Genomic DNA, 56407 nt, shown 5'->3' with positions numbered 1-56407 from the left:
CGGGTAACTGGTCGGCGGGCATGACCGCCGCCGTGGATAAGGTGAAGAACTATTTCGATAACTTCTTTACCGATATCACTAATAAGCTGGCCAACAGTCCAATCTGGCGCTTTGTGAAAAAAATGGCCGGAGAGACACAGGCCGCCGTGTCGGACATCTCATTGCCAGGTTTGGCGGATCCAAACAGCCCGTTGAACCCGCAGCAGGCCCGGATGCTGGCGAACGTGATGACGTGGTCTGCCAATGACAATCTGACAGGCGCGCTGCCTTTCAGCATGGGCGGCCGTTTACCCTGGCAAAGTGAAATAGCGCAGAGCCGAACGGACAGCACCGTGGGCATCCAGCAGGAAACCAATATTTATGTGCAGGGTGGCGAGCCACACCTGACGGCCCAGAGAGTGGCGGACAGTCAGTTCGACGTGAACTCGCAATTCGTCCAGACCGTAAGGAATATGCCGGTATGATAAAAGGTTTCCCCACGCTATTAATGCAAAGCAAACGTAAAATCGGTTTGCTTATTCCCAATGTGGTAATGAAAGAGAGCCACACCGACAAACTGAACGTCACCACGCATCCTGTCGAAGCGGGCGCCACCATCGCCGATCATGCTTATCTCTCGCCTGCGGAGCTGACTATGGAGGTAGGCTTTTCCGGCGGCGGTTCGCTGGTGGACTTTATGGATACAACACAATTCGGTATCCAGGCATCGTTAAGCCCGGCAGAAAGCTACCAGAATTTGCGGGAGCTGATGACCAACAGGCAGCCGCTGACCGTGGTGACCGGCAAGCGGCTGTACAACAACATGCTGATTACCTCAATTTCCGTGACAACGGATGCCTCTACGGAACACGTGCTGTTCGCCTCGTTAGGCCTGACCGAGCTGATGATTACGCAGACGCGAACGCTCAGCAGCGCGGAAAAGGAGAATATGGCGCAGGGCGCGAAGACCTCTGCCGTGCAGAATAACGGCAAGAAAGTCGCCAGGCCCGGCCCGGCGAATGTGGTTCTCACGAGGGGGAGCAGCTGATGACTATTACCGAAATTCCGCTAACGCCCGATAATCAGCTGTTCGATATTTCCATCAATAATAGCGATTATAAAATGCGCATTATCTGGCGGGAGAGCGGCTGGTTTCTCGATCTGCAAAACAGCGACGGCGGGGATATTATCGCGGGCATTCCGCTGGTGACCGGCGCCGACCTGGTGGCGCAGTATGCTTATCTGCAGCTGGGCTTTGGCCTGTGGCTGTTTTCCGACAGCAGCGGCAATACCGCGCCGGGTCAGTACGATCTCGGTTACACCGCGCATCTTTGTATTATCACGGAGGCGGCATGAGCGTTAACTGGATGCGCTACTGTGAACTGCTGCTGGAAGATGCCAGTAAAGCGTCGATTATTCTGGGCGATCTTAGCGTCGAATTTGTGATTAATACGCATGTGCAAAGCAGCGGCAGTACGGCGACTATCAGCATTTATAACCTGAGTGCGGAAACCCGCAACGCGATCGTGAGCGGTAAATATAAAAAGCTGCGCCTTATCGCGGGCTATACGGGAGTCCTGCCGAATAAGAACGAAGAGGAGCCGGTTATACCTGACTATATGGTGGGAAAAGCGATCGAAAACCCGCCGGTTAAATCAGGAGGCCCAAATTACGGCGAAATCTTTAGCGGCGAAATCCGCTATGCGTTTATTGATAAGATCGCATCCAAAGAATCTACGCAGGCCAGTCCGGAAAGCGTATTGAAAATTCAGGCTATCGATGGTCACCAGGCCGCAATGGAGGCAACGGTCAACACTACCGTCGCCGCAGGTTACGATGCCAGCGCCATCCACAGGTTAACCCTGCGCAGCTTTAATCCTTACGGCGTGACCGCTGGCGCCACCGGCACCATGCCGCCCACGCGTTTTCCCAGGGGCCGGGTGCTTTATCAAACGGCCAGCCAGGTGATGGATAACGTTGCCGCGCAGTGCCGCGCGACCTGGCAGTTTGTCGATGGCAAACTGCAAATGGTGCCGGAGGAAAGCTATCTCGAACGCATTGTGGTGCTGAACAGCCAGACCGGCATGATCGGCGCGCCCGAACTGACCACGGAAGGGGTCAACATCAAATGCCTGATCGACCCAACGCTTCGTCTGCATGGTCTGGTGCATATCAATCAGGCTGCGCTTAACAGCACGCGTAATGCCATGGAATCGGTCAACCGCGCGGCCGCCGAAGAAAGAGAGGCTGCGTCAAAAGGGAACAAAGCGCAGCCGCAGGCGGCGCCCCAGGGCGAGCAAAAGAACGCGCAGCCGCCTGCCGATATCGCGGCCGACGGCGTCTATATCGTTAAAGGTATCACTTACGAAGGTGATACCCGTGATAAGAATTGGTATATGACACTGACCTGCATCGTGCGGGATAAACAGACCGCCCTTAAGGCGCCCGCTGCGCCGCACTAATTCAACCATCCGCCTGAGGCGGTTTTTTTTTTTGGAGTTTTTATGCCCGTTTCTATCCAGTCAGTCATTGGCGGGGAAGCTCAGGCGTATCGGGCTTTAGCGGACATGGTGTCCACAACGCTACGCGTAGCCTTACCCGGCATTATTCAATCCTTCGATCCCGACACCGTAACCTGCGTGGTGCAGCCGGCCATTAAGGGCAGCGTGCGCAATGCCAGCGGCCAGCCGGTTTCTCAGGCGCTGCCTTTGCTGGTCGACGTTCCCGTGGTTTTTCCCCGCGGCGGCGGCTGTACCATCACCTTTCCCGTTAAAAAGGGCGATGAGTGCCTGGTGATCTTCAGCGATCGCTGCATCGACTTCTGGTGGCAAAACGGCGACGTGCAGGAACCGGTCGATCCGCGTCAGCACGATCTTTCCGACGCTTTCGCGCTGGTCGGGCCGCAGTCCCAGAAGGAAAAAATCAGCGCTATCAGCACGGAGGCTTTGCAAATCCGCACGGATGAAGGCCAGGCCTTTATCGAGCTGAAACAGAGCGGCGAGGTCAATATCACCACTACGCGGCTAACGCTTAACGGCAATCTGCACGTCAATGGCGATATTACCTCGACCGGCGATCAGACGGCCGCAGGCATCAGCCAGATCGATCACGTTCATGGCGGCATCCAGAGCGGCAGCAGCTACACAAGGGGGCCGCAATGAGATATCGCAGAGAAGAGCAGGACGGCGATTACGCCTTTGGCAAAGGGGACAGCGCTTTCCTGGTTAACTCGCCGGCGTGCGTGGCGCAGGCGATTAAAACGCGGCTGCAATTATGGTATGGGCAATGGTTCCTGGATACCACGGAAGGCACGCCCTGGCTGCAATCGCTTACCGGCAAGCAAAACAGCGCGACGGCGGAAATGGTTCTGCGCCAGCGCATCCTTGCCACCCAGGGCGTTAAGTCCATTCTCTCTTTTAATACCACGTTCGACTCTTCATCCCGCCGGGCAATTTTCACGGTAACCGTGGAAACGCTGTACGGCACGACGACAGTAACAAGCGAGGCATAATGGCTCTTAAGACAGACAGGCTGGGGTTATCGGCAACGATAACGGCCCAGGGGATCGGCGCGCCTGATTACCAGACAATCCTCAGCGCGCTGACCGACTATTTCCGACAAATTTATGGCACCGACGCCTATCTGGAACCGGACAGCAAAGACGGCCAGATGATAGCGATTATGGCGCTGGCTATCCACGATGCCAATAATATGGCGATAACCTGCTACAACTCGTTTTCGCCGTCCACCGCGGTGGGCGACGCGCTGACGCGCAATGTAAAAATCAACGGTATCGTGCGTAAACCCGCGACCAACTCAACGGTGGATTTACAGCTGAGCGGCACGCCGGGCACCACCATTGTTAACGGCTCGGTCAGGGACAGTAATAACGTTATCTGGAACCTGCCCGCAAGCGTAACGATTGCCACCACGGGATTGGTCACCGTGACGGCCACCTGCGCGGAAACCGGGCCGATAGCGGCGGTAAGTGGTTCCGTTAACCAAATCAACACGCCGACGCGCGGCTGGCAGACGGTGACCAACCTGAACGCGGCGGCCACGGGAAGCGTTGCCGAAACGGACGCGGAACTGCGGCTGCGCCAGGCGCAAAGCGTTTCATTGACGGCGCTGACCACTTTTGACGCGCTGGACGGCGCAATTTCAAATATCGCAGGCGTCGTCGGGCATAAGCTTTACCAGAACGACAGCGATGATAAGGATGCGAATGGGCTGCCCGGCCATACTATTTCGGCAGTGGTGCAGGGCGGTGACGCAAATACGATCGCCGACGTTATTCGCAAAAAGAAATCGCTGGGCGTAGGCACGTTTGGCAATACCACCATAACGCTTGCCGACAGCTATGGCACGCCGCAGGCGATCCGCTTTTCGCGGCCGGTGCCGGTGCCGGTTTATCTGTCGCTGGAGCTGAAAGCGCTGACGGGCTACACCAGCCCCATCGCGGAGAAAATTAAAAAGGCGCTGGCGGCCTATATCAATAGTCTGGGGATCGGCAACAGCGTTCTGCTCAGCCGTCTTTATTCGCCCGCTAACCTGACGACAGGACAGGACAGTACGGACAGCCAGTACTACGACATCCTGAGCCTGCTGGCAGGAAAAAGCGAAGCCGCGCTTTCCTCAGGCAATATCGCTATCGGCTATAACGAATTTGCCAGCTGCGAGGCAGATAATATTACGATATCGGTGACCGCATGAACTATACCGATCTGATCACCAACTACCATCGCGGAAAAGCGAAATACGTCGAGCACATTGATTTAACCACGCGGCCGCAAAAAGAAATTATCGATCTCTTTAGCGAAATCGTAGCGGCGTTAGATATAGACAACGCTACCGGCGCGCAGCTTGATATTTTAGGCGAGTGGATCGGGCGAGCCAGAAGTATTAACGCACCGATTGAAGATTACTTTTTTACCTTTGATAAGGCCTCGCTGGGCTTCGACCTTGGCAGCTGGAAAGACAGGTATGAACCCGATTCGGGCATTATCAAAGTGGATGATGAGGATTATCGCACGATGCTGCGCGCTAAAATCGGCGCCAATAAGTGGGACGGCACGGCCGACACGCTGCCCGCCATTCTGCAAGAAATCTATACGAAGCAGGATATCAATATCACCTTTACCGATAATCAGGATATGACCGTAACGGTATATGTGGCGGCAAAAAACCTGTCCACCATTACCAAAGAAATTATTAAGCAGGGCTATCTGGCGATCAAACCCGCTGGCGTCACGGTAAATTATGAAATTAATGGAGAATAACGATGGCAAAAAATGACTTTAAACCTTTTGCTACGGGCGAGAGCGCAAACGTGCTGTCACAGGCGGATTACGAAGCGCTGGATGCTACGGCAAACGGCTTTCAAACCGGCATCGCCAGAAGCGAACAGCTGAATAAGGTCTGGCGACAGGCCTCAACAATTGCTTCCGTTGTGGCAAGCTTTATGGCGGATAAATCCGGTAATGATGTGCTGGACGATGGCGACACAGCGGCATTACAGGCCACACTGTTAAAAGCCTTGTTAAATAATGCAACTGCTCAGCTGGATGGCCGGTATTTGCAGACCGGCAAAAACCTTGCGGATGTAAATAACGTAGCGCAGGCGCGCGGCAATCTTGGTTTGGGTAGCCTGGCGTTAAAAAACGGGCTTAGCGCGGCAGACGTGGGGGCTTTTCCCGCAGAAGGCGGTACTGTAGGCACCAACGGTATAAAAGCCCCCGGTATTTTTGTTAACAACCATACGATGCCTGGAAACTCGCAGGGTATGTACATGCAATGGAATGAAAGTAACGGTACGGGGGAAGGGGCATTAGTCTGTAACAGAGGTTCTGGTTCAGGTGGATTTGTTCTTCGTACTGTTAATTCAGATAATTCTGTTGAAACAGGTAGAATTACAATCAGTGGCAATGGCGATTTGAATACTTCTCGCTACCTGACTGAAATGGGGCAGCGGGTTTTTGGCCCGAACAACCCATCCACACAATTTAGTGGGGCAGGCTGGTTTAAAGATATATCGACCGGTTTTATTATTCAATGGGGGAGTACTTCAAACGGTTCAAGCAATGTTGAAAACCATAATTTTAATATTTCCTTCCCACGAGCTGCCTTGGCTGTTATTGGCAGTTTAGGAACCGATCAGGATCTGGGGAGAGTTGTTTATTTACAAGTTGCTAATAATTCTGTTTTTTCAAGCAGAACCACCACTAATAGCCTTGGTTTTCATTGGATCGCGCTAGGATATTAAATATGAATAACTATTTTTACAGTAAAAAAACTAACGGCTTTTACCCAGAGACCATGAAAGCAGATTATGAAGCCTCACCAAATGGCTGGCCCGATGATGCCGTTATGGTCAGTGAGGGGGTATATAATAAACTATATGCGGGGCAGGCTGAGGGGAAAATTATAACTGCTGATAATTATGGCAATCCAATTTTAATTGATCCGCCAGCTCCTACAGCAGAACAGTTGTTGGCCCTCGCAGAAGAACAACGTAGAACCTTAATAGCAGAAGCAACGATAGCTATCGCCCCGTTGCAGGATGCAGTCGAACTAGATGAGGCTACCAGGGAAGAAACAGCGCAGCTTACCGCATGGAAAAAATATAGGGTCTTGCTAAACCGGATTGATGTCAATGACGCTCCTGATATCGTCTGGCCTGAAAAGCCCTGAATAGTATTATAATATTCCAGTAAAGCGGCAAAAAAGCTGCTTTACTGATAGTTTTCCTGCTTGTTAGTAAAAGTAACTATGATGCAAATTATATTGCACAAGCTATGTAACGAAATAAAAATCAGTTGTTATAATATACTATTTATTTTCAGTTTCTGATGTTTTTGACTGCCTCTGAAAAATGTACTGTTTCGTGTGGTAATTCACATAATAATAAAGATTGTTTCCGCATCTTGCTCAACATGGAAATGAATAAAAATAATGGTCAAGTTCCGGGGGGCAATTTCCTAAATCTTTAGTTAAGCAAAGCATTGCCTTACGTTCGTTTAATAAAATTACATTTATTTTAGACTTAGAAAACTCTCGAGATAGTGACTTATTATTCACTACCTCGAATGCTATTGGCAGATTAATATTTTTTCTTAATGGAAATAAAGGGCCTGACAAAAGCCAGCCACAAGCTTTTCTTTACTTTTAACGTTACAGGGCGTGAATCTCTAATCCTACCCCATATTAAATTTTTCTCGTTTCTTATAGACTCTGAACCCCTGTCCCCGATAGTGGTGACTTTTTCCAACGGTTCATAGGTATTTATCAATGATGGCACTACCCCGTGAAGATCAATTAACCCAAACTCTTGAAACGTTGTCCATTGATCTGCGACGCACCAGACTGGAAAGAGGTTGGCCAGCATCTTTTTTGCCGCCGGTTTATTGATCACATAGCCGTGCGAGAAGGCTGCATTAAGTACTTTATGAACATGATGCGTATTATCTGTAGAATAAAGCTGCTTGTTCTGATATTGGTTAATATCAGAAAGCAGAGTGACGGTACTATGCCTGTCACTGTTATTTTTAGCGATACTCTCCAAATGTTTCCCAATATCGGCGGGAACGGTGACATCATCTTCCAGAATTAAGGCTAGATCATAGTCAGAGTCCACCAGCTGCTTATAAGCCTTCAAATGGCTCATTGCGCAGCCCACTTCCCCTTTAGTGATGGCGTAGCTCACCTCTCTTTTATAGAAGAAGAACTCGTCATCGGCTATTTTCGAACCGTCGACAGCTTTAATAGTAAAAAATTCTTTACCTATAGCAGCCAGCTGTCTCTGCATAGATTGTAACCTGTCTGTAGAGACAGGCAAATTGATCACGAAAATGGCTATATTACTCATCTTTTATCCGCTATTACTTTTTTATTGCTGTTGAGGCTGGCCAACAAAATCAGTGTGCTGAGCAGTACTATATACTCTATAGAGGTCAACAGCACATCTGTCATGCCATACAGCAACGCAGAGATTGCCATAATCGAGACAGGGTTACTAAAGATACCTGCTGTACCATTATCAAAAATCAATTTTATAAAAAAGAATAAAAGGATAAGGAAGCCAAAAACGCCAAATAGCGAGGTGTACTGTAGGAATTCATTGTGCAAGTGAACATCAATATATTCCAGCGCAAATGAATCAGGATGGTTTGTGGTGATCCAGTTGCGTATTATAGTGTTTCTGGTGACCTGGGTTTGACCCAGCGGATTTTCCTGAATAGCCACAAGGCCCGATTGCCACAGGGTAAAACGAGATCCCAGGGATGTGTGGTCATCACCCTGACTGAATCGTGTTATTTCATGCTGAGTGGTATCAACGCGTGAATAGATGATGCTCTTACCAAAGGTAGCGATGGCCGCAAAAGCTATAACGATGGCTATCACCGGTAAAGGTTTGATGAGTTTACCGCGCCAGAGCGCACTAATCATAATCGCCACTGACAGAAGCGTATGGATAAACATGGCAGAACGGGTTTCAGTCAGTAGAATGATATATATAGAGAGCAGGCAGGTAAGGATGATGGCGGTAAACCTGACGGATAGCGAATTTATTTGATTAAGCATGGTCATCATAGCCAACGCCAGCGCGCTATAAGCATAGGCGGTAAGCGTAGCGCGGTTTATACCAAGAACGATCCTGTCGACGCCGTTTATATGCTGCCAGATGCCGTAAACGCTGGAAAGGATAAAGGCAAAAGATAACGAAACCCACGTTAATTTATAAAGTAGCGTCTTACTGATCAGCTCTTTTTTTACGCCCCACAGGGTAAACAAAGCGATAAGCGTAGCTAAAAACCAGCGTTTAGCCGGAGTGAATAAGAGGCCGTTATCCACTCCTGGAATTTTGTTATACGATGCGAACAGTGACCATACTGTAAACATGATTGCCAATAGCAGGCCGGGAAGGATTATTTTGGAATTAAAAAGCGTTGAGCGGATATCTTTAAAGTTCAGTAAAATGCCAGCGGCGCAAAGATAGCTACAAAGATAGAATGAAACTCTGCTGGCCTTTTCATGAATAAATCCGAAAGGCAGTATCAATAAGAGTAATGCCAGAGAACCAAAAAATATTACCCTGGTGACTTGCTCATTTCTTGTGTATTTCCGGGAGGAAAGTAATTCGCTCATTTAGAATAGAGTCCTTGGCACAAGGGAAGATAAACCGTTACGAATGAACGTTAACTGAATAAATACCTGATAACATTTGCTGGGGATACTGCCGCCATTTCCTTTATGGATAATCATTGCGCCTGCCTTCAGGGGAGTAATTTTAGTACTGCCGACTGAGAAAATTAGCCTTCGTTTATAACTGATCTATAAAGAAAAATCAAAACAGCCCGCTTAAAGGTAAGTGCAGGGTCTTATCTATCTGTTTGAAAGAAATGATAAATCCCTTGGTTGCGCATTTGAACCATCCAGACAGTACTATCTTGTTTTACCGCTGGCGCGAGCCTCAAACCAGCTTCTTCACCAGCGCCTCGCTGTGGCGGATATGGCTGGAAGCGCGTTCGGGATCGTGCTGCACCAGCGCCATAAACAGCAGGTCGGTCAGCGTCAGCTGGGCGGAGGTCGAAGAGATTGCCGCGCTGCTGGTGGTTTGCTCTTCGGCCACCGTATAAAGGCAATGCGTGGCGCACTGTTGCAGCGTGTTCGGCGTAAAGCCGGTGAAGGCCAGCACGCTGGCCCCGGCACGCCGCGCTTCCTGAGCGGCAAGGTTGATTTCGCGGCGTTCGCCGGTATAGGAAATTGCCAGCAGCACATCGCCCGGATTTAACGCCTGCACGCTGGCCAATAGCGCATGCATATCCTGCTCGGCCACGGCGTGAATACCAATCTTCATCAGCTTCCACGAAAAATCTTTCGCCACCAGCCCCGACGCGCCGATACCTACCAGCACAATGCGATTCGCTTCCTTTAACAGCTGCAACGTTTCCGTTAGCTTTTCCTCGCTGTTGATATCCAGCGTGGCGCGGATAGCGGACTGTTTTTCTGCCAGCAGCTTCTCGCCCACGACTTTTAACGGATCGTCGCTTAAGATCAGGTTATGCACGGTAATAGCGTCTTTTTTCGCCAGCGATTCGCTCAGCGCCAGCTTCAGTGCCGGAAATCCCTTGTAGCCCAGCTTCTGCGCAAACTTCACCACGCTGGACTGGCTGATGCCCGCTTCTTCCGCCAGCTTTTGCGAACTGAGATGCCGCGCCTTATCCGGCTGCGACAGTAAAAAGTCAGCGAGGCGTCGCTCGTTCAGCGCCAGCGTGGGATAGAGTTGGCGAATACGTAATAGTGAGCTCATCGGCTCCTCCTTAAAACGGTCTGAACACGCTTCAGCACGTCAGCTACCCTTATAAAAGGCGGCCAGCTTAGTAAAAAAGACCCTTCGGAAAACGGTTATGAATATAATATTCAGCAATTAAGCCGAATACAGAATTAAAAATTCATTTGTGAGGATAGCATGGATCTTGGCGCACTGATTTCAGAAACACGTAATGCAGACACGATGGACCTCGACAGTCTCTCCACGCTGGAGATGGTGACGAAATTTAACGATCAGGACGCCACCGTTGCAGCAGCGGTGCGCAGGACGCTGCCGCAGGTGGCGCAGGCGGTAGACGCGGCAGCCGCTTCGTTACAGGAAGGCGGCAGGCTTATCTATATGGGCGCGGGTACCAGCGGGCGGCTCGGCGTGCTGGACGCTTCCGAATGTCCACCGACCTTCGGCGTGCCGCATGGGCTGGTGGTAGGGGTAATCGCGGGCGGGCCAGGCGCGCTGCTGAAAGCGGTCGAAGGCGCCGAGGATGATGAACAGCTGGGCGTCAGCGATTTGCAGGCGCTGAAGCTGACGCCGCAGGATATGGTGGTCGGCCTGGCTGCTTCCGGACGCACGCCTTATGTCATTGGTGCATTGCGTTTCGCCCGCCAGTCCGGCTGCCGCACCGCAGCAATCTCCTGTAACCCGGACTCGCCCATCGCGCATGAAGCGGCCATCGCCATTTCGCCGGTCGTGGGGCCAGAGGCGCTCACCGGATCGACGCGGCTAAAATCGGGAACGGCGCAGAAGCTGGTGCTGAATATGATCTCCACCGGCGCGATGGTGAAAATCGGCAAGGTCTATCAGAACCTGATGGTGGATATGCAGGCGACCAACGTCAAACTGGTCGATCGCGCCTGCCGGATGGTTTGCCAGGCGACGGGCTGCGAGCGGGAAGAGGCGGAACGGGCGCTTCGGCAAACGGCATATGAAGTAAAAACCGCTATCCTGATGGTGTTGAGCGGCCTTGACGCAACAAAAGCCGCTACGCTGCTTGCCGAACACGGCGGCTTCTTACGCGCGGCATTACAGGCGAGTATGCGCTGAAGCGGATTTACCCGCACCGCGCGCAGTTTTGACATTGCTGTCTCAGCGTCCACTATTATTAACAGCGTTATGACGGCGCGAAACGCGTCTGGTTTGTGGGTTTTCCCCGAGGAGAAAGGTTTGATAACTGGTCAGGAACGACGTGTGGTATTTTTCGATCTCGACGGCACGCTGCATCAGCAGGATATGTTCGGCACTTTTATGCGCTATTTGCTATGGCGTCAGCCGCTCAACCTGTTGCTGGTGGCGCCTTTGCTGCCCGTGATCGGCGCCGGCCTGCTTCTCAAGGGGCGCGCTTCGCGCTGGCCGATGAGTCTGCTGCTGTGGGCGATTACGTTTGGCCACAGCGAAAAGAAGCTGCTGGTGCGCGAAAAAGCCTTTGCGCAGTGGTTTCGGCAACGGGTCACCGCTTTCCCGGTGGTGCAGCAGCGGCTGACCGACTACCTGAACAGCGCTGACGCTGACGTCTGGCTGATTACCGGCTCGCCGCAGTCGCTGGTGGATCTGGTCTATTTTGACTCCGCTTTTCTGCCGAAGGTAAAAACGATCGCCAGCCAGATGTCACGCGGCTACGGTGGACGAGTGCTGACAATGCGCTGCCTGGGACATGAAAAGGTGGCGCAGCTGGAAAAACGTATCGGCACGCCTTTACAGCTTTACAGTGGCTACAGCGACAGCAAGCAGGATAACCCGCTGCTTTTCTTCTGCCAGCATCGCTGGCGGGTGACGCCGCAGGGCGAACTGCAACAGCTGGAGTAAACGGGTATACTGCCCCGCGATTTTTTGCTGGAGGCTCAGGTGAGCGATACCCAAATTGATGAAAAATGGATGCGCCATGCTTTAACGCTGGCGCGCCGTGCCTGGGAAGAAGGCGAAGTGCCCGTCGGCGCCGTGCTGGTGCAGGGCGATACCGTTATCGGCGAAGGCTGGAACCGGCCTATCGGCTATCACGATCCGACCGCGCATGCGGAGATAATGGCGCTGCGGCAGGGCGGCAAAGTGCTGGAAAACTATCGGTTGCTGGACACCACGCTGTACGTAACGCTGGAGCCGTGCGTGATGTGTGCGGGCGCGATGGTGCACGGCAGAGTAGGGCGGCTGGTGTTTGGCGCGCGGGATGAGAAAACCGGCGCGGCGGGGTCGTTGCTGGATATCTTAGGCCATGCGGGCATGAATCATCAGGTCAGCGTGGAGCAGGGCGTGCTGGCGGCAGAGTGCGCGGCTATGCTAAGCGATTTCTTCCGCCATCGTCGGGCGGAGAAAAAGGCGCTGCGCGACAGGCTGCGCGCGGAGCTGCTGAAAGGAGAATAAACAAGGGCGCTGGATAACAGCGCCCTTTTGCAGAAAAGAGCAGAGACCGTGGCCTGGCTTAAAGACGCATAAAATGTCGCCCGTGCCGCGCTCAGGGTGTTTTCACTTCCCCGCCGTTCGCCGCGCCCATATTCAGTTCATCGCCACCTGCGGCTCCACGGCCGGATAGCCTTTACCCAGCTGCGCTTCCATTGCCGCCTGCTGCGCCAGCTTCCTTTCCTGATCCTGTAAATAGCCCACCAGGCTCAGCTGGTAAATGCGGATGTTTTCCACATAGTTGTAGGCTTCCTGGCCGCGCGCGTAGCCGTAGGTGGTCTGGCTGTAATAGCGTTTCTGGCTCAGCATCGGCAGCCGCTGCTTGACGTCGGCCCAGCTGTCCGGATTGCCTTTTTGCTTTTCGGTCAGCCTGCGCGCGTCCAGCATATGCGCGTAGCCCATGTTATACGCCGCCAGCGCGAACCAGATGCGCTCATCTTCCGGGATGGTCGGCGGCACCTTCTCCATCATTTTCACCAGATACGCGCTGCCGCCGCGAATGCTCTGTTCCGGATCGGTTCTGTCGCTGACGTTGACGCTGTCCGCCGTATTGCGGGTCAGCATCATCATACCGCGCACGCCGGTAGGCGAGGTGGCCTGCGGGTTCCAGTGCGACTCCTGCCAGGAAATAGCCGCCAGCAGCCGCCAGTCGATCTCGCTGGCGTATTTTTGAAACAGCGGGCGGATAGCAGGCAACATACTGTCGATGGCGCGCAGAAAAGTGCGGGTATCGACATAGTCGAAGGTGCCGACGTGGCCCAGATACTTCTCGTCCAGCCGCGCCATCGCGCCTTCTTCCGCCATCTGGTTAAAGTAGTCCAGCATCGCCGCATACAGGCTGTCATCTTCGTCGCGCGCCATATACCAGGTTACCGGCTCTTCATCCGTGATATCGAAAGCCACCGCCAGCTGCGGATGGATCCGCTGTAGCAGCGCGATCGACACCGAATCGCCCACCGTATAGTCGAGCTTGCCGTCCGCCACCGCTTCCAGCAGGGCATTCGGGCTCTGATCGGTAGAGATGGCCCAGTCCAGATCGGGATACTGATTTTGCCGGATATCGCGCAGCGTCGAAGCGAACGCGGAATCGGACGCAACCGTCAGGCGACCCTTCAGCGCGCCCAGATTCGGCGGACGCGGCTTGCCCATCCGGTAAACCAGCTGCTGGGAAACGGAATAGTAGGTCGGGCCGGTGCGAAAGCGCGACAGGCGATCGCTGTTGTAGATTAGCCCCGCCGCCAGCACGTCTGCTTTATCCTCTTCCAGGTCGTCAAACAGCTCGCTGAGGTTTTGACGCACCGTGATTTGCAGCTTTACGCCCAGATAATCGGCAAAGCGTTTCGCCAACTCGTAATCCATACCGGCCGGTGCTTTATTCACTGTGTAGTAAGTCAGGGGCGAATTGAGCGTGCTGACGCGCAACACTCCCCGTGCTTTTATCTGTTCCGTTCGGTCCAGCCCGCTGCTGTGCCACGGGATCGACGGCCACAGCGCAAGCGCGAGCAGTACCGTCACCAGCCCGATGAACAGATAATTAATTTTCAGGCGTTTCAAATGGTTATCTCTCGATTTCTCTCAGGATTCTGTCTGTAACGGCAGTATTTGTGGTCTTTAATGGTCCCTGAGCGTGGGGCATTTTGCGCAACTCCCTGCGGCGGCGCAACCAGATTTGTGCGGAATTGTGCGCTTTTCAGGCAATTCCCTGTGCCGATTAATTCTGCGCAAACGGTTTCGTAACAGATGGGGATTCTTTATAATGGCGCCCGTTTTCCCCTGTTGCGCCCAAAGAAGCGTCGCCTGGCGCTCTGACGAGAGATCTTTAATGATGGAAATTCTGCTTGGTTCGCCCGCTCTGTCGGCATTTCGTATTAACAAACTGCTGGCCCGCTTTCAGGACGCTCACCTGCCGGTGAGTGACATTTACGCCGAGTACGTCCATTTCGCCGATGTCAGCGCGCCGCTTGACGAGGCTGAAAAAGCCCGTTTACAGCGCCTGCTGAAATATGGTCCTTCTCTCGCCGAACATACCCCCGAAGGTCGCCTGCTGCTGGTGACGCCTCGTCCGGGAACGATTTCCCCGTGGTCTTCCAAGGCGACCGATATCGCCCACAACTGCGATCTGCCGCAGGTGACGCGCCTGGAGCGCGGGCTGGCCTTCTACATCAAAGCGCCGCAGCTGACCGAAGCGCAGTGGACGCAGCTGGGCGCGCTGCTGCATGACCGCATGATGGAAGTGGTGCTCAGCGATCTGTCGCAGGCCGAACGGCTGTTCGCGCATCATGAACCGGCTCCGCTCACCAGCGTGGACGTGCTGGGCGAAGGCCGTACGGCGCTGGAGCTGGCCAACCGCAGGCTGGGCCTGGCGCTGGCGGAAGACGAAATCGACTATCTGCAGCAGGCTTTTGAAAAACTCGGGCGCAACCCGAACGACATTGAGCTGTATATGTTCGCCCAGGCTAACTCAGAGCACTGTCGTCATAAAATCTTTAACGCCGACTGGATCATCGACGGCGAACAGCAGCCAAAATCGCTGTTCAAAATGATCAAAAACACCTTTGAGAAAACGCCGGATCACGTGCTGTCCGCCTATAAAGATAACGCGGCGGTGATGGAAGGCTCGCAGGTTGGCCGCTTCTATGCCGATGCGGAAAGCCGCTACGATTTCCATCAGGAAGAGGCGCATATCCTGATGAAGGTGGAAACCCACAACCACCCGACGGCGATTTCGCCGTGGCCCGGTGCGGCAACCGGTTCCGGCGGTGAAATCCGCGATGAAGGCGCAACCGGACGCGGCGCGAAGCCCAAAGCGGGCCTGGTGGGCTTCTCGGTCTCCAACCTGCGTATTCCCGGTTTTGAACAGCCGTGGGAAGAGGATTTCGGCAAGCCTGACCGCATCGTTACCGCACTGGATATCATGACTGAAGGCCCGTTGGGCGGCGCGGCGTTTAACAACGAGTTCGGCCGTCCGGCGCTGACCGGCTACTTCCGTACCTATGAAGAAGAAGTTAACAGCCACAACGGCGTCGAGCTGCGCGGCTACCATAAGCCGATTATGCTGGCCGGCGGTATCGGCAATATTCGCGCCGATCACGTGCAGAAAGGCGAAATCACGGTGGGCGCGAAGCTGATCGTGCTGGGCGGCCCGGCGATGAATATCGGCCTGGGCGGCGGTGCAGCCTCTTCAATGGCTTCCGGCCAGTCGGATGCGGATCTCGACTTTGCCTCGGTACAGCGCGACAACCCGGAGATGGAGCGCCGCTGTCAGGAAGTGATCGACCGCTGCTGGCAGCTGGGCGAAGAGAACCCGATCCTGTTTATCCACGACGTGGGCGCGGGCGGTCTGTCTAACGCCATGCCGGAGCTGGTGAGCGACGGCGAACGCGGCGGCCGCTTCAACCTGCGCGATATCCTCAGCGATGAGCCGGGCATGAGCCCGCTGGAAGTCTGGTGTAACGAGTCGCAGGAGCGTTACGTGCTGGCCGTGTCGCCGGACAAACTGGCGCAGTTCGCTGCGCTTTGCCAGCGTGAGCGCGCGCCTTACGCCGTTATCGGCGAAGCCACGGAAGAGATGCACCTGTCGCTGAGCGACAGCCATTTCGATAACAAGCCGATCGATATGCCGCTGGACGTGCTGCTGGGCAAAACGCCGAAGATGACCCGTGAAGCCGTCACGCTGAAAGCCAAAGGCGAGCCGCTGGCGCGGGAAGGCATTACCGTTGCCGATGCCGTTAAACGCGTGCTGCATTTACCGAGCGTGGCGGAAAAAACCTTCCTGATCACTATCGGCGACCGTACCGTTACCGGCATGGTTGCGCGCGATCAGATGGTGGGGCCGTGGCAGATCCCGGTCGCCAACTGCGCCGTGACCACCGCCAGCCTCGACAGCTATTACGGCGAGGCGATGGCGCTGGGCGAGCGCGCGCCGGTAGCCCTGCTGGATTTTGCCGCTTCCGGCCGCCTGGCGGTAGGCGAGGCGCTTACTAATATCGCCGCCACGCAGATCGGTTCGTTAAAGCGCATCAAGCTTTCCGCTAACTGGATGGCGGCGGCAGGCCATCCAGGCGAAGACGCCGGGCTTTATGAAGCCGTTAAAGCGGTAGGCGAGGAGCTTTGTCCGGCGCTGGGCATCACTATCCCGGTCGGCAAAGACTCCATGTCGATGAAAACCCGCTGGCAGCAGGGCACCGAGCAGCGCGAAATGACGTCGCCGCTTTCGCTGGTGATCACCGCTTTTGCCCGCGTGGAAGACGTGCGCCGCACCGTGACGCCGCAGCTGCAAACCGCCAACCATGACAATGCGCTGCTGCTGATCGACCTTGGCCAGGGCGTGAATGCGCTGGGCGCGACGGCGCTGTCGCAGGTGTATCGTCAGCTGGGCGACAAGCCTGCCGACGTGCGCGATGCGCAGCGGCTGGCGGGCTTCTTCACGGCCATGCAGACGCTGGTGGCGGAAGAGAAGCTGCTGGCCTATCACGACCGCTCCGACGGCGGCCTGCTGGTGACGCTGGCGGAAATGGCCTTTACCGGCCACTGCGGCGTTGAGGCGGATATCGCCGCGCTGGGCAGCGATGCGCTGGCCGCGCTGTTTAACGAAGAGCTGGGCGCCGTCATTCAGATTGCGGCGGCCGATCGTGAATACGTAGAGCAGGTTTTTGCCGCTCAGGGACTGGCGGACTGCGTGCATATGCTGGGCCGCGCGCTGCCTGGCGATCGTTTTGTGATCACCTCCGGCAATTCGGCAGTCTACAGCGAAAGCCGCAGTACTCTGCGTACCTGGTGGGCAGAAACCACCTGGCAGATGCAGCGCCTGCGCGACAATCCGGCGTGCGCCGATCAGGAACATGAAGCGAAGAAAAACGATCTCGATCCGGGCCTGAACGTGAAGCTGACCTTCCGGCCGGAAGAAGACATCGCGGCGCCTTATATCGCAACGGGCGCGCGGCCAAAAGTGGCCGTATTGCGCGAGCAGGGCGTTAACTCCCACGTCGAGATGGCGGCGGCTTTCCATCGCGCCGGGTTTGATGCGGTCGACGTGCATATGAGCGATCTGCTGGCTGGCCGTCGCGATCTGGCGGATTTTCAGACGCTGGTGGCCTGCGGCGGTTTCTCCTACGGCGACGTGCTGGGCGCGGGCGAAGGCTGGGCCAAATCCATCCTGTTCAACAATCGCGTGCGCGACGAGTTTGAAACCTTCTTCCATCGTCCACAAACGCTGGCGCTGGGCGTCTGCAACGGCTGTCAGATGATGTCCAACCTGCGCGAGCTGATCCCCGGCAGCGAAGCCTGGCCGCGCTTTGTGCGTAACCAGTCAGAGCGCTTCGAGGCCCGTTTCAGCCTGGTGGAAGTGGCGGCCAGCCCGTCGCTGCTGCTGGCCGGCATGGCGGGATCGCAGATGCCGATTGCCGTTTCGCACGGCGAAGGCTTTGTGGAAGTGCGCGACGAGGCCCATCTGGCCACGCTGGAGCATAAAGGCCTGGTGGCGCTGCGCTTTGTCGACAACTTCGGCAAGGTGACCGAGCAGTATCCGGCTAACCCGAACGGCTCGCCGAACGGGATCACGGCGGTGACCAACGAAAGCGGCCGCGTCACCATTATGATGCCGCACCCGGAACGCGTTTTCCGCACGGTCAGCAACTCCTGGCATCCGGCAGAGTGGGGCGAAGACAGCCCATGGATGCGGATTTTCCGCAACGCGCGTAAGCAGCTTGGTTAAGTTTAGCCTCAACCTTAAAGGCAGCTTCGGCTGCCTTTTTTTATGTTTTCTGAGCCGATGGTGAACAACCGTTGCAAAATAGCGACAGGCCGTCAATCGGGTGTCTCTTAATGGCGACATTTAACTTATTGATTATGCTGTGTTCCTGAGGTTAATCCTAATCCTGTTCCCGAACGGAGACACTTTCTGCCAGCCGGGCGAACTCTTCTGACGCCATTGCGCCGTGCTGTTTTTAAAAAGCTATTTAAAATAAAGCGTTATAATTTAATTCCAAACATGGCATGGAATTTGCTATACTAGGCCCAGCGGCTCATTCACCTGGTTATGATAGCCCTGCGCAAGCGGTCAAGCGCTTCATAACGTTCCGAATGACGCACAATACGGTGCCTGCCGTCCAGCGAGACCGATACAGCTCCGGCTCTATCACACTCAGGGCGCAACGTTGAGTTAGGCACCACCTATTCAGGCATGTCGGGATCCCGGCATCGCATGACGGCAGGCTCCCTGAGCCTGCCGTTTTTCGTTTTACGCTAAGGCTTTCCTCTCGCAGCACACTCCGTTAGCATCGGGCTGACTAAAAACAGGAGAGCTTCCCGTGAAAAAATGGCGTCTGTTTCCCCGATCGCTGCGCCAGCTGGTGCTGATGGCCTTTCTGCTGGTGCTGCTGCCGCTGCTGGTGCTCGCCTGGCAGGCGTGGGAAAGCCTCTCCGCGCTGAGCAATCAGGCGGCCGATATCAATCGCAATACGCTGACCGATGTGCGCCGCAGCGAGGCGATGGCGCGCACCGCGCTTGAACTGGAACGAAGCTACCGCCAGTACTGCGTGCTGGACGATCCGATGCTGGCGAACCTTTATCAGACTCAACGAACCAAATATGCCCGCATGCTGGAAGAGCAGGCGGCGGCGGTGCCCGACGATCGGCTAACGCAGTCGTTGCAGCAGCTGCTGTCCGGACTGGCGAAAATAGCGTGCGACAACAGCAGTCCTGTTAAGACGGCTTCCGACAATCTGGAACGTTTTTCCGCCGTCAACGGCCGGCTGGTGCAGTCCACGCGTGATGCAGTATTTTCACGTGGGCTACAGCTGCAGCGCGAAATAGCCGAACGCGGCCAGTATTTCGGCTGGCAGGCGCTGATCCTGTTTCTGCTCAGTTTAGGGCTGGTGGTGCTGTTTACCCGCATGATCATCGGGCCGGTCAAGGCGGTCGAGCGCATGATCAACCGGCTGGGTGAAGGGCGTTCGGCCGGGCACAATCTCGCGCTGAAAGGCCCGCGCGAGCTGCGTTCTCTCGGCCAGCGGATCTTATGGCTTAGCGAGCGCCTGGCCTGGCTTGAATCGCAGCGACATGAATTCCTGCGCCATATCTCTCACGAGCTGAAAACGCCGCTGGCCAGCATGCGTGAAGGGACGGCGCTGCTGGCGGATGAAGTCGCCGGCCCGCTGACCACCGATCAGCGCGAGGTGGTCGCCATCCTTGACGAAAGCAGCCGCCATCTGCAGCGGCTGATTGAGCAGCTGCTGGACTATAACCGCAAGCTTTCAGAGGCGCAGGTGGTGCTGAAGCCGGTGGAGCTGCAACCGCTGATCGAGCGCATCGTCAGCAGCCACAACCTCACGGCACGCAAGCGCCTGATCCAGACCGATATTGCCCTGACCGCCACCGCCTGCCGGGCGGATGAAGCCCTGCTGACAAGGGCGATCGATAATCTCTACTCGAATGCGATACACTACGGCGATGAATCCGGTACCATCTGGATCCGCAGCTGGCCGCAGGGCCGCAAGGTCATCATCGAGGTCGCCAACAGCGGCACGCCGATACCGGATGCGGAGCGGACGATGATTTTTGAGCCTTTCTTTCAGGGAAGCCAGCAGCGCAAAGGCGCGGTAAAAGGCAGCGGTCTGGGCCTGAGCATCGCCAAAGACTGCGTGCATCGCCTGCTGGGCGATCTACAGCTGACCGCCAGTAAAGAGGCCGACGTCTGCTTTCGCATCGAACTTAACTCCATTGGCGAGAACAAATAATGCGATTACCTTTCTTTTTTCCGGCTGCGGGATCGGTTATGCAGCTGGGCAAATACACGGCAGCCGCGCTGCTGGCTGGCCTGCTGGCCGCCTGCGCGAGCGACGCGCCCGGCGCTAAAATCGTGGGTCATAGCGCGCCCGTAGAACCGGAAGCAAAGATAGTGGACTACCGGCTGGTGGACTGCGCCCGGATCTGGGACGTGGAAGAGAGTAAAACCAGCAATCCGCTTTACTGGCTGCGGGCGACAGACTGCGCGGCGCGGCTTTCTGCCGCTGACGCGCGCGCTCAGGCACGCCAGCAGGGCGGCGACAGCTGGCAGGGCGCTTTCAAAGAGGCGGTGCTGATGGCCAACGGTAACGTTACGCCCGTCGAGCGGCGTCAGTATATGCTCCAACTGGACGCCTTCAGCCGCGACTATCCCGCCGCTGTGCGCCCGCTGCTTCAGCTGTGGCGCGATAACCAAATGGCGCAGCTGCAGCTCTCCGAGGAGCGCACCCGCTACCATCATTTGCAGCAGACCAGCGATGCCCAGCTGGACGCGCTGCGCCAGCAGCAGGCGACGCTGAACAGCGAGCTTAAAGTCACCCGACGCAAGCTGGACACGCTAACGGATATTGAACGTCAGCTCTCCACGCGCCGTTCGCCCGACGGCAGCGACGGCCACAGCGAGAAAAACGACGCGGAAAAAGGAGCGCAGCGATGATAAAAAAATCGGCAAACCTGCTGCTGGTGGATGACGATCCCGGCCTGTTAAAGCTGTTAGGGATGCGCCTGGGCAGCGAAGGGTTTAGCGTATCCACCGCCGAAAGCGGGCCGGAGGCGCTGCGCACGCTGCAAAACGAGCGCATTGATTTGGTCATCAGCGACCTGCGCATGGATGAAATGAACGGTCTGGCGCTGTTTGCCGAGGTGCAGAAAAGCCATCCCGGCATGCCGGTGATTATTCTTACCGCTCACGGCTCGATCCCCGAAGCCGTTTCCGCCACGCAGCAGGGCGTATTCAGCTTTTTAACCAAGCCGGTGGATCGCGACGCGCTCTATAGCGCCATCGATCAGGCTCTGGCACATCGCGCGCCGGCCAGCGACGACGCCTGGCGGGAAAGCATTGTTACCCGCAGCCCGGTGATGCTGCGGCTGCTGGACCAGGCCAGGATGGTGGCGCAGTCCGACGTCAGCGTGCTAATCAACGGCCAGAGCGGAACCGGAAAAGAGATCCTGGCGCAGGCGATTCATGCCGCCAGCCCGAGAGCCGGCAAGGCTTTTATCGCGATTAACTGCGGCGCGCTGCCGGAGCAGCTGCTGGAGTCCGAGCTGTTCGGCCACGCAAAAGGCGCTTTTACCGGCGCGGTGAGCCAGCGCGAAGGGCTGTTTCAGGCCGCAGAAGGCGGCACGCTGTTTTTAGACGAAATCGGCGATATGCCGCAGGCGCTCCAGGTCAAGCTGTTACGCGTGCTGCAGGAGCGCAAGGTGCGGCCGCTGGGCAGCAATCGCGATCTGGATATTAACGTGCGTATCATTTCCGCCACGCATCGCGATCTGCCGAAGGCCATGGAGAAAAAAGAGTTCCGCGAGGATCTCTATTATCGTCTGAACGTGGTGACGCTGCGCCTGCCGGCGCTGCACGAACGCGCGGAAGATATTCCGCTGCTGGCGAACCATTTGCTGAAGCAGTCCGCCGAAAGGCATAAGCCCTTTGTCCGCAGCTTTTCTACCGATGCGATGAAGCGCCTGATCGCCGCAAGCTGGCCGGGCAACGTGCGCCAGTTGGTTAACGTCATCGAGCAGTGCGTGGCGTTAAGCTCCGCGCCGGTAATAGGCGAAGCGCTGGTGGAGCAGGCGCTGGCGGGCGAAAACACGGCGCTGCCAACTTTTGTCGAGGCCAGAAACCAGTTCGAGCTGAACTACCTGCGCAAGCTGCTGCAAATGACCAAAGGCAACGTGACGCACGCGGCGCGCCTGGCCGGACGCAACCGCACGGAATTCTACAAGCTGCTGTCGCGCCATGAGCTGGATGCCTCTGATTTTAAAGAATAGTTTTTTTGTGCCGCATCGCGGTGCAGATATGATAGTTTATCTGCCCGGCAAAAGTGACAGACCGCGCGGCGGATCCTGTCTGCTGCACATATACTGAATACGCTTACCCTCCGGCTGGCGAGGGAACAACAAGGGTCTGCCATGAAAAAGATCGATGCAATTATCAAACCGTTCAAACTGGATGATGTGCGCGAGGCGCTGGCTGAAGTCGGCATCACCGGGATGACCGTGACCGAAGTGAAGGGGTTTGGCCGCCAGAAAGGGCACACCGAACTTTATCGCGGCGCGGAATATATGGTCGATTTTCTGCCGAAAGTTAAAATCGAGATCGTTATCGCCGACGATATTGTGGATACCTGCGTGGAAACGATTATGCGCACCGCCCAGACCGGGAAAATCGGCGATGGCAAAATTTTTGTCTTCGACGTGGCGCGCGTGGTGCGTATCCGTACCGGCGAAGAAGATGAAGAAGCGATCTGAGTCGCCTGTCTTCAGGTAAAAAAGGCCGGACTATCCGGCCTTTTGCGTATTAAAGCACTTTATGCGGGCCGAATACCTCATAGTGCACGCGCTCAACCGCTACTCCCATGCTCACCAGCTGTTCAGCGATATGCTGCATAAAGCCGACCGGGCCACAAAGATAGAAGTGCATGGCCGGATCGCTGAGCTGCTCTGCGATCGGCAGCAGATCCATCAGGCCCGGCGTCTGATAGCGATCGCTATCGTCGGGCTGCGGATCCCGATACCAGATATGCTGTGAAAACTCCGCCAGCTGCTGGCCCGTCGCTACAACCTCATCAGCAAAAGCGTGGGTTTTGCCGTTATCCGCCGCGTGCAGCCAGCGTACCGGCGCAGGGTGGTGCTGTTCCGCCAGCACGTGCAGCATCGCCAGCATCGGCGTCTGACCGACGCCCGCTGAAATCAGCGTGACCGGCGTTTGCGGCGTGATATTCAGGAAGAAATCTCCGGCAGGCGCTGCCAGGCGCACCTCGTCGCCCACTTTGGCGTGATCGTGCAGCCAGCCGGAAACCGTTCCGCCCGCCTCATGCCGCACCGCAATCCGGTAATCTTTGCCGTTTGGCGAACGCGTCAGGGAATACTGGCGGATCTCCTGATTAGCAAAGCTTTTTTCCCGCAGCCAGACGCCCAGATACTGCCCGGCCTGATAATCGGCTACCGGCTGACCATCAACCGGGCTGAAGACAATACTTTTTATTACTTCGCTTTGTGGCGTAATCTCGCTGATGCGGAACGCGCGCGGCGTCCGCCAGCCGCCCACTTTTTGTTCCGACGCCTCATACAGCTCTTCTTCACGCTTAATAAACACGTTGGCCAGCACGCCATAGGCTTTTCCCCACGCATCCAGCACTTCCTGGCCGGGGCTGAGCATCTCATCCAGCGTGGCCAGCAGGTGTTCGCCCACTACCTGGTAATGTTCAGGCTGCACGGCAAAGCTGGTGTGCTTCTGCGCGATTTTCTCAACCGCCGGCAGAATAGCGGGCAGGTTTTCAATATTGCCCGCATAGGCGCAGATAGCGTTGAACAGCGCTTCACGCTGATTGCCGTTGCGCTGGTTGCTCATATTGAAGATGTCTTTCAGCTCCGGATGATGGCTGAACAGCCGATCGTAAAAGTGGGCGGTAAGGGCGGGGCCGGTAGCCAGCAAAGCCGGGATGGTCGCTTTGATGGTGCTGATAGTGCGGGCGTCTAACATGGCGAACTCCTGAGGATTTTTATAAGTTGCATTTTAAATGCATCTTATAGCGAAACGCGTCACGCTGTAAATAACCTTTAACCAGACAAGGGCATTTATTACCATAAAAAAAGGACGATGTTGAAAAACCTGCACGTAGATGATGATGAAACAGACGAGCCGCCACGCCAGGGAAAAAGAGAACTAACCCTTGCCAGCGCTGGAGCCAATCGTTTGCGTAAAAACCCTGCTTTCCGGCTATCCCTGAGCAGGCAAAACGGTTTACACTGTTGGCCTTCGCCCAAAAGGGCCGTTCAATGCCGAATAGATTGTTAGCTGAGTCAGGAGAAGCGGATGTTAAAGCGTGATATGAATATTGCCGATTATGATGCCGAGTTGTGGCAGGCAATGGAGCAGGAGAAAGTGCGTCAGGAAGAGCATATTGAACTGATTGCTTCGGAAAACTACACCAGTCCGCGCGTCATGCAGGCGCAGGGATCTCAGCTGACCAACAAATATGCGGAAGGCTATCCGGGCAAGCGCTACTACGGCGGCTGTGAGTATGTTGATATCGTAGAGCAGCTGGCGATCGATCGCGCTAAAGAGCTGTTCGGCGCCGATTTCGCCAACGTGCAGCCGCACTCCGGTTCTCAGGCTAACTTTGCCGTTTATACCGCGCTGCTGCAGCCGGGCGACACCATTCTGGGCATGAACCTGGCGCACGGCGGCCATCTGACCCACGGCTCCCCGGTTAACCTTTCCGGCAAGCTGTATAACGTGGTGCCTTACGGCATCGACGAGACCGGCAAAATCGATTATGACGATCTGGCCGCGCAGGCGCAGAAGCATAAGCCGAAAATGATCATCGGCGGTTTCTCTGCCTACTCCGGCATCTGCGACTGGGCGAAAATGCGTGAAATCGCTGACAGCATCGGCGCTTACCTGTTTGTCGACATGGCGCACGTCGCCGGTCTGATTGCCGCAGGCGTTTACCCGAACCCGGTTCCGCACGCGCATATCGTAACCACCACCACCCATAAAACCCTGGCGGGCCCGCGCGGCGGCCTGATCCTGGCGAAGGGCGGCGATGAAGATTTCTATAAGAAGCTGAACTCCGCCGTCTTCCCTGGTGGCCAGGGCGGCCCGCTGATGCACGTGATTGCCGGTAAAGCGGTAGCGCTGAAAGAAGCGATGGAGCCGGAGTTCAAGTTCTATCAGCAGCAGGTTGCCAAAAACGCTAAAGCGATGGTGGAAGTCCTGCTGGAGCGCGGTTACGACATCGTTTCCGGCGGCACCTATAACCACCTGTTCCTGATCGATCTGGTGAGCAAAGGCCTGACCGGTAAAGAAGCTGATGCGGCGCTGGGCCGTGCCAACATCACCGTTAACAAAAACAGCGTGCCGAACGATCCGAAAAGCCCGTTTGTGACTTCCGGCATCCGTATTGGCTCGCCAGCGGTGACTCGTCGCGGCTTTAAGGAAGCGGAAGTGCGCCAGCTGGCCGGCTGGATCAGCGACATCCTTGACAATATCAACGATGAAGCGACCATCGAACGCGTGAAAAAGCAGGTGCTGGAACTGTGCGCCCGCTTCCCGGTGTACGCGTAAAAGCCATAAGCCTGCGGGATGCTGTATCCCGCTTCAGAACGCCGGAGAATTTTCCGGCGCGACAACGAAACGGGACGCTACGTCCCGTTTTTTTCGTCTGTACATTGCCGGAGGAAAAATGGCAATCCGTTCTGCGTGGTGGCTGGGGCTGGGCTACTTCACCTACTTCTTTACCTACGGCGTCTGGCTGCCGTTCTGGGCCGTCTGGCTGAAAGGCATCGGACTTGATGCGGAAAAAATCGGCCTTTTATTAGGCGTCGGCATGGTTTCCCGCTTTACCGGCAGCCTGCTTATCGCTTCCCGCGTGACGACGCCTTCGCGCCTGATTAGCGTGCTGCGTCTGCTGGCGGGGCTGTCGCTGCTGTTTGCCCTGGGCTTTTGGTTTAGCGCGTTCTGGGTCTGGCTACTGCTGGTCATGATTGGCTTCAACCTGTTTTTCTCACCGCTGGTGCCGCTGAGCGACGCGCTGGCCGCCACCTGGCAACGGCAGATTGCAATGGCTTACGGCCCGGTCAGGCTGTGGGGATCGCTGGCGTTTGTTATCAGCTCGGCGCTGACCGGCGTGCTGGTTAACGCTTTCTCTTACCAGGCGATCCTGTGGCTGCTCTGTGCAGGAACGGCGGCGATGCTCGGCGGGATGCTGCTTCGCCCGGCGACCCCGCCGCAGGGGAGCGACAAGGTTGTCGCACGTGCGGGCTGGCAGGACTGGCAGCGGCTGCTGAAATCATCCTGGCGCTTTCTGCTCTGCGTCACCCTGATGCAGGGCGCGCACGCGGCCTATTATGGCTTTAGCGCTATCTGGTGGCAGGATGCAGGCTATTCGGCGAGCGTGGTGGGCTACCTCTGGTCGCTGGGCGTGGTGGCAGAAATTATCGTGTTTGCCTCCAGCAACCGGCTTTTTGGGCGCTGGACCGCACGGGACCTGCTGCTGCTCTCCGGCGTATGTGCGCTGATCCGCTGGAGCCTGATGGCCTCAACCACGGCGCTGCCGCTGCTGATCGTGGCGCAGATCCTGCACTGCGGCAGCTTTACCATTTGTCACCTGGCGGCGATGCGCTTTATCGCCGCCAGGGAAGGCGCCGAGGTTATTCGTCTGCAGTCCGTATATTCGGCGCTGGCGATGGGCGGCGGCATTGCGGTAATGACGATAGTCTGCGGGGCGCTGTTCCAGCATCTGCACGGCGATATATTTTGGGTGATGGCGCTGCTGGTGGTGCCGGCGCTGTTCCTGCGGCCGGAAAAGAGCGCTCGCATTGCGGCGAAAACCTAATCGCACTGCGGCTTTGCTAAAATACTCCCCCTTTGCGCGTAGCGCATTGGGGGAAGTACCTCAGAACTTATGCTTGACGATAATGTAGCCGTTAAACCTTACGGCACAATCCTTATCATTCACAAAAGACGACACAGTTAACCGCACGGGCGGCGGCCTCTCAACAGGCAAAAAGTAAAAATCAGGCAACAAGGTATTCAGAGCCATTGGGCATTGATTTTATGCAAAACAGGCGCTTTGCCCGCAAGTCTAACCTGCTTTTCGCAGGCGTGGGTCAGGACTCCAGCAGCAGCCTGATACGATCCTGCTGATGCGGCTGTAGCGGCAGTTCCGCATGGATTAACGGCGGAGAGTAGAGCGGCAGCGGCGTGGCATAGGGCGTAATCACCAGCGCAATACCCTTTGGGGCGCTGCTGCGCTGATATTCCGCCACGTCCAGATATTTGATGTTCAGCGGCAGCAGCGTTAATTCCCGGAGCTGCTGTTCGAGCTCTTTTTCCAGCGCGGCATCTTTTCCGGTTAGCAGCAGTACCTGCTTTTCCTGCAGCACATTTTCCTGCATCAGCCACGCGCCGAAAATAATAGCAATAAGCCCCATCTCTTCTTCAGAAAAGCGCAGCGAGTAGCGCTGTTCAAAGCCGACTATTGCCGCCTGGGTGGTACGCAACAGCCGTGGATAAAGCTGCAGAACCTCTTCCGCCAGGCTGTTATCAATGCCGATACCAAACAGGGATCGCTCCAGCGCCTGCGCCATGTGCGTATAGAGCTGTTCGCACAGGCCCTGCACGTTGCCGATACGGTGACCGGAAAGCATCTGAAATTGCTCAATCAGCCGATAAATATCGGCAAGCAGCTGCTGCTCATAGTCATGACGGATCCCGGCGAGGGTGGGCGTATGAAGCTGGCTGAACAGCAGGGCAAGCAAGCAGGCAATATTCGCCTCCGGCGCGGCCTTACAGCGTTTTTGCCAGTGCTGCACAATCTCCTGCGCTACCTGATATTCCCGACGCTTTGCCAGCCAGGCCTGCTGGGCCTCATTAAATGACAGGGGCGCCTGGCGACCCAGCGAATGCTGCATAAACAGCGCCAGAAACTGACAGTCGCGCGGCGTAAACTCTCGTGACAAACCCTGCGCGCAGTGGTGAACCAGCGCATTCAGGTTATGGTCATCATAAAGGGCTTTTTCTATCCGCAGCGTTTGCAGCTGCTGCTTCAGCGCCGGAGAAAAATGCTGCCGAACAAAATCAGGGCTTAGCCGCAGCGCGCGTTTAAGCCAGTGCAGCAGGCAAAGCCGCCGATCCAGTTCCGCACCGTCAATCCGATAGCCGTCAGTAGCGTGCTGTAGCAGCGACAGCCGGTGATAGCGCTGGATTTCTGCCGTGACCTCCGCTATATCTTGCCGGGCTACGGAAGGATCCACGCCGTTGAGCTGGCACAATAGCTCCAGCGTGACGCTGCCTGGCAGATAAAGCAGTAATAGCAGATGGCAGCGTCGCTGCGGACTGGAGAAAGCAGCTGGCCCGATTAGAGGTTGAGTCATGATCTGCTGTCCCGATAAAAGTCACCCCGCTAAGAATAGCGTGACCCGGTCGGACTAAACCGACAGCCAGCAGATTTTTTTGTAGCTTTTAAGGCAGGTCACAGATTTTTTCACCGGTTGGATAAGGAGCAGGTATTGTTACGTTATAACATTTTTATCAGGCTGCTGTGCATAGCGCTGCTGATGGTAATGCCGCAAGCATGGAGCCATCCCCATAGCTTTATCGCTATGCAGGCCACGCTGGTGCAGCAGGACGATCGGCTGACCGGCCTGAAAATGCACTGGGTGATGGATGAAATCACCTCTGCCGATTTATTGTACGACGCGGGCAAAGCCAAACCGGATTCGGTGGTCTGGAAAAAACTGGCGGCGGAAGTGATGGCCAACGTGATGGCGCAGCATTATTTCGCCGAGTTTTGGCATAAAGGCAAGCCGGTGAAATTTGGCAACTTACCGCCGGAATACCGGCTGCTGAGAGAGGGAAACAAAGCCGTGCTGGAGTTTATTCTGCCGCTGGGCGAACCGCAGCCGCTGGCCGGACAGCGCTATACCTTTTCCGTTTTCGATCCGACTTACTTTGTTGATATGACTTTTGCGTCTGAAAAATCGCTGCATCTTCCACAAGAGCTGGCGCAGCGCTGCCGATTTACGCTTAAAACGCCCAATCCCAACGCTTCGCTCCAGGCCTATGCGCTGTCGCTGGATAAAGCCGATGCGCCGCCTGCCGATATGGATCTTGGCCGTCAGTTTGCCCAAACGGTGACCTTATTATGTCAGTGATGTCCGTAGCGCAGCGATCCCGCAGCCGCTGGCTTCAGGCGTGGCCGCTTTACCTGCTGCTGCTGATATTTATCGCAGCGGGCGCGGCGGCCTGGCTGTACTGGCCGCAATTATTGCTGCAAAGCGTGGTCTGGCAGCGCAATTTGCATGTGGAGATGACGGCGCTGCTGCAGCAGGTGGCGAGCCGGCCGCATCAGGTCGGCCTGACGCTGATGGGGTTCAGCCTGATTTATGGCATCCTGCACGCGCTTGGGCCGGGCCACGGCAAAGTAGTGATTGCAACGTTTCTGGCTACGCATCCCACGAAGATGAACACCAGCATCCGGCTGACCCTGGCCGCAGCCCTCCTACAGGGCGGCGTGGCGATTGCGCTGGTGACGATAATGCTGGTGGTGCTACAGCTCTCTTCCCGCCAGCTGCATGTGGGCAGCTACTGGCTGGAAAAGGGCAGTTATCTGCTGGTAGTCGGGCTGGGGCTGTGGTTGTGCTGGCGAGCGGGCGGCAGAATTGTGCGCCTGCTGAAAAAGCCCCGCCTTGCCGTTAGCCGCCTGATGCCTGTAGAACAGGGCCATCGGCACGGCGCACACTGCGGCTGCGGGCATCAGCACGTGCCGGATAGCGGAATGCTGGATAAGGCGGTCAGCGGTAAAACCAAAGCGCTGGTGGTGCTGTCAATGGGGCTGCGGCCGTGCTCCGGCGCGATTATGATGCTGCTGTTTTCTAAAGTGATCGGCGTTTACGCATGGGGCGTGCTTTCCGCACTGGCGATGGCGGTGGGAACGGCCGTTACGGTAACGGCTATGGCCGTGCTGGTGCAGGTTTCGCGCGCGCTGGCGCTGAAGCTGAGTCGACGAGAAAACGCGCAGAGCGATCGCGCTTTTATCTGGGCAACGCTGTCGCTGGCAGGCGGCCTGCTGCTGCTGGCAACCGGCGTAATGCTGTGGTTGAGCGCGCAGCCTGCGTTATCCGGCGGGATACGACCGCTTTTTTAAATGCGCGGCAATAAAAAAGGGCTGAACAAACGTTCAGCCCTTTCTTGAGAGTGATTTAGCGCTTCAGCGCTTCGCTCAGCTCGTCGCGCATGGTCGCCAGCATCGCTTTTACCACGCGTGGGTTACCGGCGACGATGTTGCCGGAGTGCATATAGCCATGCGCGCCAACGAAGTCGGTCACCAGGCCGCCTGCTTCACGTACCAGCAGCTCGCCCGCGGCGAAATCCCACGGCTTCAGGCCGATTTCAAAGTAGCCGTCCACGCGGCCGGCGGCAACGTAAGCCAGATCCAGCGCGGCAGAACCGGTGCGACGGAAATCCGCGCACTGGGTAAAGAGTTTACCCACGATATTGATATACGGCGTGGCGTGCTGCTTCAGCTTGAACGGGAAACCGGTCGCCAGGATGGTGCCATCCAGATCGCGAGCGGTGGAGCCGCGCAGGCGATAGCCGTTCAGCTGGGTGCCCTGGCCGCGTACGGCGCTGAACAGTTCGTTACGCATTGGATCGTAAACCACGGCCACTTCGGTGCGGCCTTTGATACGTACGGCGATAGAAATACAGAAATGCGGCAGGCGCTTAATGAAGTTAGTAGTGCCATCCAGTGGATCGATAACCCATTGCACATCCTTGTCTTCTCCGGGCAGCTCACCGCTTTCTTCACAAATAATGGTGTGCTTTGGATAAGACTTGCGGATCACCTCAATAATCAGGCGCTCGGCGTCGCGGTCAACATTGGTAACGAAGTCGTTGCTGCCTTTCTGGCTGGCTTCAACGGCGTCTGGCGTTTCATAATTCTTGGCAATTAAATTACCGGCCTTGCGCGCAGCGCGCACGGCGATGTTGAGCATCGGATGCATCGGTCTCTCTCACTGGATGTTAAAGAACGGAAAACGGCGCGGATTATAGCAGGGGGCTCGGTAAAAGTCCTGAAAATATGTTAACATTGGCAAATTATCTCACAGACCTGAACTCCTATGCTGCATAACATCCGAATCGTGCTGGTGGAAACTTCTCACACCGGCAATATGGGATCCGTCGCTCGCGCGATGAAAACCATGGGCCTGACCAACCTTTATCTGGTCAATCCGCTGGTCAAACCTGACTCGCAGGCTATCGCACTGGCCGCTGGCGCCAGCGACGTGATTGGCGAAGCGCACATCGTTGACACGCTTGATGAAGCGCTGGCCGGTTGCAGTCTGGTGGTTGGCACCAGCGCCCGTTCGCGTTCGCTACCGTGGCCGATGCTCGATCCGCGCGAGTGCGGCATCAAGAGCGTGCAGGAAGGGCAGCAGGCGCCGGTTGCGCTGGTGTTTGGCCGCGAACGCGTGGGCCTGACCAACGAAGAGCTGCAAAAGTGCCACTATCACGTAGCCATTGCCGCTAACCCGGAGTACAGCTCGCTCAACCTGGCGATGGCGGTACAGATCATCGCTTATGAAGTGCGCATGGCGTTTTTGCAATCGCAGGAAACCACGCAGCCCGACTACGAAGAGTCGCCTTATCCGCTGGTCGACGACCTTGAGCGCTTTTATCAGCATATGGAACAGATGATGGTGAGAAGCGGCTTTATACGTGAAGGCAATCCCGGCCAGGTGATGAGCAAGATGCGCCGCCTTTATACGCGTGCGCGTCCGGAGCGCGATGAGCTGAATATTCTGCGCGGCATGCTCTCTTCGCTGGAAAAGCCAAAGAGCGAGAAGTAGTCGAGACACGCAAAAAAGCAGCGGTAATAGTTGAGTAAATTACCAGGTTAAATACTTGAGTAAATTACTCGGTTAAATAGTTGACCAAAACACTCAGGAATGGCAGACTTCGACCATCAAATGTTCACGAACAACCGAGGTCGTTTACGCCATGAGACTGACATCCAAAGGCCGTTATGCCGTTACCGCTATGCTTGATGTTGCGCTGCACTCGCACGAAGGGCCAGTACCTTTAGCTGATATTTCAGAGCGTCAGGGCATTTCGCTGTCCTACCTGGAGCAGCTTTTCTCTCGCCTGCGTAAAAACGGTCTGGTGGCCAGCGTGCGTGGGCCAGGCGGCGGCTATCTGCTGGGCAAAGCGTCCGGCGAGATTGCGGTTGGCGCGGTGATCACCGCCGTGGATGAGTCTGTAGATGCGACCAAGTGTCAGGGCAAAGAAGGCTGTCAGGGCGGCGAACGCTGTCTGACCCACGTGCTGTGGCGCGACCTGAGCGAGCGCATCAGCGACTTCCTGAACAACATTACGCTGGCGGAACTGGTGAACAACCAGGAAATCCTGGATGTGGCCGATCGTCAGAACAACACTGAAAAAGCGCGCGTGCCGGCCGGCCGCCTGCATGAAACGATTAACGTCAATCTGCGAGCCTGATTAAAGCGGCGGCGAAAGCCGTCGTCCTCATACCACTCTGTGTCGGGGACGATGGTCACCGACGCGGCAGACCGCATTGAATGACATACTTAACTGTACGGAGTTCAACGCAATGAAAGTCCCGATTTACCTTGATTACGCCGCCACCACGCCCGCCGATCCCCGCGTAGCGCAAAAAATGGTGCAGTTTCTGACCCTTGACGGGACTTTTGGCAATCCGGCTTCCCGCTCCCATCGCTTTGGCTGGCAGGCGGAAGAAGCGGTCGACGTCGCCCGCAACCAGGTTGCCGAACTGATTGGTGCCGATCCCCGCGAAATCGTTTTTACCTCTGGCGCCACCGAATCCGATAATCTGGCCATCAAAGGCGCGGCCGAACTCCAGCAGGAGAAAGGCAAACACATCATCACCAGCCAGACCGAGCACAAAGCCGTGTTGGATACCTGTATCCAGCTGGAGCGCGAAGGGTTCGAGGTAACTTACCTGGCCCCGCAGGCCGACGGCATTATCACGCTGCAACAGCTGCAGGACGCGATGCGCGACGACACCATCCTGGTTTCCATTATGCACGTCAATAATGAAACCGGCGTGGTGCAGGATATTGCAGCTATCGGCGAACTGTGCCAGTCGCGCGGCGTTCTCTTCCACGTTGACGCCACGCAGAGCGTCGGCAAGCTGCCGGTGGATCTCAGCGAGCTGAAAGTCGACCTGATGTCTTTTTCCGCGCATAAGCTCTATGGCCCGAAAGGCATCGGCGGACTTTACGTGCGCAGAAAGCCCCGTATCCGTATCGCCGCGCAGATCCACGGCGGTGGTCACGAGCGCGGCATGCGTTCCGGCACGCTGCCCGTGCATCAAATCGTCGGCATGGGCGAGGCCTACCGTATCGCAAAGGAAGAGATGAGCAGCGAAAGCGCCCGGCTTAACCTGCTGCGCAGAACCCTGTGGGCGGGCCTGAGCGAAATTGACGAGGTGTATCTTAACGGTAGCCTGGAGCAGAGCGCGCCGAATATCCTTAACGTCAGCTTTGCGCACGTAGACGGCGAATCGCTGATTATGGCGCTGAAAGATCTGGCGCTCTCCTCCGGCTCCGCCTGCACCTCGGCCAGCCTTGAACCTTCCTATGTCCTGCGCGCGCTGGGCCTGAGCGAAGAGCTGGCGCACAGTTCGCTGCGCTTTTCGCTGGGGCGCTTTACCACGGGTGAGGAGATCGAATACGCTATCGAGCTGGTGCGTAAATCCATTACCCGCCTGCGTGACTTGTCTCCGCAATGGCGAGCGGCGTCTTCGCGCTAATCTTTTCCGTTCTACGGGCTGTTTAGCCCGTTATGCTTAATCTGTTAATCTTAAAACGAACAGGCAGCGTTATCGCTGCCGTCGGCCGTTGCAAGGTCGATATAACAAATTTTTAACAAGGAGCCAGGTTATGACAACCACGCCAATGATCATTACGCTGTCGACGACAGCGGCGGATGCGCGCTGGGGCGAAAAAGCGACCCTGACCAGCAACGACAGCGGCATGACCATCCACCTTAACGGCGGCGATGTGCTGACCACCATTCAGCGCGCGGCGCGCAAAATCGACGGGCAGGGCATTCGTCACGTCAGCCTGCAGGGCGACTGGGACCTGGAAAAAAGCTGGGCCTTCTGGCAGGGCTATCGCGGGCCGAAAGGCGAAAGAAAAGTTGAATGGGCCGCGCTGAGCGAGGCGGATCGGGCCGAGCTCGATCGTCGTCTGAAAATCATCGACTGGGTGCGCGACACTATCAACCTTCCGGCGGAAGAGCTTAGCCCGGAACAGCTGGCGCAGCGCGCGGTCGATCTGCTCTGCGGCGTGGCGGGCGAAAAGGCCAGCTACCGCATTACCAAAGGCGAGGATCTGCGTCTTCAGGGCTACAGCGGTCTGCATACGGTAGGGCGCGGCTCAACGCGCAGCCCGGCGCTGCTGGCGCTGGACTATAACCCGACGGGCGATGAGAAAGCGCCGGTCTTCGCCTGCCTGGTGGGCAAAGGCATCACCTTTGATACCGGCGGCTACAGCCTGAAACCCAGCGGCTCGATGGATTCAATGAAGTCGGATATGGGCGGTGCCGCCACGCTGACCGGCGCGCTGGCGCTGGCTATCGATCGCGGACTGGATAAGCGCGTGAAGCTGTATCTCTGCTGCGCCGACAACATGGTCAGCGGCAACGCTTTCCGTCTGGGCGATATTATTCGTTACCGCAACGGGAAAAGCGTAGAGGTGATGAACACCGATGCGGAAGGGCGCCTGGTGCTGGCGGACGGCCTGATCGACGCCAGCGAACAGAACCCGCAGCTGATGATCGATGCGGCGACGCTGACCGGCGCGGCCAAAACGGCGCTGGGCAACGATTATCACGCGCTGTTCAGCTTTGATGACGCGCTGGCGCAGTCGCTTCTGGAGAGCGCCGCCAGCGAGAACGAACCTTTCTGGCGACTGCCGCTGGCCGAGTTCCATCGCGGCTATCTGCCTTCTAACTTTGCCGATTTAAACAATATTGCCGCGCCTTCGCATACGGCAGGCGCCAGCACGGCCGCCGCGTTTCTGTCGCACTTTGTGAAGCACTATCAGCAGGGCTGGCTGCATATCGACTGCTCAGCGACCTACCGTAAAGGCGCGGTGGATCAGTGGTCTGCCGGCGCGACCGGACTGGGCGTACGTACCGTGGCGAATCTGCTGCTGAAATAGAACGTGTAGCCGGGCGCTGCGCCCGGCGCTTTGACTGGAAGCAAGCAATGAACGAAATCAACCAGCGCCTGGAAGAGGTGTTGAAACTGGCGGCGACCGAGCCTGCGCACCGCCCGGAGTTCTTTACGTTACTGATGGAAGCCAGCGTCTGGGTGCCTGGCGAAAGCGTGGAGCAGGCCGATGCGGAGCTGCAGCACTGGGAAAAAGAGGACGGCACCAGCATTATTCCCTTTTTCACCTCAGAGCAGGCGCTACAGCAGGCCGTCACCGAAGAACAGCCTTTTCTGGTGATGCCGGTACGCACGCTGTTTGCCATGACTCAGGGCGAAACGCTGTTTCTGAATCCCAAACTGCCCGTCGGCAAGGAGTTTTCGCCGGGGGAAATCAGCAGCCTGTTGGGGAAAGAGGGCAACGCCCTGAGCCAGCAAACGGTGCTGGAAGGCGGCGCTTCGCTGCTGCTGTCGGAAATTGCCGAACCGCCTGCGCAAACCATCGCCTCGCTGACGGAGCTGTTTGCTAAACATAAGCAGGTGCGGCGCGCATGGGTAGCGCATATTAAAGAAGCGGCGGACGCGAAGCCTAATTTGCTAATTGGCATTGAAGCCGACGGTGATATCGAAAATATCATTCAGGCGGCGGGCAGCGTGGCGACCGATACGCTGTTAGAGGATGAGCCGGTAGATATTTGCGAAGTAGTGGATAATGACAATATCAGCCACTTCTTTACCGCGCATATCACGCCCTTTTATGAGCGGCGGTGGGGCAGCTTCCTGCGCTCGCTTAAGCAGGACAGGATCCTGTAAAGCGCCGGGCGACTTCTGCTTTGCTGATGGCGCTAAAACAGCGCGGCCAGTGTAAATAGCCGCGCTGAATATCGATCGCCATCGCCCGTCTTAATAAGGCTTTCCTTCCGGCCGCCGGGGCGGCTGTTTATCGGGTAGCGATCGGCAAATCGTCGCGGCTACCCCATTCGCCCCAGGAGCCGTCATAGAGCGTGACGTTTTCCACGCCCAGCGACGTCAGCGCCAGGATCAGCACGACCGCCGTCACGCCGGAGCCGCAGCTGGCCACCACCGGCTCGTCGAGCTTCACGCCCTGACGCTGGAAAATGGCCGTCAGCGCCTCCGGCGACTTCAGCTGACCGTTTTCCACCAGTTCGTTCCACGGCACGTTCAGGCTGCCGGGAATATGACCGCGATGCAGGCCCGGACGCGGCTCGTCCACTTCACCGTAAAACCTGTTGGCGGCTCTGGCGTCGACAATCTGCGCGCCGCCTTCATGGCTGATGACCATCACGTCGGTGATCCGCTTCACCACGGCCGGATCGAAACTGGCCTCAAACTCCGCTTCCGGCAGCGCGACGTCGCCGGTAGCCACCTCGTAACCGGCTTCGCGCCAGCCGCTCAGTCCGCCGGCCAGAATGGAAACCGAGGCTACGCCGAACTGACGCAGCATCCACCAGGCGCGCGGCGCAGAGAAGAGATTACCCTCATCGTAAACCACTAAATGTTTTTCGCTGCTGACGCCCAGCTCGCGCATCGCCACGGCAAAAGCTTCCGCTCGCGGCAGCATATGCGGATAAGGGCTGGCAGGGTCGGAAAGCGCTTCGATATTGAAAAAAGGCGCGTCCGGGAGATGGCCCGCACGGTACTCCGCCTGAATATCGCGAACCTTCTCCTGGCCCGGCGGCAGCATACGCGCGTCCAGTACCTGAATATCATCATCGGCATAGTGTTCCGCCAGCCAGTCGGCGGTCACAAACAAAGAGCAAGTCATAGCGGCCTCGCAACAGGAATAGTTGCCCTGAGTGTCGGTTATCCTGACGGGCATCTCAAGATCTTCTCGGGTTTTCTCCACGCCGGGCGGCGAGCTGAAGCATTTTTGCGCGATTGCGCACTAAGGTTGCCAGTCTGTAGGCGCTTAAGCGACTTTTTTAACGATTTGTTGAATATCCGATAGGAATGCGGGCTTATGCCCCCTATAATCGGCGCCATTTTCCCGGCCGGGGAGCCTTTTCACCGGCCAAACTCGACATCAAACAGGGGTCACTATGACTATCGAACGTACTTTTTCTATCGTAAAACCAAACGCGGTGGCAAAAAACGTAATTGGTGCCATTTTTAACCGTTTTGAAAGCGCTGGCTTCAAAATCGTTGGCACCAAAATGCTGCACCTGACCAAAGAGCAGGCTGAAGGCTTCTACGCAGAACACCAGGGTCGTCCTTTCTTCGACGGCCTGGTTGAATTCATGACCTCTGGCCCGGTAGTGGTTTCCGTGCTGGAAGGCGAAAACGCCGTACAGCGTCACCGCGATCTGATGGGCGCAACTAACCCGGACAACGCGCTGGCTGGTACGCTGCGTGCCGACTACGCGGACAGCTTCACCGAGAACGCGACCCACGGTTCTGACTCTGCCGAGTCTGCCGCTCGCGAAATCGCCTTCTTCTTTGGCGAAGGCGAAGTGTGCCCACGCACTCGTTAATTATTGATTATTGATGGCAGGGGAATGCGGCGCGTTTACAATTTATTTTCATAACGCCCTTTAATCCGCAGACGCTCTGCCTGTACAATAATGCGCCCCTGCTCAGCGGGGGCGTTTCATTTATACTTCTTATTAACCTCCCCAGCGCCATAACGTGTAACAACGAGGCCAGAGAATATTATGTCTGAACAAATTGTCACCCCGTCATCTGCTATCACCACGCCAAAAAAAGAAAAAATCAACCTGCTCGATTTGAACCGTCAGCAAATGCGCGAATTTTTTGTTGGCCTGGGCGAAAAGCCGTTCCGTGCCGATCAGGTAATGAAGTGGATTTATCACTACTGCTGTGATGATTTCGATGAGATGACCGACATCAACAAGGTTTTCCGCGGCAAGCTGAAAGAGCTGGCCGAAATCCGCGCGCCGGAAGTGGCGGAAGAGCAGCGCTCGGCGGACGGCACCATCAAATGGGCGATCACGGTCGGTGGCCAGCAGGTGGAAACCGTTTATATTCCGGAGAAAGATCGCGCTACGCTGTGCGTCTCCTCGCAGGTCGGCTGCGCGCTGGAGTGTAAATTCTGCTCGACCGCGCAGCAGGGCTTCAACCGCAACCTGCGCGTATCCGAAATCATCGGCCAGGTCTGGCGCGCGGCTAAAATTATCGGCGCGTCGAAAGTGACCGGCCAGCGTCCTATCACCAACGTGGTGATGATGGGCATGGGCGAGCCGCTGCTCAACCTGAATAATGTTGTCCCGGCGATGGAAATCATGCTGGACGATTTCGGCTTCGGGCTGTCAAAACGCCGCGTGACGCTGTCCACCTCCGGGGTTGTTCCCGCGCTGGACAAGCTGGGCGATATGATCGACGTAGCGCTGGCGATTTCGCTACATGCGCCAAACGACGCTATCCGCGACGAAATCGTGCCGATCAACAAAAAATATAATATCGAAACCTTCCTGGCTTCCGTCGCGCGCTACATCTCCAAGTCCAACGCCAATCAGGGCCGCGTGACCATCGAGTATGTCATGCTGGATCACGTCAACGACAGCACCGATAACGCGCATGAGCTGGCCGCGCTGCTGAAAGAGACGCCGTGCAAGATTAACCTTATTCCGTGGAACCCCTTCCCGGGCGCGCCGTATGGCCGGAGTTCGAACAGTCGCATCGATCGCTTCTCTAAAGTGTTGATGGATTATGGTTTTACCACTATTGTGCGTAAGACCCGCGGCGATGATATTGATGCCGCCTGCGGCCAGCTTGCTGGTGAAGTCATCGACCGCACGCGCCGCACGATGCGTAAAAAAATGGCCGGCGAAGCGATTTCTGTGAAAGCGCTCTGAAAGCCAGGCTCGCGGCTTGTCCGCTGAGTAAAAGGGCGTAACATCGCTTCCGCTAAGGAGGCGATGATGAATAAGGGATTATCATTTTGGCTGGTCGCGCTGCTGCTTGCGGGCTGTAGCCTGACGACACCGCGCAGCGAGCTGGCCGGGACGCGACTACAATTAGGCCTGGCCTGGCTGGCGCAGGATCAGCTGGCCCCGGCGGAACGGAATTTACGACAGGCGCTGCAGCTGGCGCCTGACGACTATCGCTGCAGGCTTGCCATGGCGCGCTATTTTCAGCGCGTGGGCGACAACGCCGCGGCGCAGGAGCATTACCGAAAAGCCGTGGCGCTGGCAGGACAAAACCGTGACGTAATCAATAATTACGGTGCGTTTCTCTGTCTTTTAGGGCAGTATGATGCGGCCCAGCAGCAGTTCAATAAGGCGATCCGAATACCGGGTCGCGCCGACGCCCTGGAGAATGCCGGCTATTGCTATCTGCGGGCAGGTGAAGCGCAGAAGGCCAAAGCCGCGTTGCTGGAAGCGACGCAAAACGATGCGGAAAAGGGCGCTGCGCTGCTGGCGGAAGCCGAAAGGCGATTTGGAAAGAACGAGCGCGATTCATCGCGGCTCCTGTTAGATGTTTATCAACACAACTTTGCCGCTTCGGCGCAGAGCTTGTGGTTAGAGATTCGCTTCGCCGCGCGGGCAGGGCATCCGGAGAGCATCCGGCTTGCCGGGGAACAGCTGGCGCGAAATTTTCCACAATCGATACAGTACCTGCATTTTTTAGCTAATGAATACTGAAGCCACTCAAGATAAATCAGCAGTAAATTCAACAGGCGAGCGCCTGCGCGTAGCCCGTGAGCAAATGGGCCTGTCTCAGCAGAACGTTGCGGAGCGCCTTTGCCTGAAACTTTCCACCGTCCGCGATATTGAAGAGGACAAGGCGCCTGCGGATCTGGCGTCTACCTTCCTGCGTGGCTATATCCGTTCTTACGCCCGGCTGGTGCACGTGCCGGAAGAAGAGCTGCTGCCGATGATGGCGAAGCAGGCACCCGTACGGGCTGCCAAAGTCGAGCCGATGCAGAGTTTTTCCCTGGGCAAACGCCGCAAAAAACGCGACGGCTGGCTGATGATTTTTACCTGGCTGGTGCTGTTTGTGGTGGTAGGCCTGACCGGTGCATGGTGGTGGCAGAACCACAAGGCGGCGCAGGACGATCTGGTTTCAATGGCCGATCAGAATGTCGGCGCAGGCGGCGATAACAGCCAGTCCATTCCGCTGAACAACAGCGGCGCGGACGGCATGTCGCCAGCTGAAGAGGCGCCGACGGCGCCGGCCCAGAGCGCGCCTGCGGATACTGCGGCCGCGCCTGACGCTGCTGCCACTTCTTCCGCGACCAATACTTCAGCTGCCGCGACCGGTTCAGCTGCTTCTGCAGCCAATACTTCAGCCGCTGCTACTGGCTCAGCCGCGCCGGTTGCGGTTTCGCCTTCGCAGGTGCCGGCCGACAACGGCCAGATGCCGACGGCTTCTGCAGGCGTTAGCGCGCCAGCCGCCGAGGCCAATGCGCTGGTTATGAACTTCAGCAAAGAGTGCTGGCTGGAAGTTTCCGATGCGACAGGCAAGAAACTGTTCAGCGGGATCCAACGTAGTGGTGGTAAACTCAGCCTTTCCGGCACGGCGCCATATCGTCTTAAGATTGGCGCGCCGGGCGCCGTTCAGATCCAGTATCAGGGCCAGCCGGTCGATCTGAGTCGTTTTATCCGTAGCAACCAGGTTGCCCGCCTGACAGTCGGTGCGCAATAACGCATCTTCTGGTCGCGAGTAATTTCGGAGAAAGAATATGCATAACGAAGCACCCATTATCCGTCGCAAATCAAAGCGCATTTACGTCGGCCAGGTGCCAGTGGGCGACGGCGCGCCTATCGCCGTCCAGTCCATGACCAATACGCGAACCACCGATGTGGCCGCAACGGTTAACCAAATCAAAGCGCTTGAGCGCGTCGGCGTTGATATCGTTCGCGTCTCTGTTCCCACCATGGATGCCGCCGAAGCGTTCCGCCTTATCAAGCAGCAGGTTAACGTCCCGCTGGTTGCCGATATCCATTTTGACTACCGTATCGCGCTGAAAGTGGCTGAATACGGCGTTGACTGCCTGCGCATCAACCCCGGCAATATCGGCAACGAAGAGCGTATTCGGCAGGTCGTTGACTGCGCGCGTTACAATAATATCCCAATCCGTATCGGCGTTAACGCCGGATCGCTGGAAAAGGATCTGCAGGAAAAGTATGGCGAGCCGACGCCGCAGGCGCTGCTGGAATCCGCTATGCGCCATGTCGATCACCTCGATCGTCTTAACTTCGATCAGTTCAAGGTCAGCGTAAAAGCGTCGGACGTGTTCCTGGCGGTGGAGTCGTATCGCCTGCTGGCTAAGCAGATCGAGCAGCCGCTGCACCTGGGCATTACCGAGGCAGGCGGCGCGCGCGCCGGCGCGGTGAAATCCGCGATTGGCCTGGGCCTGCTGCTGTCGGAAGGCATTGGCGATACGCTGCGTATTTCGCTGGCGGCCGATCCAATCGAAGAGGTGAAAGTCGGTTTTGATATTCTGAAATCGCTGCGCATTCGCTCCAGAGGCATTAACTTTATCGCCTGTCCAACCTGCTCCCGTCAGGAGTTTGATGTGATCGGCACCGTTAACGCACTGGAGCAGCGGCTGGAAGATATCATTACGCCCATGGACGTTTCTATTATCGGCTGCGTGGTCAACGGGCCGGGCGAGGCGCTGGTTTCCACGCTGGGCGTCACCGGCAGCAACAAGAAAAGCGGGTTTTACGAGGACGGCGTGCGCCTGCGCGAGCGTCTGGATAACCACGATATGATTGACCAGCTGGAAGCGCGTATTCGTGCCAAAGCCGCGATGATGGACGAATCCCGTCGTATCGATGTGCAGCAGGTTGAAAAATAAATAATGGCGGGGCGGGCCGCAGCTTGCGCGTCCGCCCCCGAAAGGAAAGAAGAGAAAACAGTGGCGAAGAATATTCAGGCAATCCGCGGCATGAACGACTATCTGCCTGTGGATACCGCGGTGTGGCAGCGTATTGAACAAACCCTTAAGCAGGTGCTGGCCAGCTATGGCTACAGCGAAATCCGCACGCCGATTGTAGAGCAGACCCCGTTATTCAAACGCGCTATCGGTGAAGTCACCGACGTGGTTGAAAAAGAGATGTACACCTTCGACGATCGCAACGGCGAAAGCCTGACGCTGCGTCCTGAAGGCACGGCAAGCTGCGTGCGCGCCGGCATCGAGCACGGTCTGCTCTACAATCAGGAACAGCGCCTGTGGTATATCGGGCCGATGTTCCGCTACGAGCGTCCGCAGAAGGGCCGCTATCGTCAGTTCCATCAAATCGGTGCGGAAGTGTTTGGTCTTCAGGGGCCGGATATCGACGCCGAGCTGATTATGATGACCGCGCGCTGGTGGAAGTCGCTGGGCATTGCCGATCACGTCCGTCTGGAGCTGAACTCTATCGGTTCGCTGGAGGCGCGCGCCAGCTACCGCGATGCGCTGGTGGCTTTCCTGGAACAGCATAAAGAAGTGCTGGACGAGGATTGTAAACGCCGCATGTACAGCAATCCGCTGCGCGTGCTGGACAGCAAAAACCCGGACGTCCAGCAGCTGCTGAACGACGCGCCGGTGCTGGGCGACTATCTGGATGCTGACTCCCGCGAACACTTTGACGGTCTTTGCCAGCTGCTGGATGCCGCCGGTATCGCCTACACGGTGAACCAGCGCCTGGTGCGCGGCCTGGACTACTATAACCGTACCGTCTTTGAATGGGTGACCAGCAGCCTGGGCGCGCAGGGCACGGTGTGCGCTGGCGGCCGCTACGATGGGCTGGTCGAACAGCTGGGCGGTCGCGCTACGCCGGCCGTCGGTTTTGCGATGGGGCTGGAGCGTCTGGTGCTGCTGGTGCAGGCGGTGAATCCGGAATTTGAACCGACGCGCATTGTCGATGTCTATGTTATCGCTTCAGGGGCTGGCGTACAGTCTGCGGCGATGCAGCTGGCGGAAAAACTGCGCGATGCGGATCCGTCTCTGAAGCTGATGACCAATTTTGGCGGCGGCAACTTCAAGAAGCAGTTTGCCCGCGCGGACAAGTGGGGCGCACGCGTCGCGCTGGTGCTGGGCGAGGAAGAAGTGGCCAACAATCAGGTTGTCATCAAAGATTTGCGCAACGGCGAGCAGCAGAAGCTGGAGCAGCATGAGGCGGCAGCGACGCTGGCAGCAATGCTGAAGCAGACGGCCGCGATTTAAGGAGAGTTTGCGTGGAAGTGTATAGCAACGAAAACGAGCAGGTCGACGCGCTAAAAGGCTTTTTCGCGCAGAACGGCAAGGCGCTGGCTATCGGCGTGATTATCGGCATCGGCGCGCTGGCGGGCTGGCGCTACTGGAGCAGCCATCAGGACACCAGCAGCCGCGAAGTCTCGGCGACCTACCAGCAGGTTTCGGGCGCGCTGGACGCCAGCAAGCCGGAAACGCTGACGGCGGCGGCGAAATTCGCCGACAGCAACAGCAACACCTATGGCGCGCTGGCTTCGCTGGATGTGGCAAAACGCTATGTTGACAACAACGAGCTGGATAAAGCCGCCGCGCAGCTGCAAAGCGGCCTGAAGGCGACCAAAGACGCCAATCTGCAGGCGGTGTTGAACCTGCGCCTGGCGCGTATTCAGCTGCAGCAGAAGCAGCCGGATGCGGTACTGAAGACCCTGGATGCGATCAAGGGCGACGGCTGGACGGCTATCATTGCTGACGTACGCGGCGAAGCGCTGCTCAGCAAGGGCGACAGCAAGGGCGCTCGCGAAGCCTGGAGTAAAGGCATTGCTTCCAACGCCTCGCCGGCGCTGAAAGAGATGCTGCAGATGAAAATGAATAATTTGCCAGGTTAATAATTGCCGCAACGGGCTTAAGAGGGATTTCATGGAATTGCGTAAGATACTGCTGCCGGCACTGATTTCAGTCACGCTGCTCAGCGGATGTTCATGGTTCAGCGGTGAAGAAGACGTGGTCAAAATGTCGCCGCTGCCGAAAGTGGAAAATCAGTTTACCCCGGAAGAGGTCTGGAGCACGTCGGTAGGCGATGGCGTGGGCGATTACTACTCCAACCTGCATCCGGCCTGGTCTGAGAACACCGTTTACGCCGCCGATCGTTTCGGCGTGGTAAAAGCGCTGAACGCGGGCGACGGCAAAGAACAGTGGAAGGTCGATCTGTCGACCAAAACGGGCTTCTTCTCTAAGAACCTGCCCGCGCTGCTTTCCGGCGGCCTCTCTTACGACGGCGGTCACGTCTATGTCGGCAGCGAGCGCGGCCAGGTTTATGCGCTGAACAGCAGCGATGGTTCCATCGCCTGGCAGACCAAAGCGGCTGGCGAAGTGCTGTCGCGCCCGGTTGCCAGCGACGGTCTGGTGCTGGTGCATACCAGCAACGGCATGCTGCAGGGCCTGGATCAGAGCAGCGGCGTCGTAAAGTGGACGGTTAACCTTGACGTGCCGGCGCTGTCGCTGCGCGGTGAGTCCGCGCCTGCTACCGCCTTTGGTGCGGCTATCGTCGGCGGCGATAACGGTCGCGTCAGCGCGGTGATGATGAACCAGGGCCAGATTATCTGGCAGCAGCGTATCTCCCAGCCGGGCGGCGCGACGGAAATCGATCGTCTTGCCGATGTGGATACCACGCCGGTCGTCGTTGACGGCGTGGTTTACGCGCTGGCCTATAACGGCAGCCTGGCGGCGCTGGATCTGCGCTCAGGACAGGTGATGTGGAAACGCGAAATCGGCTCCGTAAACGATATGATCGTGGACGCGGGACGCATCTACCTGGTTGACCAGGACGATCGCGTAGTGGCCTTGAGCACCGATGGTGGCGTAACCCTGTGGCGTCAGAGCGATCTGTTGCACCGCAACCTGACCGCGCCGGTGCTTTATAATGGCTATCTGGTCGTAGGCGATAGCGAAGGCTACCTGCACTGGGTGAATACCACCGACGGCCGTTTTGTTGCGCAGCAGAAAGTGGACGGCTCTGGCTTCCAGACCTCGCCGGTGGTCGCCAGCGACAAGCTGCTGATCCAGGCGAAAGGCGGCGAAGTCTACGCTTTCACGCGCTAATACGCTGCCTGCACGTCGAAACGGCTCCTGATTGTTCAGGGGCCGTTTCGTTTTTTTACAGGCGTGGTATCCTCTACGCCTTCAGCCTGCGTGTGCGCCAGTAATCAAGTTGCAAGCGGTCAGGCGTTTAATTTTAGTAATGAGGCTTCAATATGGTACCTGTGGTCGCGCTGGTCGGGCGTCCCAATGTGGGAAAATCTACACTTTTTAACCGTCTTACGCGCACGCGAGATGCGCTGGTAGCGGATTTTCCTGGGCTAACCCGTGACCGTAAGTATGGTCGCGCCGAGGTCGAAGGGCGTGAGTTTATCTGCATTGATACCGGCGGTATCGATGGCAATGAAGAGGGCGTGGAAACCCGTATGGCCGAACAGTCGCTGCTGGCGATCGAAGAGGCCGACGTGGTGCTGTTTATGGTTGATGCGCGTGCGGGCCTGATGCCTGCCGATCAGGCCATTGCCCAACATTTGCGCTCACGCCAGAAACCCACTTTTCTGGTAGCCAACAAAACCGACGGCATGGATCCGGATTCCGCCGTGGTCGATTTCTATTCGCTGGGGCTGGGTGAAATCCATGCTATCGCCGCTTCGCACGGTCGTGGCGTTACCGGCCTGCTGGAAATGGTGCTGCTGCCGTGGATGGATAAGGTTGCGCCGCAGGCGGAGCTGACGGAAGAAGAAGAGAACGAAGCCTACTGGGCGGAGCTGGCGGCGAAAGAGAGCGGCGCAGAGCAGGAAGAAGAGGAAGACGACTTCAACCCGCTGGATCTGCCGATCAAGCTGGCTATCGTCGGTCGGCCTAACGTGGGTAAATCCACGCTGACTAACCGTATCCTCGGTGAGGATCGCGTTGTGGTTTACGATATGCCGGGCACCACGCGCGACAGCATCTATATCCCTATGGAACGCGACGGCCGCGAATATATCCTGATCGACACGGCAGGCGTGCGCAAGCGCGGCAAAATTACCGAAACGGTCGAGAAGTTCTCGGTGATCAAAACGCTACAGGCGATCGAAGACGCTAACGTGGTGATGCTGGTGATCGACGCCCACGAAGGGATTTCCGATCAGGATCTGTCGCTGCTCGGCTTTATCCTCAACAGCGGTCGCTCGCTGGTGATTGTGGTGAACAAATGGGACGGCCTGTCGCAGGAAGTGCGCGAAGAAGTTAAAGAAACCCTCGACTTCCGTCTTGGCTTTATCGATTTTGCCCGCGTGCACTTTATCTCCGCGCTGCACGGCAGCGGCGTAGGCAACCTGTTCGAATCGGTTACCGAAGCTTACGACTGCTCAACCCGTCGCGTGAATACCTCAATGCTGACCCGCATTATGAATATGGCAGCCGACGATCATCAGCCGCCGCTGGTGCGCGGTCGCCGCGTGAAGCTGAAGTATGCGCATGCCGGCGGCTACAACCCGCCGATTGTGGTGATCCACGGCAACCAGGTGAAAGATCTGCCGGATTCCTACAAGCGCTATCTGATGAACTACTTCCGCCGCTCGCTGGAAGTGATGGGTACGCCTATTCGCATCCAGTTTAAAGAAGGGGATAACCCTTTTGCCGGTAAACGCAACCTGCTGACGCCTAACCAGCAGCGCAAGCGCAAACGCCTGCTGAGCCATCTGAAAAAGAACAAACGCTGATTTGCGGGGCGATGCCTTATCGCCCTGACAACGGTGTTTTCCGGGCCCGGCATTCTGTCGGGCTCGCTTTTTTGGGGTCGGAATTGATGTCGGCGAGCGGCTTTTCTCTTTGCGGGCCGCCAGCCGGTTACCTCTTTTCTTATTGCCCGACAAAGGCTGCTTCTTAAATGCGGCGGTGCAACTTTGTTTTATACTTATCAAATAAAACAGGAGAAAACGATGAGTGAACATTGCCCGATTTGCCAGCATCCCCTTGTCATCCAGGATGAACGGCTGTACTGCGCCAGCTGCCAGCGTGATTTTGCCGCCAAAGCTATCTGCCCTGATTGCGATCGGCCGCTACAGCTCCTCAAGGCCTGTGGCGCTACCGACTATTTTTGCCCTAACGGCGACGGCTTAATATCCAGAAAGCGGGTTGTCTTCAGGCCGCTGATTGAATCGCTGTAAGCGTATTAAAATAATGCTTCGCTCTGAATGCAGGTTGCTGCTAAGTGGCGAGGCCATTTTCATCAACTCTGCTTTTATTTCCCCGCCCTGAATCCGCTTTAACCCTTTCTTTTTTCGTACCGCCGCGTGCTGCTTATTAAGCTGGCGTGAACTATTATCCCGCGAAATTGTTTAGTAAAAGTTAAAATAACGTACCAATAAATGTGCTTAATACGCACGAGTGTGAAGTTTGTTAATTTTGTGTGTAGTTATTTATGAACCGCGTGGTACAATTTTGCCGTTAGCGGTCGGCAGGCCGCCAACGCAGGACGGGGTCAACCCGTATCGCCTTGTTAAGCGTCTATAGCATAATGTTGAGTTGCTTTACGCCGCGCCCGTTTAAAATGGGTGCAGAAGCAGCCTGAGATTACGCTAAACGCTGTTTTCCAGGAGTGTTTTTCCATGTCTCAAACAAATGCCCGGTCGTCGAAATGGCTGGGCCTGTGGTGCGTTCTGCTGGGCCTGATCTTGCTGGCAACCGGCCTGTTCTTCGTGGTTGGTGGCGGAAAACTGCTGTCGCTGGGCGGCAGCTGGTATTTCATGATCGCCGGTATTTTGACCGTGATTGCCGCTATCCAGTTTTTCCGCCGCAAATCTTCCGCCGTTGCGGTTTACGCGCTGGTCTTTATCGGCACGGTAATCTGGGCGCTGCTGGAGGTCGGTCTGGATTTCTGGCCGCTGGTTTCGCGCCTGATGACCATCGCCGGGCTGATGCTGCTGGCCTTGATTACGCTGCCCGCGCTGCGCAGGCACGAAGGGAAATCTGCTGCGGCTAAGCCTGCTTATATTTCTGCTGCCGTGCTGGTTGTAGGCCTGGTGGCGACCTTTGTACAGATGTTCCAGCCACACGCGCCGGTTGCCGACGGCAGCGAACTGCCGCTGGTGCCGGTAAATAAAGCGACCGAACAGAAAAACTGGGACAACTACGGCAATACGCCGGGCGGCAGCCGCTTTGTGGCGCTGGACCAGATCACGCGCGACAACGTGAAAGACCTGAAGGTAGCCTGGACTTTCCGTACCGGCGATATTCCTGACAGCCCAACCGGCAACGGCGCGGAAGATCAGCAAACGCCTTTGCAGATTGGCGATGTGCTCTACCTTTGCACGCCGCACAACAACGTGATCGCGGTCAACGCCGACACGGGGAAAAAGATGTGGGAACACGTGGTGAATGCGCAGGCAGAGGTCTGGAACCGCTGTCGCGGCCTGGCTTACTTTGACGCCACTCAGCCACTGAAACAGCCTTCAGTGCCTGGCTCTACGCCGGTGCCGCAGGCCGTGCTGCCTGCGGGCGACAGCTGCCAGCGTCGTCTGCTGATGAATACCATCGATGCGCGCCTGATGGCTATCAACGCCGACAATGGCGAACTGTGCCAGAACTTTGGCGACCACGGTGTGGTTGACCTGAAAGCGGGCCTGGGCGAAGCGCAGGATCCAAAATATCAGCTGACCTCTGCGCCAACGCTTGCGGGCACCACCGTTGTGGTCGGCGGCCGCGTTGCGGATAACGTCCAGACCGATATGCCTGGCGGCGTGATCCGTGGCTTTGACGTGATTACCGGCCAGATGCGCTGGGCCTTTGATACGGGCAATGACGATCCGAATGCAAAATTGCAGCCGGGCCAGAGCTATGCCCGCAGCACGCCTAATTCCTGGGCGCCGATGTCCTACGATCCCGCGATGAATACCGTGTTTATGCCAATGGGCAGTTCGTCGGTCGATCTGTATGGCGCAACGCGTACCGCGCTGAACCATAAATATGGCGCTTCCATTCTGGCGGTCGATGCGACTACCGGCAAAGAGAAGTGGGTTTACCAGACCGTGCACAACGATCTGTGGGATTTTGACCTGCCGATGCAGCCAAGCCTGATCGACTTCCCGATGAAGGATGGCACCAGCAAACCGGCCGTAGTGATTGGCACCAAAGCGGGCCAGATCTATGTGCTGGATCGGCTGACCGGCAAGCCGCTGACCGAAGTGAAAGAAGTACCGGTTAAAAAAGGCAATATCCCGAACGAGCAGTATACGCCAACTCAGCCTAAGTCTGTCGGCATGCCGCAGATTGGCGCGGAAACGCTGAAAGAGTCTGATATGTGGGGCGCTACGCCGTTCGATCAGCTTGCCTGCCGCGTGGCCTTTAAATCCATGCGCTACGATGGCCTGTACACCGTGCCGGGCACCGACAAAGCCCTGAGCTTCCCTGGCTCGCTGGGCGGCATGAACTGGGGCAGCCTGTCTACCGATCCGAACAATCACTACATCTTCGTCAACGACATGCGTCTTGGCCTGTGGGTGCAGATGATCCCGGCCAATACCGGCGCTACCGCTCGCGGCAGCAACGGCGGGGAAGCGATCAACACCGGCATGGGTGCGGTGCCGCTGAAAGGCACGCCTTATGCGGTAAACAAAAACCGCTTTATGTCGCCGCTGGGCATTCCTTGCCAGAAACCGCCGTTCGGTACGCTCTCTGCTATCGATCTGAAAACGCAGAAGCTGGTATGGCAGGTTCCGGTTGGTACGGTGCAGGATACCGGCCCGTTCGGCATCAAAATGCACGCGCAGATGCCGGTAGGGATGCCGACGCTGGGCGGCACGCTGGCTACGCAGGGCGGCCTGGTGTTTATCGCGGGCACGCAGGATTACTATCTGCGCGCGTTTGACACGGCTACCGGTAAAGAGGTGTGGAAAGCACGTCTGCCGGTTGGCAGTCAGGGCGGCCCCATTAGCTACAAGTCGCCGAAAACAGGCAAGCAGTACATCCTGATTTCAGCCGGCGGCGCGCGTCAGTCTCCGGATCGCGGCGACTACGTAATTGCTTACGCGCTGGATAAATAAGCGCGATAATAAAAAGCCCCGCCAGCAACGGCGGGGCTTTTTTCTGGCTACTGGCCATCGTGCCAGAGCTGCACCAGCTCGGGCGGCGCCAGATCCTCAGGGATTAGGATCACCAGATTGCCGACCTGCTGCTGCGTGGCATAGCTGATTTCGATACGGTAATAGCGCTGATCGCCTCTTCCGGCGCGGCTTTGCTCTCCCGGCGGTTCTCCCAGCCGCAGTGCATGGCGCAATACGCTGCACACATGTTCCCGCTGCGGAGGATCCAGTTGGGCCAGCGCGATGCGTCTTGGGCTGGACAGTTTAGGGATAAAAGCAAAACCGCCTTCGCGCGCCACGTCGATGACTGCGTCGTCGCTCAGTTCCGGAAGTGAATTCATAACACGCCAACCTCCTTCCAGGCATTTTCAATGGCCTGACCTACCGATTTATTAAAACGTTTCTGACCGTGATTAACAGTATACTGCGCGAAAGTTTTAAAGTCGGCATTCTGCGGCAGCGTTTTATCGCATACCGTATCGTACCAGGCGTAGCCGGCCAGCTCCCAGGCGTAGCCGCCGAGCGTCTTCGCGGCCAGATAGAAAGCGCGATTGGGAATGCCGGAGTTCAGATGCACGCCGCCGTTGTCTTCGCGCGTCTGGATATAGCCTTTCATATCCGCAGGCTGAGGATCTTTGCCCAGCAGCGGATCGTCGTAGGCCGTTCCCGGCGCCGACATAGAGCGTAGTCCTTTGCCGTTAATGCCTTCGGCCAGCAGCCCTTCGCCGATTAGCCAGTCCGCCTGATCGGCCGTCTGCTTGCGGCTGAACTGCTTAACCAGCGAGCCAAACACGTCCGACAGCGATTCATTCAGCGCGCCCGCCTGCTCAAAATAGATCAGGCCGGCTTCGGTTTCCGTTACGCCGTGCGCCAGCTCGTGGCCGACCACATCCAGCGCGATGGTAAAACGATTGAAAATTTCGCCGTCGCCGTCGCCGAACACCATTTGCTGACCGTTCCAGAAGGCGTTCTGATAGTCTTTGCCATAGTGCACGGTGCCTTTCAGCGTCAGCCCCTGATTATCCAGGGAATTACGCTTATAGGCCTGCCAGAAAAAGTCGTAGGTGACGCCAAGATAGTCGTAAGCCTCATTGGCGGCAACGTCGTTATTGCCTGACTGGCCTTCGCTGCGCACCAGCGTGCCGGGAAGATTTTGGGTCTGCTCTGAATCATAGATTTCCCGCTGGACCTGGCCCGGCGCGGCGGTTTTTGCCCCGTCCGGTTTGACCCAGGTTTCCGCCATCAGCGTCTGCACGTGCGCCAGAGTCTGACGCGCGCAGCTCTGCTGCAGGCCGGAGCCGTTATCAATGATTTTGCTCAGCATATAGGGAGGGATGACGCCGTAATGCATACCATGCTCCTTGGTCCATCGTAAATGTCCAAAAAGTATAGTGGCTGCTTTGCGTACGCGCATAAACGGGCCTGCGGCATAGTCGCACTATGTCTGCAGGAGCCGCCACAGCCTGGGTTCTCGTCAAAGTAATGCAGGACGTCAGAGCGATAAGGCAGCCAGAAATCCCAATTTGGACAGGCTATTTTATGCAAAACCAGTCTTTTTTCTTAAAAAATAGAGTTAGTGCCGGAACTGGTTTTCCTGATGTGGCCAGGGCCATTACTATCGGGATCGGATAATTATTGAACAATGACATGTTATGGAAAACGGTTTAACTATTGCGATGACGCCGGTACAGCTTGCGGCTGTAATGGCAGATGAAACCGCTACAGGGGATGCAATCAGCAACCGCATATGGGGCGGAGTAGGATTTCTGGGGAGCGTACTCGAACTTGCCAGCGCGACTGCTCTGTGTCTGGTGCCCGAGCCTACAGGTTTGACCAAGGCGGGTTGTATTATTGTGGGCGCTCACAGCCTGGACGGGATCGGTTCATCGGCTTATCAGGTATACACTGGCAAAAAGACAGCATCAGTGACCGCTCGTGCCACAGCGGGTATTGCCAGAGAACTCGGCGCTTCAAACAAAACGGCTGAGCAGGTTGGGATAGCTGTCGATATGGTCATTCCGTTCGCCGTGGCTGGTGCGGCTCGGGTCGCTTCTGTGACGATGGGTCAGGTTAAGCTGATAAGCCAGGAGGCCGTTAAAGGTATCATGGGCGGCGGACACACCATTAAAAAGCACGTTGGCAAAACTGCGCAGGAATTAATGGAAAAGGTCTTAAGAGGGAAACAGTCTGGCACGTTTAAAGCAGGGCATTCTGCCAGCTCATTTACTTCTCTGGAAATTGCTGAAAAGGCTATAAGTAAGGCCGTTAAGGCCAACCGGGTTAAAATTCGTCAATGGGCAAAGAGCAACGGTGCTGATAGTGAAAATTATCTTGTCTTCAGCTATGACGTTAAATCCAGGATAGGAGTTGTGGTTAAATATGATGCAACCCAGGCGGCAAGTGCGACCAGGATCGAGGTTGTTATGAAGAAAAAGCAATATAACAACAAGCCTTATTACATCGCCACAGCTTATCCGGTACTTTGAAATATGAAAAACTTCACCCCTGTCAGCAATTTCTTCGTCGTCTTTTTCGGCCAGGACAGCGATGAATATGGCGACAGTTATCCAGAGATTGTTGACGCTGCTTTCAAAATTTATCTCGAAGACGGCCCGCATTATCTTGATAATTTAATTCGTAATATCGATGATTTTCGGCGTACTTATCCAGATAATGAAACGGCCGCAGTAGCGCTGAATGAATTAACGCGAGGTTCCGCAGGTGACACAAGGGAATATACTCCGACGCTTATTGGTTTTCTTGATTGGTTATCAGCCTACCTCAAAAAAAAGCGGGATGGCATCTGGTTTTTTTGGATCTTATTTAATCCAGACTGGGGAGACATATACCCTTAAATCGTAGATACGTATCTTGAGTATCAGGATATGATTGAAGAATTTATTAAGCAAGTTGACGCGTTTTTAAAACGATTATCCAGATAATAAATCAGCAATCTCCGCCCTTCAGCTGCGCCGCCATCAGCATCTGCACGTGCGCCAGAGTCTGACGCGCGCAACTCTGCCGCAGGCCGGAGCCGTTATCAATGATTTTGCGCAGAATATAGGGAGAGATGACGCCATAATGCATACCATGCTCCCTGGTCCATCGTAAATGTCCTTTGCGTACCCGCATAAACAAGCCTGCGGCGCGTCCCGCATTTTTAAAACAGCGATTTTCTTTTGGTTTCTTCAGAGGGTAGATTTGTTTACGGCAACGCTGAATGGCGAAAAGGACGCTTGAAATGTGGTCTTGTTGTGTCCACAATATCAGGCGGAGCTACCCCGACCATTTAGCCTTGACCGAAGGAGTAAATATGAACGCAGATGCACTGGTAAAGGCTCGTATCCCGCAAGATATCAAGGAACGAGCCGTCGCTGCCCTTAACAAAATGGGCCTCAGCACATCGGATGTAATCCGCATGGTAATGATCCGCGTGGCGGACGAAGGCCGTCTTCCTTTTGAGGTAAAAACCCCAAATGTGGCTACCCAGGCTGCTATGGAAGAGCTGGATAATGGCCACGGAGAACGCTTTGAATCCGCTGACGCTCTGTTTAAGGACACAGGGATCTGATGTTAAAACCGGTACTGGCGAGTGCCTTCAAAGGAGATATAAAAAGACAGCAACGACGCGGCAAAGATATGACCCGACTGAAAATATTAATCACGTTGTTGGCCGAGGGGAGGAAGATCCCCTCTGAATATGAAGATCATCCTTTGCAGGGCACCTGGCGCGGCTACCGCGATGCGCATATTGAAGGCGACTGGATCTTGATTTACAAAGTCGTAGGTAACGATCTCAAACTCGCAAGAACCGGTACGCATCAGGATATCTTCAGCAGCGCCTGAGGTGAGAAACCCGAAGGCGGCGAAGCGATATGTCTGCCAAAAGCCTCACGCCTTTTTAGCGCGGGCTTTTTTAACGGGCGTGACCGCCGTGACTTCGCTCTCTACCCAGCCGTCGCTCAGCCGGGTTTTCAGCCTGTCGCCCGCCTTCAGCTGCGCGGCCTTTTTAATGGCCTGACCGTCGGCTGCCGTAGTGACGCTGAAACCGCGCGCCAGCGTCGCCAACGGGCTGACGCCTTCCAGCTGGGCCGCCAGCGTGGCGAACTGCTGTTTGCCGCCGTTGAGCTGCGCCTGCATCGCCTGCTGTAAACGGTAGCGCCACTGCTGAAGCTGCTGCTGCGCGCGATAAAGCCGGTTCTGCGGCTGCGTGGCGGCAAGCCGCTGCGTGGCCTGTTCCTGCTGACGAGCGGCCTGGCGCAGTCGCAGCTGCATGGCGTCATCCAGCCTGCGGTGGAGCCGCATCAGCATCGTCTGCTGGCGCGCCAGCCGTAGCTGGGGATGCTGCTGCTGTAAACGGTGGTGCAGGCGGGTAAAGGTGCGGTTCTGCTGCGCAAGATAGTAGTCCATCGCCATTTCCAGCCTTGTCTGCTGCGACTGAAGCTGGCGCAGCAGCTCAAGCTGGTTGCGGCTGACCAGCTCCGCTGCCGCAGAAGGCGTTGGCGCGCGCAGATCCGCAACGAAGTCGGCGATAGTCACGTCGGTTTCGTGCCCTACGGCGCTGACGATAGCGATGCGGCTGGCGAAAATTGCCCGTGCCACGCGCTCGTCGTTGAAGCTCCACAGATCCTCCAGCGAGCCGCCGCCGCGTCCGACGATCAGCACGTCACACTCTGCGCGCTGGTTGGCCAGCTCAATCGCCCGCACAATGCTGGCTGGCGCATCCGCCCCTTGAACCGGCGTGGGATAAATCACCACCGGCAGGGAAGGGTCGCGGCGGTGTAAAACCCGCAGCACATCGTGCAGCGCCGCGCCGGTGGCAGAGGTGATCACGCCTACCTGGCGTGCAGGATCGGGCAGCGGCTGCTTATGGCTCTGTTCAAACAGGCCTTCGCTCGTCAGCTTTTGCTTCAGCTGTTCAAACTGCTGCTGAAGCAGGCCGTCGCCGGCAGGCTGCATACTTTCGGCAATCAGCTGATAGTCGCCGCGCGGTTCATAAAGCGTGATGGTGGCCCTGACCAGCACCTGCTGGCCGTTTTGCGGACGAAAGGTTACGCGGCGGTTGCTGTTGCGGAACATCGCGCAGCGTACCTGTGCGCCGTCGTCCTTCAGCGTAAAATACCAGTGGCCGGAAGAGGGCTGGGAAAAGTTAGAGATCTCGGCGCTCAGCCAGACCTGGCCCATCTCCATTTCCAGCAGCTTGCGCACCGTGGTATTCAGGCGGCTGACGGTAAAAATATTGGCGGTTGGCGGTAGCGACATGTGATAGAGATCAAACTTTAAATCAGAGGGTTAATTAACCGATACTACATGCCTGACGGGAGGGATCAAGAGTTTTTCGTAAATAATGCTGGAGGCAATCGATTACGCCCTGTATAATGCCGCGGCAATATTTTACAAGTTCTCATTCACCCTGAGGTTGAGATATTGCCATGCTAAGAATCGCTAAAGAAGCCCTGACATTTGACGACGTGCTGCTCGTTCCCGCTCATTCGACTGTGTTGCCTAATACGGCCGACCTCAGTACCCAGCTTACCAAAACCATTCGCCTGAATATTCCTATGCTCTCTGCGGCTATGGACACCGTGACCGAAGCGGGCCTGGCTATTGCGCTGGCGCAGGAAGGCGGGCTGGGCTTTATTCATAAAAATATGTCCATCGAGCGCCAGGCGGAAGAAGTCCGCAAGGTGAAGAAACATGAAAGCGGCGTGGTGACCGATCCGCAAACCGTGCTGCCCACTACGGCGCTGAGCGAAGTGAAGCTGCTGACCGAGCGTAACGGCTTTGCGGGCTATCCGGTGGTTAACGGCGACAACGAGCTGGTAGGTATCATCACCGGCCGCGACGTGCGTTTCGTCACCGATATGAGCCTGCCGGTTTCGGCGGTCATGACGCCAAAAGAGCGTCTGGTCACCGTACGCGAAGGCGAAGCGCGTGAAGTCGTGCTGCAAAAGATGCACGAAAAACGCATCGAAAAAGCGCTGGTGGTGGACGATGCTTTCCATCTGCTGGGCATGATCAC

At 56.5% G+C, this 56407-nt stretch carries 54 protein-coding genes and 1 pseudogene (2 of these 55 cut by a window edge); 43 read left to right on the top strand and 12 right to left on the bottom strand.

Features of this window, described 5'->3' with window-relative positions:
• The 10 genes in view from ACVWZ0_RS16820 to ACVWZ0_RS16775 are tightly spaced (at most 42 nt apart) and all read left to right on the top strand, a layout consistent with a single transcriptional unit that may run on beyond the window.
• On the top strand, positions 1–464 hold the end of the coding sequence (locus tag ACVWZ0_RS16820) for a phage tail tape measure protein (RefSeq protein ID WP_253459222.1). It extends 1183 nt beyond the left edge of the window; 464 of the gene's 1647 nt are visible here — the last part of the coding sequence; its start codon lies off the left edge, out of view; its stop codon occupies positions 462–464.
• Positions 461–1027, top strand: coding sequence for a phage baseplate protein (locus ACVWZ0_RS16815; RefSeq protein WP_253459225.1), 567 nt, complete (start codon positions 461–463; stop codon positions 1025–1027). Before ACVWZ0_RS16820 ends, ACVWZ0_RS16815 begins: the two co-directional genes overlap by 4 nt.
• Entirely contained in the window at positions 1027–1335 is a 309-nt protein-coding gene (locus ACVWZ0_RS16810; protein WP_253459228.1) for a phage baseplate plug family protein, read from the top strand. Before ACVWZ0_RS16815 ends, ACVWZ0_RS16810 begins: the two co-directional genes overlap by 1 nt.
• Positions 1332–2441: a hypothetical protein gene (locus ACVWZ0_RS16805; RefSeq protein WP_253459231.1), complete on the top strand. Its 1110-nt coding sequence runs from the start codon at positions 1332–1334 to the stop codon at positions 2439–2441. The genes ACVWZ0_RS16810 and ACVWZ0_RS16805 overlap by 4 nt, the downstream gene beginning before the upstream one ends.
• Positions 2442–2483: 42 nt before the next feature.
• Positions 2484–3140: a Gp138 family membrane-puncturing spike protein gene (locus ACVWZ0_RS16800; RefSeq protein WP_253459234.1), complete on the top strand. Its 657-nt coding sequence runs from the start codon at positions 2484–2486 to the stop codon at positions 3138–3140.
• Positions 3137–3490, top strand: a complete 354-nt coding sequence (locus ACVWZ0_RS16795) for a hypothetical protein (protein ID WP_253459236.1) — start codon at positions 3137–3139, stop codon at positions 3488–3490. Before ACVWZ0_RS16800 ends, ACVWZ0_RS16795 begins: the two co-directional genes overlap by 4 nt.
• On the top strand, positions 3490–4692 hold the full coding sequence (locus ACVWZ0_RS16790; RefSeq protein WP_253459239.1) for a baseplate J/gp47 family protein: 1203 nt from the start codon (positions 3490–3492) through the stop codon (positions 4690–4692). The genes ACVWZ0_RS16795 and ACVWZ0_RS16790 overlap by 1 nt, the downstream gene beginning before the upstream one ends.
• Positions 4689–5258: a DUF2612 domain-containing protein gene (locus ACVWZ0_RS16785; protein WP_253459240.1), complete on the top strand. Its 570-nt coding sequence runs from the start codon at positions 4689–4691 to the stop codon at positions 5256–5258. Before ACVWZ0_RS16790 ends, ACVWZ0_RS16785 begins: the two co-directional genes overlap by 4 nt.
• 2 nt (positions 5259–5260) lie before the next feature.
• Positions 5261–6241: a gp53-like domain-containing protein gene (locus ACVWZ0_RS16780; RefSeq protein WP_253459242.1), complete on the top strand. Its 981-nt coding sequence runs from the start codon at positions 5261–5263 to the stop codon at positions 6239–6241.
• Between the two features lie 2 nt (positions 6242–6243).
• A complete protein-coding gene (locus tag ACVWZ0_RS16775) occupies positions 6244–6669 on the top strand; it encodes a tail fiber assembly protein (protein WP_253459244.1) in 426 nt (141 codons plus the stop codon).
• 409 nt (positions 6670–7078) lie between these two features.
• Here the strand turns inward: ACVWZ0_RS16775 and ACVWZ0_RS16770 are convergent, their stop codons facing one another.
• The 3 genes from ACVWZ0_RS16770 to ACVWZ0_RS16760 all read right to left on the bottom strand — a co-directional run bounded on the left by ACVWZ0_RS16770 (position 7079) and on the right by ACVWZ0_RS16760 (position 10288).
• Positions 7079–7843: a glycosyltransferase family 25 protein gene (locus ACVWZ0_RS16770; RefSeq protein WP_253459246.1), complete on the bottom strand. Its 765-nt coding sequence runs from the start codon at positions 7841–7843 to the stop codon at positions 7079–7081.
• Positions 7840–9123: an O-antigen ligase family protein gene (locus tag ACVWZ0_RS16765; RefSeq protein WP_253459248.1), complete on the bottom strand. Its 1284-nt coding sequence runs from the start codon at positions 9121–9123 to the stop codon at positions 7840–7842. The genes ACVWZ0_RS16770 and ACVWZ0_RS16765 overlap by 4 nt, the downstream gene beginning before the upstream one ends.
• A 325-nt stretch (positions 9124–9448) precedes the next feature.
• The gene (locus tag ACVWZ0_RS16760) at positions 9449–10288 is read right to left on the bottom strand and encodes a MurR/RpiR family transcriptional regulator (RefSeq protein WP_253459251.1); all 840 of its coding nucleotides are present in this window, start codon (positions 10286–10288) and stop codon (positions 9449–9451) included.
• A 159-nt stretch (positions 10289–10447) separates the two neighbouring features.
• On the opposite strand from ACVWZ0_RS16760, the gene murQ reads away from it, so the two are divergent.
• The 3 genes from murQ (at position 10448) to tadA (ending at position 12661) form a co-directional block, all read left to right on the top strand.
• Positions 10448–11350: an N-acetylmuramic acid 6-phosphate etherase gene (murQ, locus tag ACVWZ0_RS16755; RefSeq protein WP_253459254.1), complete on the top strand. Its 903-nt coding sequence runs from the start codon at positions 10448–10450 to the stop codon at positions 11348–11350.
• Between the two features lie 120 nt (positions 11351–11470).
• Positions 11471–12109, top strand: a complete 639-nt coding sequence (gene yfhb, locus ACVWZ0_RS16750; RefSeq protein WP_253459257.1) for a phosphatidylglycerophosphatase C — start codon at positions 11471–11473, stop codon at positions 12107–12109.
• Positions 12110–12148: 39 nt separating this feature from the next.
• The gene (tadA, locus tag ACVWZ0_RS16745) at positions 12149–12661 is read left to right on the top strand and encodes a tRNA adenosine(34) deaminase TadA (RefSeq protein ID WP_301252051.1); all 513 of its coding nucleotides are present in this window, start codon (positions 12149–12151) and stop codon (positions 12659–12661) included.
• A gap of 132 nt (positions 12662–12793) precedes the next feature.
• On the opposite strand, the gene mltF is transcribed toward tadA, so the two are convergent.
• The gene (mltF, locus tag ACVWZ0_RS16740; RefSeq protein ID WP_253459260.1) at positions 12794–14251 is read right to left on the bottom strand and encodes a membrane-bound lytic murein transglycosylase MltF; all 1458 of its coding nucleotides are present in this window, start codon (positions 14249–14251) and stop codon (positions 12794–12796) included.
• Positions 14252–14519: 268 nt separating this feature from the next.
• On the opposite strand from mltF, the gene purL reads away from it, so the two are divergent.
• The 5 genes from purL (at position 14520) to glnB (ending at position 22948) form a co-directional block, all read left to right on the top strand.
• On the top strand, positions 14520–18410 hold the full coding sequence (gene purL / locus ACVWZ0_RS16735) for a phosphoribosylformylglycinamidine synthase (protein ID WP_253459262.1): 3891 nt from the start codon (positions 14520–14522) through the stop codon (positions 18408–18410).
• Positions 18411–19005: 595 nt separating this feature from the next.
• The gene (locus tag ACVWZ0_RS16730; protein ID WP_253459265.1) at positions 19006–20433 is read left to right on the top strand and encodes a sensor histidine kinase; all 1428 of its coding nucleotides are present in this window, start codon (positions 19006–19008) and stop codon (positions 20431–20433) included.
• Between the two features lie 38 nt (positions 20434–20471).
• Entirely contained in the window at positions 20472–21137 is a 666-nt protein-coding gene (gene qseG / locus ACVWZ0_RS16725; RefSeq protein ID WP_253459268.1) for a two-component system QseEF-associated lipoprotein QseG, read from the top strand.
• Complete coding sequence (gene glrR / locus ACVWZ0_RS16720; protein WP_253459270.1) at positions 21134–22468, top strand: two-component system response regulator GlrR; 1335 nt, start codon at positions 21134–21136, stop codon at positions 22466–22468. Before qseG ends, glrR begins: the two co-directional genes overlap by 4 nt.
• A gap of 141 nt (positions 22469–22609) precedes the next feature.
• Positions 22610–22948, top strand: coding sequence for a nitrogen regulatory protein P-II (gene glnB / locus ACVWZ0_RS16715; RefSeq protein WP_125289509.1), 339 nt, complete (start codon positions 22610–22612; stop codon positions 22946–22948).
• A gap of 49 nt (positions 22949–22997) precedes the next feature.
• On the opposite strand, the gene hmpA is transcribed toward glnB, so the two are convergent.
• A complete protein-coding gene (hmpA, locus tag ACVWZ0_RS16710) occupies positions 22998–24182 on the bottom strand; it encodes an NO-inducible flavohemoprotein (RefSeq protein WP_253459273.1) in 1185 nt (394 codons plus the stop codon).
• Between the two features lie 333 nt (positions 24183–24515).
• On the opposite strand from hmpA, the gene glyA reads away from it, so the two are divergent.
• Positions 24516–25769, top strand: coding sequence for a serine hydroxymethyltransferase (gene glyA, locus ACVWZ0_RS16705; protein ID WP_253459276.1), 1254 nt, complete (start codon positions 24516–24518; stop codon positions 25767–25769).
• Between the two features lie 118 nt (positions 25770–25887).
• Positions 25888–27039 carry a 3-phenylpropionate MFS transporter gene (locus tag ACVWZ0_RS16700; protein ID WP_253459279.1) on the top strand — a complete coding sequence of 384 codons (1152 nt, stop codon included), beginning with the start codon at positions 25888–25890 and terminating at the stop codon, positions 27037–27039.
• Positions 27040–27313: 274 nt separating this feature from the next.
• On the opposite strand, the gene csiE is transcribed toward ACVWZ0_RS16700, so the two are convergent.
• Positions 27314–28579, bottom strand: a complete 1266-nt coding sequence (gene csiE, locus ACVWZ0_RS16695) for a stationary phase inducible protein CsiE (protein WP_253459282.1) — start codon at positions 28577–28579, stop codon at positions 27314–27316.
• A 183-nt stretch (positions 28580–28762) separates the two neighbouring features.
• Here csiE and ACVWZ0_RS16690 point away from each other — a divergent pair, with 183 nt between their 5' ends.
• Together ACVWZ0_RS16690 and ACVWZ0_RS16685 are read left to right on the top strand one after the other, a co-directional pair.
• Entirely contained in the window at positions 28763–29359 is a 597-nt protein-coding gene (locus tag ACVWZ0_RS16690; RefSeq protein ID WP_253461247.1) for a DUF1007 family protein, read from the top strand.
• Entirely contained in the window at positions 29350–30351 is a 1002-nt protein-coding gene (locus ACVWZ0_RS16685; protein ID WP_253459285.1) for a nickel/cobalt transporter, read from the top strand. Before ACVWZ0_RS16690 ends, ACVWZ0_RS16685 begins: the two co-directional genes overlap by 10 nt.
• Positions 30352–30406: 55 nt before the next feature.
• Here the strand turns inward: ACVWZ0_RS16685 and suhB are convergent, their stop codons facing one another.
• Positions 30407–31210 (bottom strand): inositol-1-monophosphatase, encoded by an 804-nt coding sequence (gene suhB, locus ACVWZ0_RS16680; protein WP_253459288.1) that lies wholly within the window; start codon positions 31208–31210, stop codon positions 30407–30409.
• Between the two features lie 117 nt (positions 31211–31327).
• On the opposite strand from suhB, the gene trmJ reads away from it, so the two are divergent.
• From trmJ to sseB, 5 genes are all read left to right on the top strand, one after another.
• A complete protein-coding gene (gene trmJ, locus ACVWZ0_RS16675) occupies positions 31328–32056 on the top strand; it encodes a tRNA (cytosine(32)/uridine(32)-2'-O)-methyltransferase TrmJ (protein WP_253459291.1) in 729 nt (242 codons plus the stop codon).
• Between the two features lie 151 nt (positions 32057–32207).
• Entirely contained in the window at positions 32208–32705 is a 498-nt protein-coding gene (gene iscR, locus ACVWZ0_RS16670) for a Fe-S cluster assembly transcriptional regulator IscR (RefSeq protein ID WP_253459294.1), read from the top strand.
• Between the two features lie 112 nt (positions 32706–32817).
• Positions 32818–33999, top strand: coding sequence for an IscS subfamily cysteine desulfurase (locus ACVWZ0_RS16665; protein WP_253459297.1), 1182 nt, complete (start codon positions 32818–32820; stop codon positions 33997–33999).
• Positions 34000–34129: 130 nt separating this feature from the next.
• Positions 34130–35413 carry an aminopeptidase PepB gene (pepB, locus tag ACVWZ0_RS16660; RefSeq protein WP_253459300.1) on the top strand — a complete coding sequence of 428 codons (1284 nt, stop codon included), beginning with the start codon at positions 34130–34132 and terminating at the stop codon, positions 35411–35413.
• 47 nt (positions 35414–35460) lie between these two features.
• Positions 35461–36216, top strand: a complete 756-nt coding sequence (gene sseB, locus ACVWZ0_RS16655) for an enhanced serine sensitivity protein SseB (protein WP_253459304.1) — start codon at positions 35461–35463, stop codon at positions 36214–36216.
• A gap of 127 nt (positions 36217–36343) precedes the next feature.
• Here sseB and sseA read toward each other — a convergent pair whose 3' ends face one another.
• A complete protein-coding gene (gene sseA, locus ACVWZ0_RS16650) occupies positions 36344–37189 on the bottom strand; it encodes a 3-mercaptopyruvate sulfurtransferase (protein ID WP_253459307.1) in 846 nt (281 codons plus the stop codon).
• A gap of 274 nt (positions 37190–37463) precedes the next feature.
• Here sseA and ndk point away from each other — a divergent pair, with 274 nt between their 5' ends.
• From ndk to ACVWZ0_RS16595, 11 genes are all read left to right on the top strand, one after another.
• Positions 37464–37895: a nucleoside-diphosphate kinase gene (ndk, locus tag ACVWZ0_RS16645; RefSeq protein ID WP_125289523.1), complete on the top strand. Its 432-nt coding sequence runs from the start codon at positions 37464–37466 to the stop codon at positions 37893–37895.
• A gap of 180 nt (positions 37896–38075) precedes the next feature.
• Complete coding sequence (locus ACVWZ0_RS16640; RefSeq protein ID WP_253459309.1) at positions 38076–39236, top strand: bifunctional tRNA (adenosine(37)-C2)-methyltransferase TrmG/ribosomal RNA large subunit methyltransferase RlmN; 1161 nt, start codon at positions 38076–38078, stop codon at positions 39234–39236.
• Positions 39237–39302: 66 nt separating this feature from the next.
• The gene (gene pilW / locus ACVWZ0_RS16635) at positions 39303–40025 is read left to right on the top strand and encodes a type IV pilus biogenesis/stability protein PilW (protein ID WP_253459312.1); all 723 of its coding nucleotides are present in this window, start codon (positions 39303–39305) and stop codon (positions 40023–40025) included.
• Positions 40015–41028, top strand: coding sequence for a cytoskeleton protein RodZ (rodZ, locus tag ACVWZ0_RS16630; protein WP_253459315.1), 1014 nt, complete (start codon positions 40015–40017; stop codon positions 41026–41028). The genes pilW and rodZ overlap by 11 nt, the downstream gene beginning before the upstream one ends.
• 37 nt (positions 41029–41065) lie before the next feature.
• A complete protein-coding gene (gene ispG / locus ACVWZ0_RS16625) occupies positions 41066–42187 on the top strand; it encodes a flavodoxin-dependent (E)-4-hydroxy-3-methylbut-2-enyl-diphosphate synthase (protein ID WP_125289527.1) in 1122 nt (373 codons plus the stop codon).
• 60 nt (positions 42188–42247) lie between these two features.
• Entirely contained in the window at positions 42248–43537 is a 1290-nt protein-coding gene (gene hisS, locus ACVWZ0_RS16620; protein ID WP_253459318.1) for a histidine--tRNA ligase, read from the top strand.
• An 11-nt stretch (positions 43538–43548) separates the two neighbouring features.
• Complete coding sequence (locus tag ACVWZ0_RS16615; RefSeq protein WP_253459321.1) at positions 43549–44169, top strand: YfgM family protein; 621 nt, start codon at positions 43549–43551, stop codon at positions 44167–44169.
• A gap of 31 nt (positions 44170–44200) precedes the next feature.
• Positions 44201–45382, top strand: a complete 1182-nt coding sequence (gene bamB, locus ACVWZ0_RS16610; RefSeq protein WP_253459324.1) for an outer membrane protein assembly factor BamB — start codon at positions 44201–44203, stop codon at positions 45380–45382.
• 152 nt (positions 45383–45534) lie between these two features.
• Positions 45535–47025 (top strand): ribosome biogenesis GTPase Der, encoded by a 1491-nt coding sequence (der, locus tag ACVWZ0_RS16605; RefSeq protein WP_253459327.1) that lies wholly within the window; start codon positions 45535–45537, stop codon positions 47023–47025.
• Positions 47026–47244: 219 nt separating this feature from the next.
• Positions 47245–47472 carry a zinc ribbon domain-containing protein gene (locus ACVWZ0_RS16600; protein WP_253459330.1) on the top strand — a complete coding sequence of 76 codons (228 nt, stop codon included), beginning with the start codon at positions 47245–47247 and terminating at the stop codon, positions 47470–47472.
• A gap of 441 nt (positions 47473–47913) precedes the next feature.
• Entirely contained in the window at positions 47914–50346 is a 2433-nt protein-coding gene (locus ACVWZ0_RS16595; RefSeq protein WP_253459333.1) for a glucose/quinate/shikimate family membrane-bound PQQ-dependent dehydrogenase, read from the top strand.
• Positions 50347–50393: 47 nt separating this feature from the next.
• On the opposite strand, the gene ACVWZ0_RS16590 is transcribed toward ACVWZ0_RS16595, so the two are convergent.
• A complete protein-coding gene (locus tag ACVWZ0_RS16590; protein WP_253459336.1) occupies positions 50394–50726 on the bottom strand; it encodes a protealysin inhibitor emfourin in 333 nt (110 codons plus the stop codon).
• On the bottom strand, positions 50723–51736 hold the full coding sequence (locus ACVWZ0_RS16585; RefSeq protein WP_253459339.1) for a M4 family metallopeptidase: 1014 nt from the start codon (positions 51734–51736) through the stop codon (positions 50723–50725). Before ACVWZ0_RS16585 ends, ACVWZ0_RS16590 begins: the two co-directional genes overlap by 4 nt.
• A gap of 301 nt (positions 51737–52037) precedes the next feature.
• On the opposite strand from ACVWZ0_RS16585, the gene ACVWZ0_RS16580 reads away from it, so the two are divergent.
• Positions 52038–52871 carry an RNase A-like domain-containing protein gene (locus ACVWZ0_RS16580; RefSeq protein WP_253459342.1) on the top strand — a complete coding sequence of 278 codons (834 nt, stop codon included), beginning with the start codon at positions 52038–52040 and terminating at the stop codon, positions 52869–52871.
• A gap of 3 nt (positions 52872–52874) precedes the next feature.
• On the top strand, positions 52875–53240 hold the full coding sequence (locus ACVWZ0_RS16575; protein WP_253459345.1) for a contact-dependent growth inhibition system immunity protein: 366 nt from the start codon (positions 52875–52877) through the stop codon (positions 53238–53240).
• Between the two features lie 121 nt (positions 53241–53361).
• Here the strand turns inward: ACVWZ0_RS16575 and ACVWZ0_RS16570 are convergent.
• A pseudogene (locus ACVWZ0_RS16570) lies at positions 53362–53472 on the bottom strand (protealysin propeptide domain-containing protein); the annotation flags it as partial.
• Between the two features lie 226 nt (positions 53473–53698).
• On the opposite strand from ACVWZ0_RS16570, the gene ACVWZ0_RS16565 reads away from it, so the two are divergent.
• Together ACVWZ0_RS16565 and ACVWZ0_RS16560 are read left to right on the top strand one after the other, a co-directional pair.
• Positions 53699–53956 carry a type II toxin-antitoxin system RelB/DinJ family antitoxin gene (locus ACVWZ0_RS16565; protein ID WP_253459348.1) on the top strand — a complete coding sequence of 86 codons (258 nt, stop codon included), beginning with the start codon at positions 53699–53701 and terminating at the stop codon, positions 53954–53956.
• Entirely contained in the window at positions 53956–54231 is a 276-nt protein-coding gene (locus ACVWZ0_RS16560; protein WP_253459350.1) for a type II toxin-antitoxin system YafQ family toxin, read from the top strand. Before ACVWZ0_RS16565 ends, ACVWZ0_RS16560 begins: the two co-directional genes overlap by 1 nt.
• A 45-nt stretch (positions 54232–54276) precedes the next feature.
• On the opposite strand, the gene xseA is transcribed toward ACVWZ0_RS16560, so the two are convergent.
• The gene (gene xseA / locus ACVWZ0_RS16555) at positions 54277–55647 is read right to left on the bottom strand and encodes an exodeoxyribonuclease VII large subunit (RefSeq protein WP_253459353.1); all 1371 of its coding nucleotides are present in this window, start codon (positions 55645–55647) and stop codon (positions 54277–54279) included.
• A 170-nt stretch (positions 55648–55817) separates the two neighbouring features.
• On the opposite strand from xseA, the gene guaB reads away from it, so the two are divergent.
• Positions 55818–56407 carry the 5' end (the start) of an IMP dehydrogenase gene (gene guaB, locus ACVWZ0_RS16550; protein ID WP_253459355.1) on the top strand. It continues 877 nt past the right edge of the window, so 590 of the gene's 1467 nt are visible here — the first part of the coding sequence; the start codon lies at positions 55818–55820; the stop codon falls past the right edge of the window.

This window comes from Erwinia sp. TECH1, from assembly GCF_054057575.1.
The sequence above is the reverse complement of the archived record's forward strand: the minus strand, read 5'-3'. Positions and strand labels throughout refer to the sequence as shown.

What these genes read in the sequence shown, in the direction of transcription:
- ACVWZ0_RS16815 (WP_253459225.1), top strand. Translation starts at nt 461, where the DNA reads ATGATAAAAGGTTTCCCCACGCTATTAATGCAAAGCAAACGTAAAATC.
- ACVWZ0_RS16810 (WP_253459228.1), top strand. Translation starts at nt 1,027, where the DNA reads ATGACTATTACCGAAATTCCGCTAACGCCCGATAATCAGCTGTTCGAT.
- ACVWZ0_RS16805 (WP_253459231.1), top strand. Translation starts at nt 1,332, where the DNA reads ATGAGCGTTAACTGGATGCGCTACTGTGAACTGCTGCTGGAAGATGCC.
- ACVWZ0_RS16800 (WP_253459234.1), top strand. Translation starts at nt 2,484, where the DNA reads ATGCCCGTTTCTATCCAGTCAGTCATTGGCGGGGAAGCTCAGGCGTAT.
- ACVWZ0_RS16795 (WP_253459236.1), top strand. Translation starts at nt 3,137, where the DNA reads ATGAGATATCGCAGAGAAGAGCAGGACGGCGATTACGCCTTTGGCAAA.
- ACVWZ0_RS16790 (WP_253459239.1), top strand. Translation starts at nt 3,490, where the DNA reads ATGGCTCTTAAGACAGACAGGCTGGGGTTATCGGCAACGATAACGGCC.
- ACVWZ0_RS16785 (WP_253459240.1), top strand. Translation starts at nt 4,689, where the DNA reads ATGAACTATACCGATCTGATCACCAACTACCATCGCGGAAAAGCGAAA.
- ACVWZ0_RS16780 (WP_253459242.1), top strand. Translation starts at nt 5,261, where the DNA reads ATGGCAAAAAATGACTTTAAACCTTTTGCTACGGGCGAGAGCGCAAAC.
- ACVWZ0_RS16775 (WP_253459244.1), top strand. Translation starts at nt 6,244, where the DNA reads ATGAATAACTATTTTTACAGTAAAAAAACTAACGGCTTTTACCCAGAG.
- ACVWZ0_RS16770 (WP_253459246.1), bottom strand. Translation starts at nt 7,843, where the DNA reads ATGAGTAATATAGCCATTTTCGTGATCAATTTGCCTGTCTCTACAGAC.
- ACVWZ0_RS16765 (WP_253459248.1), bottom strand. Translation starts at nt 9,123, where the DNA reads ATGAGCGAATTACTTTCCTCCCGGAAATACACAAGAAATGAGCAAGTC.
- ACVWZ0_RS16760 (WP_253459251.1), bottom strand. Translation starts at nt 10,288, where the DNA reads ATGAGCTCACTATTACGTATTCGCCAACTCTATCCCACGCTGGCGCTG.
- murQ (WP_253459254.1), top strand. Translation starts at nt 10,448, where the DNA reads ATGGATCTTGGCGCACTGATTTCAGAAACACGTAATGCAGACACGATG.
- purL (WP_253459262.1), top strand. Translation starts at nt 14,520, where the DNA reads ATGATGGAAATTCTGCTTGGTTCGCCCGCTCTGTCGGCATTTCGTATT.
- qseG (WP_253459268.1), top strand. Translation starts at nt 20,472, where the DNA reads ATGCAGCTGGGCAAATACACGGCAGCCGCGCTGCTGGCTGGCCTGCTG.
- glrR (WP_253459270.1), top strand. Translation starts at nt 21,134, where the DNA reads ATGATAAAAAAATCGGCAAACCTGCTGCTGGTGGATGACGATCCCGGC.
- glnB (WP_125289509.1), top strand. Translation starts at nt 22,610, where the DNA reads ATGAAAAAGATCGATGCAATTATCAAACCGTTCAAACTGGATGATGTG.
- hmpA (WP_253459273.1), bottom strand. Translation starts at nt 24,182, where the DNA reads ATGTTAGACGCCCGCACTATCAGCACCATCAAAGCGACCATCCCGGCT.
- glyA (WP_253459276.1), top strand. Translation starts at nt 24,516, where the DNA reads ATGTTAAAGCGTGATATGAATATTGCCGATTATGATGCCGAGTTGTGG.
- ACVWZ0_RS16700 (WP_253459279.1), top strand. Translation starts at nt 25,888, where the DNA reads ATGGCAATCCGTTCTGCGTGGTGGCTGGGGCTGGGCTACTTCACCTAC.
- csiE (WP_253459282.1), bottom strand. Translation starts at nt 28,579, where the DNA reads ATGACTCAACCTCTAATCGGGCCAGCTGCTTTCTCCAGTCCGCAGCGA.
- ACVWZ0_RS16690 (WP_253461247.1), top strand. Translation starts at nt 28,763, where the DNA reads ATGGTAATGCCGCAAGCATGGAGCCATCCCCATAGCTTTATCGCTATG.
- ACVWZ0_RS16685 (WP_253459285.1), top strand. Translation starts at nt 29,350, where the DNA reads ATGTCAGTGATGTCCGTAGCGCAGCGATCCCGCAGCCGCTGGCTTCAG.
- suhB (WP_253459288.1), bottom strand. Translation starts at nt 31,210, where the DNA reads ATGCATCCGATGCTCAACATCGCCGTGCGCGCTGCGCGCAAGGCCGGT.
- trmJ (WP_253459291.1), top strand. Translation starts at nt 31,328, where the DNA reads ATGCTGCATAACATCCGAATCGTGCTGGTGGAAACTTCTCACACCGGC.
- iscR (WP_253459294.1), top strand. Translation starts at nt 32,208, where the DNA reads ATGAGACTGACATCCAAAGGCCGTTATGCCGTTACCGCTATGCTTGAT.
- ACVWZ0_RS16665 (WP_253459297.1), top strand. Translation starts at nt 32,818, where the DNA reads ATGAAAGTCCCGATTTACCTTGATTACGCCGCCACCACGCCCGCCGAT.
- pepB (WP_253459300.1), top strand. Translation starts at nt 34,130, where the DNA reads ATGACAACCACGCCAATGATCATTACGCTGTCGACGACAGCGGCGGAT.
- sseB (WP_253459304.1), top strand. Translation starts at nt 35,461, where the DNA reads ATGAACGAAATCAACCAGCGCCTGGAAGAGGTGTTGAAACTGGCGGCG.
- sseA (WP_253459307.1), bottom strand. Translation starts at nt 37,189, where the DNA reads ATGACTTGCTCTTTGTTTGTGACCGCCGACTGGCTGGCGGAACACTAT.
- ndk (WP_125289523.1), top strand. Translation starts at nt 37,464, where the DNA reads ATGACTATCGAACGTACTTTTTCTATCGTAAAACCAAACGCGGTGGCA.
- ACVWZ0_RS16640 (WP_253459309.1), top strand. Translation starts at nt 38,076, where the DNA reads ATGTCTGAACAAATTGTCACCCCGTCATCTGCTATCACCACGCCAAAA.
- pilW (WP_253459312.1), top strand. Translation starts at nt 39,303, where the DNA reads ATGAATAAGGGATTATCATTTTGGCTGGTCGCGCTGCTGCTTGCGGGC.
- rodZ (WP_253459315.1), top strand. Translation starts at nt 40,015, where the DNA reads ATGAATACTGAAGCCACTCAAGATAAATCAGCAGTAAATTCAACAGGC.
- ispG (WP_125289527.1), top strand. Translation starts at nt 41,066, where the DNA reads ATGCATAACGAAGCACCCATTATCCGTCGCAAATCAAAGCGCATTTAC.
- bamB (WP_253459324.1), top strand. Translation starts at nt 44,201, where the DNA reads ATGGAATTGCGTAAGATACTGCTGCCGGCACTGATTTCAGTCACGCTG.
- der (WP_253459327.1), top strand. Translation starts at nt 45,535, where the DNA reads ATGGTACCTGTGGTCGCGCTGGTCGGGCGTCCCAATGTGGGAAAATCT.
- ACVWZ0_RS16600 (WP_253459330.1), top strand. Translation starts at nt 47,245, where the DNA reads ATGAGTGAACATTGCCCGATTTGCCAGCATCCCCTTGTCATCCAGGAT.
- ACVWZ0_RS16595 (WP_253459333.1), top strand. Translation starts at nt 47,914, where the DNA reads ATGTCTCAAACAAATGCCCGGTCGTCGAAATGGCTGGGCCTGTGGTGC.
- ACVWZ0_RS16590 (WP_253459336.1), bottom strand. Translation starts at nt 50,726, where the DNA reads ATGAATTCACTTCCGGAACTGAGCGACGACGCAGTCATCGACGTGGCG.
- ACVWZ0_RS16585 (WP_253459339.1), bottom strand. Translation starts at nt 51,736, where the DNA reads ATGCATTACGGCGTCATCCCTCCCTATATGCTGAGCAAAATCATTGAT.
- ACVWZ0_RS16580 (WP_253459342.1), top strand. Translation starts at nt 52,038, where the DNA reads ATGGAAAACGGTTTAACTATTGCGATGACGCCGGTACAGCTTGCGGCT.
- ACVWZ0_RS16575 (WP_253459345.1), top strand. Translation starts at nt 52,875, where the DNA reads ATGAAAAACTTCACCCCTGTCAGCAATTTCTTCGTCGTCTTTTTCGGC.
- ACVWZ0_RS16565 (WP_253459348.1), top strand. Translation starts at nt 53,699, where the DNA reads ATGAACGCAGATGCACTGGTAAAGGCTCGTATCCCGCAAGATATCAAG.
- ACVWZ0_RS16560 (WP_253459350.1), top strand. Translation starts at nt 53,956, where the DNA reads ATGTTAAAACCGGTACTGGCGAGTGCCTTCAAAGGAGATATAAAAAGA.
- xseA (WP_253459353.1), bottom strand. Translation starts at nt 55,647, where the DNA reads ATGTCGCTACCGCCAACCGCCAATATTTTTACCGTCAGCCGCCTGAAT.